General features: G+C 44.3%; 51 protein-coding genes, 3 tRNA genes and 1 other annotated feature (1 of these 55 running past the window's edge). All 54 genes read right to left on the bottom strand.

The features are described 5' to 3' along the window. On the bottom strand, nt 1–1,032 hold the 5' portion of the coding sequence (locus T515_RS10535; protein WP_036610789.1) for a M50 family metallopeptidase. It extends 159 nt beyond the left edge of the window; the window shows 1,032 of its 1,191 coding nt (coding positions 1–1,032); it begins with the start codon at nt 1,030–1,032; its stop codon lies off the left edge, out of view. Between the two features lie 16 nt (nt 1,033–1,048). Next, nucleotides 1,049–2,206: a 1-deoxy-D-xylulose-5-phosphate reductoisomerase gene (locus T515_RS10530; protein ID WP_036610787.1), complete on the bottom strand. Its 1,158-nt coding sequence runs from the start codon at nt 2,204–2,206 to the stop codon at nt 1,049–1,051. Between the two features lie 26 nt (nt 2,207–2,232). Then, nucleotides 2,233–3,087, bottom strand: coding sequence for a phosphatidate cytidylyltransferase (locus T515_RS10525; RefSeq protein WP_242839364.1), 855 nt, complete (start codon nt 3,085–3,087; stop codon nt 2,233–2,235). A gap of 132 nt (nt 3,088–3,219) precedes the next feature. Beyond that, the gene (locus tag T515_RS10520) at nt 3,220–3,972 is read right to left on the bottom strand and encodes an isoprenyl transferase (RefSeq protein WP_036610784.1); all 753 of its coding nucleotides are present in this window, start codon (nt 3,970–3,972) and stop codon (nt 3,220–3,222) included. Nucleotide 3,973: 1 nt separating this feature from the next. Next, nucleotides 3,974–4,528, bottom strand: coding sequence for a ribosome recycling factor (gene frr / locus T515_RS10515; RefSeq protein ID WP_036610781.1), 555 nt, complete (start codon nt 4,526–4,528; stop codon nt 3,974–3,976). Nucleotides 4,529–4,631: 103 nt separating this feature from the next. Then, a complete protein-coding gene (gene pyrH / locus T515_RS10510) occupies nt 4,632–5,336 on the bottom strand; it encodes a UMP kinase (RefSeq protein WP_036610780.1) in 705 nt (234 codons plus the stop codon). Nucleotides 5,337–5,631: 295 nt separating this feature from the next. Beyond that, nucleotides 5,632–7,116 (bottom strand): DUF1846 domain-containing protein, encoded by a 1,485-nt coding sequence (locus tag T515_RS10505; RefSeq protein ID WP_036610779.1) that lies wholly within the window; start codon nt 7,114–7,116, stop codon nt 5,632–5,634. A 173-nt stretch (nt 7,117–7,289) separates the two neighbouring features. Continuing rightward, nucleotides 7,290–8,684, bottom strand: coding sequence for an MATE family efflux transporter (locus T515_RS10500; RefSeq protein ID WP_036610776.1), 1,395 nt, complete (start codon nt 8,682–8,684; stop codon nt 7,290–7,292). 77 nt (nt 8,685–8,761) lie between these two features. Then, nucleotides 8,762–9,889, bottom strand: coding sequence for a 16S rRNA (cytosine(1402)-N(4))-methyltransferase RsmH (gene rsmH / locus T515_RS10495; RefSeq protein WP_081832777.1), 1,128 nt, complete (start codon nt 9,887–9,889; stop codon nt 8,762–8,764). 6 nt (nt 9,890–9,895) lie between these two features. Next, complete coding sequence (locus T515_RS10490) at nt 9,896–10,510, bottom strand: DUF4367 domain-containing protein (RefSeq protein WP_036610773.1); 615 nt, start codon at nt 10,508–10,510, stop codon at nt 9,896–9,898. Between the two features lie 105 nt (nt 10,511–10,615). Beyond that, nucleotides 10,616–11,632 carry a flagellin lysine-N-methylase gene (gene fliB, locus T515_RS16685; protein WP_051671646.1) on the bottom strand — a complete coding sequence of 339 codons (1,017 nt, stop codon included), beginning with the start codon at nt 11,630–11,632 and terminating at the stop codon, nt 10,616–10,618. A gap of 24 nt (nt 11,633–11,656) precedes the next feature. After that, complete coding sequence (locus T515_RS10480; protein WP_036610771.1) at nt 11,657–12,649, bottom strand: tRNA dihydrouridine synthase; 993 nt, start codon at nt 12,647–12,649, stop codon at nt 11,657–11,659. Continuing rightward, complete coding sequence (locus tag T515_RS10475; protein WP_036610769.1) at nt 12,646–13,512, bottom strand: patatin-like phospholipase family protein; 867 nt, start codon at nt 13,510–13,512, stop codon at nt 12,646–12,648. Before T515_RS10475 ends, T515_RS10480 begins: the two co-directional genes overlap by 4 nt. Beyond that, complete coding sequence (locus tag T515_RS10470) at nt 13,499–15,418, bottom strand: EAL domain-containing protein (RefSeq protein ID WP_036610766.1); 1,920 nt, start codon at nt 15,416–15,418, stop codon at nt 13,499–13,501. Before T515_RS10470 ends, T515_RS10475 begins: the two co-directional genes overlap by 14 nt. A 30-nt stretch (nt 15,419–15,448) precedes the next feature. Next, entirely contained in the window at nt 15,449–16,189 is a 741-nt protein-coding gene (locus T515_RS10465) for a L,D-transpeptidase family protein (RefSeq protein ID WP_036610764.1), read from the bottom strand. Between the two features lie 96 nt (nt 16,190–16,285). After that, on the bottom strand, nt 16,286–17,653 hold the full coding sequence (locus T515_RS10460) for a L,D-transpeptidase family protein (RefSeq protein ID WP_051671643.1): 1,368 nt from the start codon (nt 17,651–17,653) through the stop codon (nt 16,286–16,288). Nucleotides 17,654–17,727: 74 nt separating this feature from the next. After that, on the bottom strand, nt 17,728–18,504 hold the full coding sequence (truA, locus tag T515_RS10455) for a tRNA pseudouridine(38-40) synthase TruA (protein ID WP_036610762.1): 777 nt from the start codon (nt 18,502–18,504) through the stop codon (nt 17,728–17,730). A 69-nt stretch (nt 18,505–18,573) separates the two neighbouring features. Then, nucleotides 18,574–18,987 carry an acylphosphatase gene (locus T515_RS10450; protein WP_330372659.1) on the bottom strand — a complete coding sequence of 138 codons (414 nt, stop codon included), beginning with the start codon at nt 18,985–18,987 and terminating at the stop codon, nt 18,574–18,576. 194 nt (nt 18,988–19,181) lie between these two features. Further along, nucleotides 19,182–20,126 (bottom strand): translation elongation factor Ts, encoded by a 945-nt coding sequence (gene tsf / locus T515_RS10445; RefSeq protein WP_036610758.1) that lies wholly within the window; start codon nt 20,124–20,126, stop codon nt 19,182–19,184. Nucleotides 20,127–20,221: 95 nt separating this feature from the next. Further along, on the bottom strand, nt 20,222–20,965 hold the full coding sequence (gene rpsB / locus T515_RS10440) for a 30S ribosomal protein S2 (protein WP_036610756.1): 744 nt from the start codon (nt 20,963–20,965) through the stop codon (nt 20,222–20,224). A gap of 268 nt (nt 20,966–21,233) precedes the next feature. Then, complete coding sequence (gene topA / locus T515_RS10435; RefSeq protein ID WP_036610755.1) at nt 21,234–23,228, bottom strand: type I DNA topoisomerase; 1,995 nt, start codon at nt 23,226–23,228, stop codon at nt 21,234–21,236. Nucleotides 23,229–23,527: 299 nt separating this feature from the next. Next, nucleotides 23,528–25,414: a threonine--tRNA ligase gene (locus tag T515_RS10430; protein ID WP_036610754.1), complete on the bottom strand. Its 1,887-nt coding sequence runs from the start codon at nt 25,412–25,414 to the stop codon at nt 23,528–23,530. Between the two features lie 93 nt (nt 25,415–25,507). After that, nucleotides 25,508–25,710: a binding site (T-box leader), on the bottom strand. 88 nt (nt 25,711–25,798) lie between these two features. Next, nucleotides 25,799–26,695: a DNA-processing protein DprA gene (gene dprA / locus T515_RS10425; RefSeq protein WP_036610752.1), complete on the bottom strand. Its 897-nt coding sequence runs from the start codon at nt 26,693–26,695 to the stop codon at nt 25,799–25,801. Then, on the bottom strand, nt 26,692–28,338 hold the full coding sequence (locus T515_RS10420; RefSeq protein ID WP_081832776.1) for a YifB family Mg chelatase-like AAA ATPase: 1,647 nt from the start codon (nt 28,336–28,338) through the stop codon (nt 26,692–26,694). The genes dprA and T515_RS10420 overlap by 4 nt, the downstream gene beginning before the upstream one ends. Before the next feature lie 92 nt (nt 28,339–28,430). Next, a complete protein-coding gene (locus tag T515_RS10415) occupies nt 28,431–29,570 on the bottom strand; it encodes an RluA family pseudouridine synthase (RefSeq protein ID WP_036610748.1) in 1,140 nt (379 codons plus the stop codon). Nucleotides 29,571–29,598: 28 nt separating this feature from the next. Beyond that, nucleotides 29,599–30,429 (bottom strand): SDR family NAD(P)-dependent oxidoreductase, encoded by an 831-nt coding sequence (locus tag T515_RS10410; protein ID WP_051671642.1) that lies wholly within the window; start codon nt 30,427–30,429, stop codon nt 29,599–29,601. Nucleotides 30,430–30,445: 16 nt separating this feature from the next. Next, nucleotides 30,446–31,204 carry a tRNA threonylcarbamoyladenosine dehydratase gene (locus T515_RS10405; RefSeq protein ID WP_036610745.1) on the bottom strand — a complete coding sequence of 253 codons (759 nt, stop codon included), beginning with the start codon at nt 31,202–31,204 and terminating at the stop codon, nt 30,446–30,448. Between the two features lie 87 nt (nt 31,205–31,291). After that, nucleotides 31,292–31,375 (bottom strand) — tRNA-Leu (locus tag T515_RS10400). Nucleotides 31,376–31,579: 204 nt separating this feature from the next. Then, complete coding sequence (locus T515_RS10395; protein ID WP_051671641.1) at nt 31,580–33,583, bottom strand: PIN domain-containing protein; 2,004 nt, start codon at nt 33,581–33,583, stop codon at nt 31,580–31,582. 88 nt (nt 33,584–33,671) lie between these two features. After that, nucleotides 33,672–34,829 (bottom strand): hypothetical protein, encoded by a 1,158-nt coding sequence (locus T515_RS10390; RefSeq protein WP_051671640.1) that lies wholly within the window; start codon nt 34,827–34,829, stop codon nt 33,672–33,674. Nucleotides 34,830–34,904: 75 nt separating this feature from the next. Then, nucleotides 34,905–34,989, bottom strand: a tRNA-Ser gene (locus tag T515_RS10385). Nucleotides 34,990–35,066: 77 nt separating this feature from the next. Then, complete coding sequence (locus tag T515_RS10380; RefSeq protein WP_036610743.1) at nt 35,067–36,968, bottom strand: ABC-F family ATP-binding cassette domain-containing protein; 1,902 nt, start codon at nt 36,966–36,968, stop codon at nt 35,067–35,069. A 3-nt stretch (nt 36,969–36,971) separates the two neighbouring features. After that, nucleotides 36,972–38,075 (bottom strand): MBL fold metallo-hydrolase, encoded by a 1,104-nt coding sequence (locus T515_RS10375; protein ID WP_036610741.1) that lies wholly within the window; start codon nt 38,073–38,075, stop codon nt 36,972–36,974. 438 nt (nt 38,076–38,513) lie between these two features. Beyond that, a complete protein-coding gene (locus T515_RS10370; protein WP_197026429.1) occupies nt 38,514–40,808 on the bottom strand; it encodes an oxidoreductase in 2,295 nt (764 codons plus the stop codon). A gap of 399 nt (nt 40,809–41,207) precedes the next feature. Continuing rightward, complete coding sequence (mobA, locus tag T515_RS10360; protein WP_036610735.1) at nt 41,208–41,774, bottom strand: molybdenum cofactor guanylyltransferase; 567 nt, start codon at nt 41,772–41,774, stop codon at nt 41,208–41,210. Further along, the gene (locus tag T515_RS10355) at nt 41,767–42,207 is read right to left on the bottom strand and encodes a hypothetical protein (RefSeq protein WP_036610731.1); all 441 of its coding nucleotides are present in this window, start codon (nt 42,205–42,207) and stop codon (nt 41,767–41,769) included. The genes mobA and T515_RS10355 overlap by 8 nt, the downstream gene beginning before the upstream one ends. Further along, nucleotides 42,200–42,793 (bottom strand): hypothetical protein, encoded by a 594-nt coding sequence (locus tag T515_RS10350; RefSeq protein ID WP_036610729.1) that lies wholly within the window; start codon nt 42,791–42,793, stop codon nt 42,200–42,202. The genes T515_RS10355 and T515_RS10350 overlap by 8 nt, the downstream gene beginning before the upstream one ends. Before the next feature lie 24 nt (nt 42,794–42,817). Beyond that, the gene (fdhF, locus tag T515_RS10345) at nt 42,818–45,526 is read right to left on the bottom strand and encodes a formate dehydrogenase subunit alpha (RefSeq protein ID WP_036610728.1); all 2,709 of its coding nucleotides are present in this window, start codon (nt 45,524–45,526) and stop codon (nt 42,818–42,820) included. Continuing rightward, nucleotides 45,523–47,331, bottom strand: a complete 1,809-nt coding sequence (locus T515_RS10340) for an NAD(P)-binding protein (protein WP_197026428.1) — start codon at nt 47,329–47,331, stop codon at nt 45,523–45,525. The genes fdhF and T515_RS10340 overlap by 4 nt, the downstream gene beginning before the upstream one ends. Nucleotides 47,332–47,369: 38 nt before the next feature. Further along, complete coding sequence (locus T515_RS10335) at nt 47,370–48,368, bottom strand: asparaginase (RefSeq protein WP_036610725.1); 999 nt, start codon at nt 48,366–48,368, stop codon at nt 47,370–47,372. Between the two features lie 137 nt (nt 48,369–48,505). Beyond that, a complete protein-coding gene (locus tag T515_RS10330; RefSeq protein ID WP_036610724.1) occupies nt 48,506–48,889 on the bottom strand; it encodes a hypothetical protein in 384 nt (127 codons plus the stop codon). A gap of 102 nt (nt 48,890–48,991) precedes the next feature. Next, nucleotides 48,992–49,660: a GNAT family N-acetyltransferase gene (locus T515_RS10325; protein ID WP_051671639.1), complete on the bottom strand. Its 669-nt coding sequence runs from the start codon at nt 49,658–49,660 to the stop codon at nt 48,992–48,994. A 103-nt stretch (nt 49,661–49,763) separates the two neighbouring features. Next, nucleotides 49,764–50,729 (bottom strand): DUF2156 domain-containing protein, encoded by a 966-nt coding sequence (locus T515_RS10320; protein WP_036610721.1) that lies wholly within the window; start codon nt 50,727–50,729, stop codon nt 49,764–49,766. Between the two features lie 61 nt (nt 50,730–50,790). Further along, nucleotides 50,791–51,393 (bottom strand): 5' nucleotidase, NT5C type, encoded by a 603-nt coding sequence (locus T515_RS10315; RefSeq protein ID WP_036610717.1) that lies wholly within the window; start codon nt 51,391–51,393, stop codon nt 50,791–50,793. A 292-nt stretch (nt 51,394–51,685) separates the two neighbouring features. Next, a complete protein-coding gene (locus T515_RS10310; RefSeq protein WP_036610709.1) occupies nt 51,686–52,156 on the bottom strand; it encodes a YcxB family protein in 471 nt (156 codons plus the stop codon). Nucleotides 52,157–52,344: 188 nt separating this feature from the next. Beyond that, a complete protein-coding gene (locus T515_RS10305; RefSeq protein WP_036610701.1) occupies nt 52,345–53,157 on the bottom strand; it encodes an SDR family NAD(P)-dependent oxidoreductase in 813 nt (270 codons plus the stop codon). Nucleotides 53,158–53,212: 55 nt separating this feature from the next. Then, nucleotides 53,213–54,355, bottom strand: a complete 1,143-nt coding sequence (locus T515_RS10300) for a hypothetical protein (protein WP_036610698.1) — start codon at nt 54,353–54,355, stop codon at nt 53,213–53,215. Between the two features lie 248 nt (nt 54,356–54,603). Beyond that, nucleotides 54,604–54,664 (bottom strand) — tRNA-Trp (locus T515_RS17400). A gap of 57 nt (nt 54,665–54,721) precedes the next feature. Next, the gene (locus tag T515_RS10295; protein ID WP_036610696.1) at nt 54,722–55,033 is read right to left on the bottom strand and encodes a HigA family addiction module antitoxin; all 312 of its coding nucleotides are present in this window, start codon (nt 55,031–55,033) and stop codon (nt 54,722–54,724) included. A 17-nt stretch (nt 55,034–55,050) separates the two neighbouring features. Next, entirely contained in the window at nt 55,051–55,329 is a 279-nt protein-coding gene (locus T515_RS10290; protein ID WP_036610693.1) for a type II toxin-antitoxin system RelE/ParE family toxin, read from the bottom strand. Nucleotides 55,330–55,353: 24 nt separating this feature from the next. Next, nucleotides 55,354–55,662, bottom strand: a complete 309-nt coding sequence (locus T515_RS18015; protein WP_155988357.1) for a hypothetical protein — start codon at nt 55,660–55,662, stop codon at nt 55,354–55,356. Between the two features lie 96 nt (nt 55,663–55,758). Continuing rightward, nucleotides 55,759–56,028, bottom strand: a complete 270-nt coding sequence (locus T515_RS10280) for a damage-inducible protein J (RefSeq protein WP_242839363.1) — start codon at nt 56,026–56,028, stop codon at nt 55,759–55,761. Between the two features lie 453 nt (nt 56,029–56,481). Continuing rightward, nucleotides 56,482–57,114 (bottom strand): hypothetical protein, encoded by a 633-nt coding sequence (locus T515_RS10275; protein ID WP_036610688.1) that lies wholly within the window; start codon nt 57,112–57,114, stop codon nt 56,482–56,484. Nucleotides 57,115–57,170: 56 nt separating this feature from the next. Then, the coding region (locus tag T515_RS10270) for a transposase (protein WP_155988356.1) at nt 57,171–57,671 on the bottom strand (501 nt) is incomplete at its 5' end.

Raw genomic sequence — 57,671 nt, 5'->3', positions numbered from 1 at the left:
AATAAATATAAGCCTTCCGCCATCCAGTGCAGGTATGGGCAGCAGGTTCATGATTCCGAGGTTTGAGGAGATCATGACGAGAAGCTCCAGAAGCACCAGGAAAGCATTGAAAAAACCATATTTGGTTGAGCGCTCCACGGTGTTTCCCATGACAGTGACGGTTCCCACAGGTCCCATGACCTCATTCCGCTGAACCCTGCCTCTCGCGATGAGTCCGAGGCTCTGGATGACAATGTTTACATTATATCTTACTTCGTAAAATGTATCTGTTAAAAACTCATAAAGATTCCCGGCGGCAAATCTTCCTCCGTAGAAACTAATTCCCAGCATATACTTCTGTGATGCTTCATCAAAATGAGGCTTAAAGCTGATGGTCTTTTTCTCGCCGTTTCTTATGACAACCGCATCTAGGATTGTGGAGTCATCGAAATACTCGTTATTAACATAACTCCATATAAAAAGATCCCTGTAACCCGGGGTGAAGGACTGGCCTTTATCATGGAAACCTATGGATCTGAAAATATCTCCGTCCTCAAATCCGTTTTCCGATGCGATGTTTCCCTCAGAAGGAACGGATACGTACAAATTGTCATAGCCGCAGAAAAAAACGATGATTCCCGCAAGGATTGCGGCGAGGATAAAGTTGTTCAGAACACCGGCTATACAGATAAAGAATCTTTGATGGGCTGGTTTGTTCTGAAAATTATATTTCTCTATTTCTGATTTACGGAAGCGGACGCCGTCATAATCTATAAGGGGGTCCCCCTCAAGCTCGGAAAGCTCCTTTCCTTCAGCAGTAGAGAAATCGCCGGAGCCTGCGGAATCTTCCCCAAGCATGGCACAGCTTCCGCCTATGGGAAGCAGCTTCAGGGAATAACGGGTGTTTTTCCATACACGGCTCACTAATCGTGGGCCCATTCCGATTGAAAACTCAAGGACACCGACATGGCAGATTTTGGCTGCCAGAAAGTGTCCAAGCTCATGAAAGAATATTAAAAAACTTAATCCAAGTATGGCTACGATTATACTCAAATCACATCTCCTATTCTTATCGTACGATCTTTGAGTTGGTCTTTACATAGTTTCTCGCCCACTCCTCGATGGAGAGAATCTCTTCAAGGGTAGGTGACGGGATAATGTCTTTCTCGTGTGCGTCCATGGCTTCCTCAATAACATCCGCTATCTCAAGAAAATCTATGCGGTCTTCCAGGAACATGGCAACGGCTTCTTCATTTGCAGCATTATAGACAGTAGGCATGGAGCCACCTAATCTTCCTGCACGATAACCAAGGGCGAGACCCTTGAAGGTCTCCATATCGGGATCCTCGAATGTAAGTTTTGCAAGTTCTGCAAGATCAAGTCTTCTGTCCTCAGGAAGGGGATGACGGTCAGGGGCATAAAGCGCATATTCTATAGGAATTCTCATATCAGGAAGACCAAGCTGTGCCTTAACGGAACCGTCAACATACTGAACAGCTGAGTGAACGATGGACTGAGGCTGGACAACCACCTTTATCATGTCCACGGGAACATCAAAGAGCCAGTGAGCTTCCAGTACCTCGAGACCTTTGTTGACCATGGTGGAGGAATCTATGGTTATCTTTCTGCCCATTGCCCAGTTTGGATGCTTCAGAGCATCCTCCTTGGTCTTGCCCCGGAGTTCTTCTCGCTTCTTTCCTCTGAAAGGACCTCCTGAAGCAGTAAGCAGAATCTTTTCTATACGGTTATGAGGTTCTCCCGTAAGTGACTGCCATATGGCGCTGTGCTCGGAATCAATGGGTTTTATCTCTATACCGCACTCCGAAGCCAGAGGCATGATGATATGTCCTGCACATACAAGAGTTTCTTTGTTGGCAAGAGCAACTCTCTTCTTTGCCTTAAGAGCAGCAATGGTAGGTCTGGTACCTATCATTCCCACTACGGAAACAACCACCTCATCACAGCTATCCATGGTGGCGATCTCTATGAGACCATCCATACCGGAAAGGACTTTTACCGGAAGGCCGAAGGCTTTAAATGCCTCTGCCTTTTTCTCGTCGTAGATACAAACTGCTTCGGGATGAAGCTTTTCCACCTGCTCCTTAAGCTTATCTACAGAGCCGTAAACGGCAAGACCGGTGACTTTTATTTCAGGATCGTCCTTGATGACATCGATGGTCTGTGTACCGATGGAACCGGTGGATCCGAGTATGACTAAATTTCTCATTATTATAGAACTCCATTTCACTTTAATTAAGATGATATATTGAAGAAGGATAAGGCAAAGAACACTGCCGGGGCGGTGAAGATCAGAGAATCAAATCTGTCCATGATTCCTCCGTGGCCCGGAATCAGAGTTCCGTAATCCTTAACCGAATAATCTCTTTTAATTCCTGAAGCTGTCAGATCACCCACCATGGAAATAAGAGCGCCTATGCCGCAGGCTATGGCACAGGTGGCTCCCGGATTCAGGATAAAGGCGAAACGGTTCCTGAATATGGTGGCGTATACGAAACCTAAAAGTGCGGCTCCAAGTATTCCGCCCACAGCACCCTCAATGGTCTTTTTAGGACTGAGGATAGGGGTCATCTTATGTTTACCGAAGAGCATTCCGGCACAGTAGGCGCAGGTATCCGAACCCCAGCTGGCAAGGAAAATAAGCCAGACCAGATAAGCTCCGTCGGGCATGGCTCTTGTCTGATACAGGTAGCTCATCATGATACCGGCATAGCACACAGACATGAAGGCCTTTGCCACTGCTGATATCTTATAGGTGGGATATGAAATCACGTAAAAAGCCATAAGAGCCATAAGGCTTAAGACCACCATAAGAGTGAAATATTCGTTTTTGTTGAACCAGACTATCACATAGTAGGATATGGTTGTTAAGTAGCCCACCAGTCCCAGGGAGCGTTTTTCGATCCCGAATACTCTGTAGAGCTCAAAAAGCCCTATCATGGAAATGATGAATGTGAGAAGAAAAAGAGGAAGTCCACCCAAAGGAACTATCACCACGGCACAAAGAACCAGTATGATTCCGCTGATGAGACGTGTGATGAAGGAGCTCATTTTTTTCTCATTATGATCTTTTTTCAAATTTTCATCCATGTTATCTCTAAACTTTCATTGGCAGAAATACAATACATAATATTACGTGAGTGACATGCACCGTCTTCTGCTATATTTTTTCATACTAAAGACAGGCTTCTTTTCCTGTGTGAAAGAAGCCTGTGCCAAAAATTATTTTTTTAATCTGCCGCCGAAACGACGTTCACGGCCGTTGAAATCGTCAATGGCCTTAAGCAGTTCTGCCTTGTTGAAATCAGGCCAAAGTACAGGCGTGATATAGTACTCTGTGTATGCGCTCTGCCAGAGAAGATAATTGGAAATACGGAATTCCCCGGAGGTTCGTATAACGAGATCCGGATCAGGCATACCTGCAGTATCGAGATAGCCGGCAAATTCCTGCTCGGTAAGAGCTTCGATCTCTTCTTCTGATTTTCCGGATTTGAGAGCCTCTATAGTATACTTTCTTATGGCTCTGACTATTTCGTCTCTTGAACCGTAGTTCACAGCAAAGACAAATGTCATTCCGGTATTGTCCCTGGTTTCGTTTTCCAGTCTGGTTATACCTTCCTGGATATCGGGGGCAAATCTGCTTTTTTCACCAATCATACGAAGGCGCACATTGTGCTCATTGGCAACCTTAACAAGCTTTACCATATAAAAACGGAAAAGCTTCATGAGGGCTCCGACCTCTTCTTCGGATCGCTTCCAGTTTTCGGTGGAAAATCCGTATACCGTGAGGTACTTTACGCCGAGCTTTGCACAGTCACCGATAATGGTTTCGAGGGTTTCACAGCCCTGTTTGTGTCCCATGGCTCTCGGAAGTCCCCTGCGCTGTGCCCATCTTCCGTTGCCATCAAGAATGATGGCAATGTGGTCAGGAATAGAGCGTCCTTCGTTATCTATAATATCATTAACATTTTCCATATCAGACTGTCATGAGTTCCTTGTTCTTGGCTTCAACAGACTTGTCAATCTTCTCACACATATGGTCTGTGAGCTCCTGAATATCCTTTGTTGCACGTGTAAGGTCATCCTCTGTCATCTCTGAAGACTTCTCAAGCTTCTTGGCAAGGTCCATGGCATCACGGCGGATATTACGGATGGCAATCTTGGCTTCCTCGCCCTTCTTCTTAACGTCCTTTGTGAGCTCCTTACGTCTCTCCTCAGTGAGCTCAGGGAATACAAGGCGGATAACTGTACCGTCGTTTGTAGGGTTGATGCCGAGCTCTGACATATTGATAGCCTTCTCGATCTCCTTCAGTAATGTCTTGTCCCATGGCTGGATCTGAATAAGACGTGCCTCAGGAACGGAAACGTTACCAACCTGCTGAATAGGTGTAGGTGTTCCGTAGTAATCTACCATGATACGGTCAAGAACATGGGGGTTCGCACGGCCTGCACGAATGGTAGCGAGCTCTGACATGAGATTGTCGTGAGTCTTGTGCATCTTTTCGATGTAGATAGTAAATTGATCATCCATAATTATTCCTCCTAAACCCGTTTAAGGGTAATGTCCTGGTTGAAAAACTCTGTGAGCCCGTATTTTGCGGGAATGACAGGTATATTAATATAATGCTTAACCCTTAGGCAGTCACTCTGGTTCCGGTGATCTGACCCTTTAATGCATTTGAAATGCCGTGCTTCTCATTAAGTGAGAAAATTGCGAGAGGCATGTGGTTCTCCATGCAGATAACAGAAGCTGCAAGGTCGATGACTCCGAGACGCTTGTCAACTACTTCCTGAATGGAAAGAGTATCATACTTCTTTGCATCAGGATTTATCTTAGGATCTGAATCGTAAACTCCGTCTATTGCCTTTGCAAGAAGGATCTCAGCGCATTCAAGCTCAACCGCGCGAAGTACAACGCCTGTATCGGTTGAGAAGTAAGGATGTCCGGTTCCTCCTGCACAGAATACAACAGTTCCCTCTGCCATAGCCTTAATAGCCTTATCTTTATTGAAAAGTTCTGCCATATCTCCAATCTCTATTGATGACATGACCATGGTCTTCATACCCTGGGTGCGGAATATCTCTGAGACATAGATACAGTTCATGACTGTAGCGAGGATTCCCACCTGATCTGCCTTATATCTGTCCACTGCCTCGGACTGGCGTCCTCTCCAGAAATTTCCCCCGCCTATAACGATGGCGATTTCCACACCTTCGTCTACAGCAGATTTAACTTCCTGAGCTACTTCTCTTATGGTGTCATCGTCAAAACCGAAGTGCTTTTCGCCGGCAAGTGCCTCACCGGAAAGCTTCAGCATAACTCTGCGCTTATCTGACATAAATAATTCTCCGTTCTGCCGCTGAAATGCGGCATATAGTCATGAAGGAAATCCTTCACACTATCATAATGATTTAGATTATAAGTCGGCAACTGTAACAGCACCTACATTAAAAAATATTCTAGCATATTAAAATCACAGGGGCAACACCGGCACAGCGGGACATCCTGACTGTTGGTGCCAATATACAGAAAAGCCCGGCAGCAGAAAGTGCTGCGGGGCTTTTTGATAACTAAAAGAATATAAAATATATAAGATAACCGGTTTCAGTCACCCGTGAACCACTAAAAAAGCATCAGTTGTGGAAAAGCTTTGATGTCTGGTACTGAGGCTCGCAGGTAACATTAACACCCAGTTTCTTGAAAGTACGGGCATCTACTTCTGAAATGATAACCGAGCTGTGTACTTCACATCCCTTAAGCTTCTCAAGCTGCTGCATGGCCTTCTCGGCATTGTCATCTGTTGTGGCACATATGGTAAGAGCGATAAGTATCTCGTCAGTATGAAGGCGGGGGTTATGATTGCCAAGATGCTCTGTTTTCAGGTGCTGTATAGGCTCGATGATCTCTCTCGAAATGAGGTTCACTGAGTCTTCGATGCCTCCGAGAACCTTGAGGGCATTTAAAAGCATAGCCGAACATGCACCAAGAAGAGTTGAGGTCTTTCCTGTTACTACTGTTCCGTCTGAAAGCTCTATTGCGGCAGCAGGCTCCCCTGTGAGCTCGGCCTTCTGCTTTGCGGCAGCGATGACAGGTCTGTCATCCGGAGAGATATTGGCCTGCTCCATAAGAAGCTGTATCTTATCGATAACCTGCTGTGAACCGTCACCTTTTCTGTGATCGCAAAGGGCTGTGTAGTAGCGGCGGATGATCTCCTGACGTGATGCATAGCAGCAGTTATCATCATCCACGATACCGTAGCCTGCCATGTTTACGCCCATGTCTGTAGGTGACTTGTAAGGAGACTCACCGTAGATGCGCTGGAACATGGCATTGAGCACAGGGAATACCTCTACGTCGCGGTTATAGTTTACAGTTGTCTTGCCGTAGGCCTCCAGATGGTAAGGGTCGATCATGTTTACATCGTTAAGGTCTGCAGTGGCGGCCTCGTAAGCAAGGTTTACAGGATGTTTAAGAGGTATATTCCAGATTGGGAATGTCTCGAATTTCGCATATCCTGCCTTTACACCATGCTTGTTCTCCTGGTAGAGCTGTGAAAGACATACAGCCATCTTTCCTGATCCGGGACCAGGAGCGGTAACTACAACAAGGGAATGGGTGGTCTGGATGTATTCGTTCTTTCCGAAGCCCTCGTCGCTGATGATGAGAGGAAGGTTTCCCGGATATCCCTGGATAGGATAATGACGATATACCTTTACTCCGAGGCTTTCAAGCTTCTTCTGGTATGCAATGGCACTTTCCTGGCCGTCGAATCTTGTGAGTACTACAGAACCTACGAAAAGACCGTAGCTTCTGAAAGCGTCGATGAGACGAAGAACATCCATATCATAGGTGATGCCCAGGTCTCCTCTTACCTTGTTTTTTTCTATATCACCGGCATTGATAACGACAACGATCTCAACATCCTCTTTTAACTGAGTGAGCATGCGGATCTTACTGTCAGGCTGGAATCCGGGCAGAACTCTTGATGCGTGATAATCATCGAAAAGCTTGCCTCCGAATTCAAGATACAATTTGCCTCCGAACTTTGAAATACGCTCTCTGATATGCTCAGATTGCATCTTCAGATACTTGTCATTGTCAAAACCTTTTTTAAACATATATGTGTACTCCCTTAAAAATCGAAGGAATCCTTAGGGATTCCCATGAACCGCTCACAGCCGCTCTGCTGCCACCGGTCCCGGACCGGTGGCAGCAATGTATGTCTGTATGTTTCATGCATAATCTAAAAAAGTATAGTTTTACTTATATTAGATGTCAACTTTAGATTACTTCATCTTATATGTCGTTTGTTTATGTACCAAAAATAATAGATCATAAACATTATTGAAGTGGTTATCCATGTAAGGGGATAGCTGGCCTCGATGGTTTCTATTCTGTGCCAGATGGGAACAGCTATCATTATCCAGGAGATACGGAGAACGCAAATGCCAAGCACTGATATAAGCATTGGCCTGAGACTGTCGCCCATTCCCCGGAGTGATCCTGAGAAAAGCTCAATGGCAGTATAGGTTATATAGAAAGGCGTAAGGTAATGAAGCATCACTTCTCCGACTTTCATTACGTTCTCATCAGTGGTGAACAGGTTGAAGGCAAGAGCTCCGTAGCGATAGAATATCACGGAAAATGCGATGGTAATGATTCCCATGATGACTGCGCTCTGACGTACACATTCACGGACACGCTTGTAAATTCGGGCTCCGTAATTCTGGCCAACGAAGGTGGTGACGCCTATTCCGAAGGAGCTTATGACCATCCAGTAGAGAGCGTCTATCTTTGCATAGGCTGCCCAGGCCGCGACAGCATCCGTGCCGAATTCGTTTATGGCTGTCTGGATGAAAACATTGGACAGGGAGTACATAAGAGACTGCACACCTGCCGGAATTCCTATTGACAATATACGCATGAGCTGGCGCTTTTTAAAACCAAGTTTTGACGGGATGAGTCTGTAGCTCTCTTTTACCCCCGAAAGTGTTATGATCACAAGAACCGCGCTTATGATCTGGCAAAGAACTGTGGCTATGGCAACTCCCACAACCCCAAGGTCAAGTTTCAATACGAAAACTATATCAAGAAGGATGTTGGTGACGCAGGATACTATAAGGAAATACAGAGGACGTTTGGAATCACCCACTGCGCGAAGTATGCCTGAGCCCATATTGTATATAAGATTCGGGATCATGCCGAGGGCATATATACGGAGGTAGGTTATGGTGAGGGAAAGGACATCCTCCGGTGTTTTCATCCATACAGTGAATACCGGCATCATGAAAAAACCGATGAAGGTGAGAATTATACCGCTTACGATGGAAAGCATGATGGCTGTATGTACCGATTTATGCACATCTTCTTCGTCCTTGGCGCCGAAATACTGTGCTACCACCACCCCTGCACCTGAGGATACCCCCACAAAGAAGCCCACGAAGACATTGACAAGGATGGCTGCGGTACCGCCTACTGCAGAAAGGGCCTCCTTTCCTACAAATCTTCCCACCACAACAGCATCCACTGTGTTGTAGAGCTGCTGGAAAAAGGTGCCCATAATTAAAGGCATGACATAAAAGATCAGAGACTTCCACATCACACCCTGGGTGATTGTATTGTAAACAGGTGCTGTTTCAGAAACAGCGTTTTTCTGGTCGTTGATATCGGGTCTATTGTTTTTCATGTAACGCACCTAACTGATATAAGGACCATTGCAGCCTGATGCTCTGAATGGTCCCATGTCAGTCTAAAATATGTATATCAGGCTTTTATCGCCCAACGTAGTTTTGTGGAGTGGGCACGGGGGTTGATAAAACACTCTTCCCTGCCCGGACGGATGACATCCCGTGAAATCTCACTGTATATGCCGGAACGTTTCATTTCCTTGAAGAACTGCTTCACCAGACGGTCCTCTCCGCTGTGGAATGTGAGAACCGCTATTCTTCCGCCGGAGTTCATACATTCAGGCACCTTGCTCAGGAAATCGTACAGAACCTCGAATTCGCTGTTCACTTCTATACGGAGTGCCTGAAAAACTCTCATACAGGACTTTTTCTGTGCTTCGGGCCTTTCCTTTTCAGGAAGGAAAGAAAGGGCTTTATTTATGATTTCACGAAGCTCTCCTGTGGTTTCGATCTTTGCGCCCTTATGATATGCCCTGACTATCTCCTTTGCGATTTTCTCTGCGTAAGGTTCGTCGGAGTTTTCGACAAAGATATTGACCATGGCATCATAATCCAGCTCTCTGAGACGTTCTGCCGCACTCTTTCCGCTTTCCGGATTCAGACGAAGATCCAAAGGCCCCTCGGTTTTGTAGCTGAATCCCCGGGAAGGATTGTCTATCTGCATGGAAGAAACCCCGAGATCCGCAAGAACGAAGTCGAACTTTTCTCCGTAATCTGCAACAGTATCAACATTTCGGAAATTGGTATGCTTTATGGTGAAAATGTCTTCGCCGTAGCCCTTATCCCTGAGACGTTTCTCTGTCTTTACAGATTCGATAGGGTCCACATCCGTTGCATAGAGATGGCCCCGACCCTCCAGCTTCTCCAGCATTTTCTCACTGTGACCGCCGTATCCGAGAGTGGCGTCCATACCTGTTTCTCCGGGCTGTATCTTAAGAACATCCAGAATCTCCGCAACCATAATGGGAATATGCATACCGGCAGGAGTCTTTCCCTTAGAGATGATCTTTTCAATGTCATCCTTGTACTTTTCCGGCTGGTGTTCCTTGTACTTGTCCTCGAATTTACGGGGATACTTTCCGCTGTAGCGTTTTCTTCTCTTGTGTACAGCGGGAGTCTCCCTGCTGTCTTCGGAACTGCTTATTTCTGTCGGAGTATCAGATACACTGATCTGATTGATTTCTTTGGTTGTTTTATCTGTCATAGTATATTATTTTACCGTTTTGATAAGTGATTTTAATGTTTCTTCATCAATTCCGCTCTGAGAATAGATAGAGTAGGCATTTTCTCCATCCTTCCAAAGGGCATCATATATCTTGCCCTGATCCAGAACGATACTGACTTCTTTGTCACCGATTTTTTGGGTTATTTTGGTTTTGTTTTCCATGGCGATGCCTGCTACATGGGAAAGAGAATCACTGTCGTTGCTTTTTCGGATGACTATATCGTTACCGTCTTCGGTTTTGTATGAGGCTTCAATAAGAGAGTCGGCAACGGCATTGAAATATGGTTTAACACCGGAAAGAGATTCCGGGAATGTGGCGCTGAAACCGGCCCTTTCCACAGCCTGTGTAAGGGACAGCATGGTGGATTCCGGATTTTCCAAAGCGTAATCTATAAGGTTTGATATGAGTTTCTTCTCCCTGGTTGTTACATCTATCTCTCCGCTTTTGAATCCCTCCGCAAGACCGGTGATGATCTGTTGTGCAAGATCCTCGGATGATACCGTTTCATGAGGCATCTTACGCTGTCCGCAGGATGTGATCATGATAAGCGTCATGGATAATAATATAAGATATGTACTTTTCCTGATTGATATGAACATACAGTGCCTCCCAACATTACAGATAACACTACATAATACTTAAAAAGCAAGGCCGCCTGAATCACACAGCCGGGACCTTAGGGAACAGGATGTCTTTCCTGAAGTCTAACACAGGTTCTTGATTTTAGCTACGTTACCGTCATCATGTTCTACCTGCTTGGAGAAGAGATGGGAAACGTATATCATATCTGAGACATCAACACTTCCCTTTATGAGCCACTCTGCAAACAGCATGAATTGTATCAGGGTAAGGCTTCGGTGCAATAGACAGAGTTCATGCTCTATGTCTCCGTCTATGCAGGTGTCTATAAAATATCTGAATATGAAGTAAACCGCGGTTTTTGACATCCAAAGGTCCAGGTGGTCAGCATTATCCGCTGCAAATGTCTCCATTTTTGAAAGCTCTTCAGGTGAACCGGCGAGTTTCCTGTAAAAGTCGAGTTTTTCTGTCCATTCCGGACTTATGGAATCCATGGATGAAAGGAGCAGACTAAGGTCGTTAAAGTCCTCTTTCAGGAAGGCTCTCGTGCTGTCCTTCAAAGAAGGATCTTCTCCCTGAGCTTCTGATACAAGTGCACGTACAGTATCCATCTTTTGCGGAAAACTGTCGGTACTGTCCTGCATAACCGAGATGCACTGATTTCTCAGAGCCAGAACCTCTATGAGGGTTCCCTGTTCCTCCGGGGAAAGCACTTCTCCCTCAACGTCATTTTCTGAACGGATATAAGTGATTTTATCCGTTTCCGTATAGAAAATACGGCCAAGCTCCATACAGCTTAAGCTCATATCCATCTGTTCATAGTTTCCGATATCCATAAAATAGCGCGGATACTCTGTGCAGGTCTGGCAAAGACTTTCTTCGCCGATATTGGAGTATATATCACAAAGGTTTTTGTCGTTCAGAAATGGACATCGACGCTTTTCGGTCAGAGGGAAATAGCACTCCCCCTCATCTTCGCATATATGTTTGCGCAACCTTTCGCCGAATTCCCCGGTAACGGATTTATAATATTCTGCCGAATCAGGGTCGACGTCTACCTCCCAGCCGGCGCAGCAGGTGTCGGGGCAGGCTCCGCCTATACAGCGGAAACGTTCAAAGTATTCAGGGTATTCAAGTATCATTTATTATCTCCATAGCATGGACCGTTATACAAGGTCGCAGTTAGCCATGAGATTTCTTACTGCGGCTCTGTATTCGGCAAGGCTCTTTGCTTTTCTTATGTCTTTCATATATCTTTCGGAGCCGGAAAAAGACTTGCTGAGCCAGTTCCAGTATTCCTTTACCTTAAATAAAAGGTTTTTATCACTGCCCATTTCGGGAATATAGTTATCTATAAGTGTTTCATGAAAATGCTTTATCTCCGGAAGTGTGGCTCTTTCGCCGCCGTTTATCTCCCGGACAAGAGACGGATTCATCAAAAGACCACGGCCTATCATCACGGTATCTATTCCGGGGAATAGTCTGACTATTTTTTCAAAATCCTCTTTACTGTATATATCTCCGTTATACACCAAATGATGCTTACATGCTTCAACAAAATTTCCGAAAACATCAAGATGTATTTCGCCCCGGTAAAATTCTTTCTGAACCCTTCCGTGAACGATGACTTCGCTTATGGGATAGCGATTATAAATGGTGATGATGTCTTCGGCTTCGGAAGTATCATGAAGCCCTATTCTTGTTTTAACTGAGATTCTGACAGAAGGAGAAGCGGCAGATGCTTCGGAAGAATCTGAGAGGTAATTTATCCCCTTTTTCTGAAGAAGTTCAAAGCTCTCTTCAAAAAATTCATCAAGTCTGTCAGGATATCTCAGCATTCCTGAGCCCTTTCCCTTGGCAACAACCGTGCCTGAGGGACATCCCACATTGAGATTCACTTCCCTGTAACCCAGACTTATCATCTCTTCTATGGCCCATACGAACATTTCCGCATTGTTGGTGATTATCTGCGGAACCAGATCCGGAACCCGGTTGTTTTCGGGGGCGGTGTCCCTTATCTCCCTCGTTGTAAAGGAAAAAGTATCATTGGCAGACAAAAAAGGGGTATAGAAACGGTCTATCCCCGGAAAACATTGTTGGAAGGCATTACGGAACGGATATCCGGTAATGCCTTCCATTGGTGCAAAACAAAATTTCATTTTTTATTTAAATAATCCTTTAATTCGGAAAGAAGGGAAAGAGCTGTGGATCTTCCAAGCTTGTATACCCTCTCCAGCTCATTTCGGTCATGCTCCACCCTTTTTATGCCCAAAGGCTCGGGAGGACGGATGACGAAAACTTCACCGGCCGCTTCTTTCTTTTTTATATAGTCAATTTGAGCATTGTACATTATATGTCGCCTGGACATGGCTGTATAGATGGCCGGCTGTTTTTTTAGTAATAATTTAGTTAAAAATCCAGCCGGAAGTGCACTTTTAACGTAACTTGCATCCTGAGTAAGAATGACTACATTCCGGTTATAGCCTATATGCTCGAAAAACTCGAGAGGAACGGAGTTTGAAATTCCACCGTCCAGAAGCTCGTATCCGTCGACGGAAACAGGCTTGGAAACAAGAGGCATGGAGGCACTTGCCCGCAGCCATTCAAGTTCGTTGTCACCCCGTTTTTTCATTTCATGATAAACAGGTTTTCCTGTGTTTACGTCTGTGGCTACGAGATAGAATTTCATAGGATTACTGAGGAATGTGTCCCAATCAAAAGGGAACAGTTCATTCGGCAAAGTATGGTAGCAAAACTCCGTATCATAGAGATCCCCTGACTTTATGAAGGATTCGAAGCTTCCGTAACGTTTGTCACCCGCATACTCAAGATTGTATCTGACGGTACGGCCGATCTGTTTCGATTTAAAGTTACAGCCGAAAGTTGCACCGGCGGAAACTCCCACCATGCCATCGAAGCTTATATCATTTTCCAGAAGTATATCCAGGACGCCGGCGGTGAAAAGTCCCCGCATGGCGCCTCCCTCACATATAAGTCCTGTTTTCTTCTCAGTTGTTTCCATTAAACTCCTTTATAAAGTTGATAAATTCCGCCTCCGGTAAAGGTTTGGAGAAATAAAAGCCCTGAAGGTGATCTACGCCCATTTCCGTAAGTTCATCTACCATTTCTTTAGTTTCGATTCCTTCGCACAGTATCTTATAATTCTGTTCCTTGAACATCTTTACGATATTTTTAAGCATGAGGTTTGAACCGTCAAAGTAGGCCCAGACCAGACTTTTGTCGATCTTTATGATTTCCAGAGGAAGCTGAAGGATAAGTGTCAGATTGGAGAATCCTGTTCCATAGTCATCCAGAGAAAATCTTACACCCATGTTGTATAGAATCTTCATCTGTTTTTTCAGTATGGAGATATCAGAGGTGGCGGTTTCCGTGATTTCAAGATTTACATTGTTGAGTTCAACCCTGTTTTCAAAAGCCAGATCAATGAAATCCTCGGCAAAGTTCAGATTGGTGAACTGGACCGGAGACAGATTGATTTCCATATATTTTATGTCTTTTAAATCCTTCTTATGGTCTCTCATGAAGGAAAGGGTCTTTATGAAGATCTGATTTCCCAGTTTTATGATGGAACCGTCCTGTTCGGCAGTGACTATAAATTCGTCAGGAGGTATATTTCCAAGCTTGTCATCATGAAGTCTGGCCAGGGCCTCTGCAGATACGATCTTATGACTCTTTGTATCATAAATCGGCTGATAATGCATCTGTATGGAGTTCCTGTCCACCGCCCGCTGAAGCGCCTGATGTATTTCGTTGTCCTTTTGCTGCTTTTCGAAAATCTCCGCCTCTATGATCTCATAGCGGGTTTCGTTGTGCATTGCCGCTAAAATCAAAGAGTTTCTTATTATGGAGATCAGATTCGGTGATTTATAGTTGCACAGGTCCCTGGGCAAATATGTAAAATATGCATTCAGACGAAGTTCACCTATGGATGTTGACCATGAATGTTCGAAGCGGTTTTTCAAAAGGTCCGTCGCATTATCGGGATCCACATCATCAGGGTCGATGAATGAAAAAACACCATCCTCAAGGTAGAATATCAAAGCATTTTTATAGTTTGACTTAAGCAGCAGAACTATCTGATGAAGTATATCATTCATAGTCTCTTCGCCGTAAGCATTGAGCAGAATGGGATAATGATCGATGGAAAAACTGAAAACCGAGAAGGACCGGTTTGTTTCGGAATAATCCGTTGTCAGATCCCTGAAAGCTTTTGAGTTAAAGCAGGAGGCCTTTACGCTGAGATAATACTCCGGATTCTGGAGTGACATGTACACTATCAACAGTCCAAAGGCTGCGAAACAGCTTATCAGAAGTGTTCCCTGAAAAACCGAGGCCTGAAGAAAGGTTCCCAGAATAAAAAGAGCATAAGAACAAAGAACAGCTATCATCTGTTCCGGAATGATCTCTCTGTGAAAATATGACAGGTATATTACAGATAAAATGATATAGAAATACAGGTACGGAACCAGTATGTAGTAGTATGCCCATTGCCTTTGATAGCCTGTTGCCCTTGTTACTTCGAACAGGGCATTTGTAAAAGGCGTGGAGATGATCAGGATACTTATGAGTATAAGGGGTATGGAGATGATCACCTTGCGTTTTGTTGAACTGAGCAGTGAGTGTTTGGAAATGGAAATAGTGTAGTTAAAGAAAAGATAATATTCCAGAGACAGCAGCAGGAAATAAACGATGTTTTCGCTGTAAAGAAACCACAAAGGATAATTCCCGAAATTAGCCGTAGTAACAGAAGCTATTATATCAAATACAATAACTGAGATTTCGCAGGCTATAGTGAGGTAAAAAAACCGGTTCCTTCGAAGCGGAAGATACTTCTCAGGGCGGTAGGCCATGAACAGAATTACTGTCATGGCCAAAGATACGATTTCATAATCGAGTTTCCAACTCATAATCGAAAACCCCCGCTAACTGATATGTCATCAGAAATTTGAAATATAGTCCTCATTAGGTACTATCATGATATAGCATCCGTCATGACACTTTTTAAGAAGTGTAAGCATATTGTCTTCTGTAACCGATACGCAGCCGGCAGAGCCCCATTCTGCAGGATTCTTGCAGTGAAGGAAGATCGCAGAACCTCGCTTGTAAACGGTCGGGTTTATATTGAAGCCGATTGCCATGGCGTATTTGTAACAGATAGTGTATTCGCTTAAGTGTTCACCGCCTACAGGTGTTGCACTTTCCACCCATGTGTTGTAGGTGGACTTTTCCCCTGACCAATAGGAGTTTTCGGTTATCTCTCTCCATGTCATGGCTGTTCCCGGATTGGAACCGAAGCCAAAGGCGTGAAGTATGGGAAATGAACCTACAGGTGTGGTCTGGTCTCCTTCTTTTCTTTCTGTATAAGCTTTGAGGCCATTACGTCCGTAACCACAGTAGACATCCATATCCTTGATCCAGCTTCCGTCAGACTGTCTGTTCCAGAGAGTCAGATTGTGATCGTTGACAAGAATGATCTGATCTGTGAGTTGAGCCGTCATGGTCTTCCCGAGCTTTTCAGCTATGGGGTCTGAGACCTTGTCGGCCTTGACATCAGAGTTGATGACCACTCTCTGGATGTCTGCCCCCGGTCCGAATTCCGCAAATGCGGAAAAAGCGCTGCAAAGAGCAAGGGTCAGGGCCATAATGATAATATGTAGTGATGATTTAAAATGTTTCATAGTGATCCTTTCAAATTACAGATTCACTTATATCTTAACATATATTCGGACGGATTATTTATATGACCGAATATCGTCATATTTTGGTAAGACGATTTAATAATAAATAATTACAGGAAGGCCTGCTTCAACGAGACTGTAGAGCTCTTTTGCCTTAGGGATGGGCATATTTACACAGCCGTGGGAACCGCTGTATCTGTAGATGGTTCCGCCGAAGGAACCTCTCCAGGAAGCGTCGTGGAAACCGCAGCCGTTGTAGAAAGGCATCCAGTAGGTAACCGGTGAGGCATAGTTCGCTCCGCGAAGTACAACATTTTTTGCTTTGTACATGATACTGAAAATACCTGTAGGTGTACCTCTTCCGAGACTCGTATTACCGGTTACGCAGTCAGAGGTGAAAATCACCTGTCCATCCTGAATGAAATAAACAGTCTGGTTGGTCATATCAACTTCGATATAGTTGTCACCGTATTCCTGACCTGAACGTGAATGACCTGTTGTAGTATAAACCGGCTCACGCTCTACCTTCTGTCCGGAAAGGATATCCTCTGTGAGCTGTTCGGCTTCCTTCTTCTTTGAAATATTGTAGCCGTAAGGACCCTTAACATTGATAGATCGTCCAGAAACGGTAGTGAAACCTCTTGAAGTATATGCGGTATCGGTAGCTGCCTTCAGCCCGGTCACATAATCATTGACCATCTTCTCGTCCAGAGACACAGTTCCGTCTTCTGCAGTAATGAGCCATGGGAAGTATGTATCGGAGTTCAATGTTATCTTTTGGTTTCCGAAGTCATAGGTTATGGAAGCCTGAAGAGCATCGTTAAGGGTTGAAGCTTCTTTGTTCAGAGAATCATTGTCTGAACGGATTGAAGCCTTCAGGTAACAATCGTTTGATGCAAGATCCAGAAAAACAGATCTGTCATAGATGGCATCCTTAATAAGCTGACTCACAGTGGCTGAATCCGGAGTATCTCCGTCCACCTCTTCTGCTATGGTATAGCCGGCTCCCGGTACATAGGCTGTAAGGAAAGCATCTGAAGGCTTAACTGTGGAACCTGCAGCCGGCAATATGGTGCTGTCAATGATGCTCTGAAGCTTTTCCTCGTCATAGGAAACCGATTCGGGAACTATGAAATAGTTTCCCGGATTCAGCATATAGTAAGGATAGATAAAAGGATTCTGCACACGTATGTCCGAAACGGCAAAATCTGCTTTAAGATCAATGTCTGAACCGCTTATGACACTCTCATTTCCATGTATATCTCTGACTGTGATCGCATAAGAGTCTCTCTCCATGTCAGACAGTCTTTGATTTAATTCGGTTCTCGGAACCATGGAAAAATCTGCTCCGTTTATTATGGTTCCGGGCATCATCTTGCCTCTCATAAATGTTGTGCTGGCAAGATAGCCCGCTGTGACTCCGATGGTAAGTCCCAATAGTATAGCTATACCTTTGCTTCTCATAATTACATCCCCTCTGGCAAAGTATTTAGTATCAGTTTTGTATTAATGTCATATCTTCATACGGCTGAAGCCTGTCAGTCGTAATCCACCTTCATGAGACATAGTCCCTGAGGTTCCGCCGTATATCCGGCATTCTGACGGTTTCTGCTTTCTATGGTTTCCTTCAGTGATTCCGGAGTGCGCTTCCCGAAGCCGACTTCAAGGAGAGTTCCGGTCATGATACGGACCTGATTCTGCAGAAAACCCGTTCCATGATAGTAGAATCTTATATATGGACCATTCTCTGTTATCTCAATATTATCGATGTTTCGAACAGTGGATTTCTTTATATGAGAATTGCCGCAGAAGCACTTGAAATCATGTTCTCCGACGATGTACCTGGCGGCTTTTCTCATTTCCTCTATATCCGGATGACGATCCAGAACAGTAACGTACTTTCTCTCAAATACAGGTTTCTGGTCACTGTACCAGCAGCTGTATCTGTATGTTTTGCCGCTTGCCTTGAAACGGCTGTGGAACTTGTCACCGCATAGTTTCAGCTCGTTAATGCTTATATCATCCGGCAGATACTTATTCATATATGCCCTGATCTCATCCTCTGTTTTTTCGGTATCAAGGATGACGTTGGCGGTCATGGCTCTTGCGTGGACACCTGCATCGGTGCGGCCGGCGCCTATAACCGTAATGGGAAATGAAGAAAAATCCTGAGCCTTATAGTTTTCACCGTAAACCATTCGGGTCAGAACCTGCTCGAGCTTCCCCTGTATGGTCAGTTCAGTATTGGGCTGATGTTCCCAGCCGTAATAGCGGGAGCCATCATAGCTTAGTATCATTTTATAATTATGTTTCATTTAAACCTTTCATTAAACGGAATCACATAAGATATATAAGTGTTACTTCCCTGGAAGCACAATGTCTTATCAATAGGTGATTCTAAAACTTTTTTCATCGGAAATCACATCCATAGTCTCTGAATCCATATCCATGATACGTATCCATCGCTGATCATTGAGTCTTCTTAAAAACTCTTCGATAACATAGGAAGGCCCCTGAACTTCACAGCTCACTGAACCGTCGTATTCGTTTTGTACCCAACCTGTAAGCCCGAGGGATTCCGCCAGATGATGGGCGGTATATCTGAAGCCTACGCCCTGTACCGAACCGCGAAAAACCAGATGCCGACGTGTCATCCTGTCAGCATCTTTTCGAGAAGATCTCTGTATATGATTTTTTTCAGTCTTTGAAGGCTGTGATGAAGGGACGTCATCTTTGACGTCTTTATGTGATGCCCCATCAAATTGCTCCGAATATTTTTTCAAAAAATCAAAAATCATGGGGATACCTCATATTTTTTAATAAAGATAATTGTATCATAAAATCATAGGATAAAAAACTATGGAATATAAGTGAATACCATGGGATCTCAAATGGCGGATATCATCGGAGGAATCAAAACAGGGAGCAATGAAATAAAAAAAAGCTCCGGAGTTTCCTCCGAAGCTTTGGATAATCATAATTTAAGAAAGAATTAAGCCTTCTTAGCAGCAGCCTGCTGTGCAGCAACCTCTGCAGCGAAATCCTCGTTCTTCTTCTCAAGGCCTTCACCTGTCTCAAAACGTACAAATGTAACAACCTCGATAGCAGCGTTCTGAGCCTTTGCAACAGAATCAACATACTGCTGAACAGTCTGCTTTCCGTCCTCAGCCTTAACGTATGTCTGATCAAGAAGACAGATCTCCTTGAGCTCCTTGTTGATACGACCCTGAACCATACCTGCGATAACCTTCTCAGGAGCGTTTGGCTTCTCGTTCTTAGCTGCAGCTGTAAGGATCTCAGTCTCGCTTGCAAGATAAGCCTGGTCAACTTCCTTACGTGATGTGTACTTTGGCTTAAGAGCAGCTACCTGCATAGCGATGTTCTTTGCCATCTCTGTAACAGCCTCGTTTACAACGTTTGACTTAACCTGAAGAAGAACACCGATACGTCCGCCGCCGTGTACGTAATCCTGTACGAAACCATCGTTCTCTGTAAGCTTCTGGAAACGACGGATGTGCATGTTCTCACCGATGATTGAAATCTCCTCTGAAAGCTGCTCAGCAACAGTTCTTGTGTTGTCAAGATCCCACTTCTCAGCAAGGAAAGCGTCGATATCAGCTGCCTCTGACTTAAGAGCCTGAGCTGCTACCTCTGAAACGTATGTCTGGAACTTCTCGTTCTTTGCAACGAAGTCAGTCTCGGCATTAACCTCAACAACAACACCTGTATGCATATCATCAGCAAGCTTTGTGAAAGATACACCCTCAGCTGCGATTCTGCCGGCCTTCTTCTCAGCACCTGCAAGACCCTGCTCTCTGAGGAACTCTACTGCCTTATCCATATCTCCGTCTGTTGCAGCAAGAGCCTTCTTACAAGCCATCATACCTGCACCAGTCATATCACGTAATTCTTTAACCTGAGCTGCTGTAATTGCCATTTTTATATCCTCCTAGATATATGTTTCTTTATCTGAAAAAAACCAGCATTGAGCAATTTATGTAATTGTCTAATGCTGGTTTTACGTTTACTTTATTAAGCCTCTGTAGCGAAGTCCTCACCAGCTGTAGCAGCTGCTGCCTCTTCCTCAGTCATCTCGCCCTGCTTAGCCTCGATAACAGCGTCAGCCATCTTGCCTACGATAAGCTTGATAGCACGGATAGCGTCATCGTTACCAGGGATAACATAATCAAGCTCCTCAGGATCAGCGTTTGTATCAGCGATACCGAAAAGTGTGATTCCAAGTGCGCGAGCTTCCTTAACGCAGATCTTCTCCTTCTTAGGATCAACTACGAAGATTGCATCAGGAATAACCTTCATATCCTTGATACCACCGATGTTAGCCTCGAGCTTGTCCCACTCCTTCTTGATAAGAGCAACTTCCTTCTTAGGAAGAACTTCAAAAGTTCCGTCCTCAGCCATCTTCTCGATTTCCTTAAGACGATCGATACGTGTCTGGATTGTCTTGAAGTTTGTAAGCATACCGCCGAGCCATCTCTCGTTTACATAGAACTCACCGCAACGAAGAGCCTCAGACTTAACAGCGTCCTGAGCCTGCTTCTTTGTACCAACGAAAAGAACAGTTCCACCGTCCTGTACAAGCTTAACCATAGCATTGTAAGCATCGTCAACCATCTTTACTGTCTGCTGAAGATCGATGATGTGGATACCGTTACGCTCTGTGTAGATGTATGGAGCCATCTTAGGGTTCCATCTTCTTGTCTGATGACCAAAATGTACGCCAGCCTCAAGGAGCTGCTTCATTCCAATTGCACTCATTTCAAATACCTCCTGGTTAAAATCTTCCATCCGATCGTGTGTGCTCACCGGCGTCGCCTTAATAAGGTACCATTCCGGTTTTCGGTCAGATGTGCTTTTTTAAGTTACGCTTTTGCAAACACAAAAGCCGCGCCCTCTTTGGACGCGACTTGTAATATAACATAGTTTTTTTCAGGCTGTCAATCACTTTTAGATGAAAGAATTATTAACCGGCCTATATGACATGAAGCTGGACATAATCTGTGTGCCACAGATCATGTGGCGCAAGTTATGCCATGATTTCTCCGTCTTTCTTCTCTCCGGTTACAGGCTCCTTCGGCTTATTCCATGTCATGTAATTACAATCAGGATATCTGGAACAGCTGTAGAAGATACGGCCCTTCTTTGAACGACGCTTTACGCATTCAGCTCCGCAGTCAGGACATACAAAACCGGCATACTCCACATAAGGCTTGGTGTTTCTGCAGTCAGGGAAGCCCGGACAGGCAAGGAACTTACCGTGAGGTCCGTACTTAATAACCATTTTGCGTCCGCACTTGTCACACTCGATATCTGTCTCTTCATCTCTTATGGTTATCTTTTCAACTTCAAGCTGAGCCTTTTCAACTGCCTCTGAAAGATCAGGGTAGAAATTCTCGACTATGGTTTTCCAGTTAATGTCTCCGTTTGCAACAGTATCAAGAAGTGACTCCATGTTTGCGGTAAATGCTGTATCCACGATGGTCGGGAAATTTTTCTGCATCATATCATCAACTGCCTGACCAAGCTCGGTGACGAAAATGTTTCGTTTCTCCTTGGTGATATATCTTCTCGCAAGAAGAGTTCCGATGGTGGGCGCGTAGGTTGAAGGTCTTCCGATTCCGTCTTCCTCCAGTGCCTTTACCAGAGATGCTTCTGTGTAGTGGGCAGGTGGCTGGGTGAAATGCTGTTCCTTATCAAAGTTAGTAAGCTTAAGCTTCTCATCCACTTTGATATCAGGGAGAGATATATCCTTGTCTTCCTTATCCTCTTCAGACATGTAGACTGAAAGGAAACCGTCGAAACGGAGCTTTGAGCCGCTGAGTGTAAATGTATATCCCTTTGAATCAAGTCTGATTGATTCTGTGTCATAAACCGCTGCTGTCATACGGCTTGCCAGGAATCTTTTGTAAACAAGAGTATATAAACGGGCTTCATCTCTCTGAAGTTTTGCCTTTGCTTCTTCAGGAGTCAAATCAAGATCTGTAGGACGGATGGCTTCGTGAGCATCCTGAATCTTGACTTCCTTTTCCTGAGGCTTTCTTGCATCCTGGGAACCGCCGTTTACATAGTCTTCACCGTACTTGTCAGAAATATAAATCTTTGCCGCAGCATCAGCTTCAACCGAAATACGTGTACTGTCGGTACGAAGGTAGGTGATGTAACCGTCTTCGTAAAGAGTCTGTGCAAGTTTCATGGTCTTGCTTGTGGCAAAACCGAGGGACTTGGCAGCTTCCTGCTGCATGGTACTTGTAGTGAAAGGAAGCGGAGCCTTTTTACGACGCTCTGAGTTCTTTACATCGGTTACTGTGAACTCTCCCTCTCCGATGTGGTTGATGATATCATCAACCTCTGCTTCGTTTGATAAGGGCATCTTCTTGTCTTTGCCGTAAAAAGCCGCTTTAAGCTTCTTTTTGCCGTACAGAAGATTTGCGTCCAGGGACCAGTACTCTTCAGGAGTAAAAGCAGCTATATCAGCTTCTCTGTCACAAATCATGCGGAGAGCAACAGACTGTACACGTCCTGCAGAAAGACCCTTACGGATTTTCTTCCATAATAAAGGGCTTATGGTGTAGCCTACAAGTCTGTCAATGACACGACGGGCCTGCTGGGCATTGACAAGATCCATATCAATGTCTCTTGGACTCTTAATTGCGTTCTTTACCGCATTCTTTGTGATCTCATTAAATGTGATACGTGAAATCTTATCTCTGTTTGCAGCATCCTTATCAAGTTCATTCTTGAGATGCCAGCTTATAGCCTCTCCCTCACGATCAGGGTCGGTTGCGAGATAGATCTTGTCGGCCTTTTTTGCTTCCTTCTTAAGTTTTGAAAGAAGTTCACCCTTACCGCGGATGGTGATATATTTCGGATCATAGTCATTGTCAACATCGACACCAAGAGAGCTCTTCGGCATGTCGATGAGGTGACCCATGGTCGCATCAACAGTGTATGTTTTACCTAAAAATTTTTTTATAGTCTTAACCTTTGCAGGAGACTCAACGATGATTAAGCTGTTTGCCATTTCTATGCATTCACCTTTATAAATTAATTATATAAATGTCATAATTTGCTTTTTAAGAGCGTAAATCGAGGTCAATATACACCACTCTTTTTTATTTTGCAAGCAACAGTTTTCTGAAGAGGTGTAATTTGCATACGTATGAAAGGGGTTAAATGACGGATTTATAATGCTTTTATGTAGATAAAAAAACACCGGTGCGGAAGAATCTGATTTCCGCACCGGCGTTTTTTACAGAAGCAGTTCATTGAGGAAGGTTATACCGGAATGACTGTATTCTGATTATTCTTTTAAGAAAAATTTCAGTCAAAATTCTCAGGAAGCTCGAGAGTATGCTCCTTATTGAGCTTCTTACAGATTTCAACGAACTTATCAAGAGGAACGTTCTGAACCTGCTTGTTTGTTCCGCGGATATTGATGGAAACAGTATTCTCCTCTGCCTCCTTATCTCCGAGAACAAGGATATAAGGATCCTTGAAGTTCTTGAAGCCCTTGATCTTGGTCTTCATGTTGTTGTCTGAGTAATCAGCCTCAACACGTACGCCTGCTTCTGTAAGAGCCTCTTCAACCTTCTTTGCGTACTCATTGTGGCTCTCACGGATAGGAACGATTGCTACCTGATACGGGTTGAGCCAGAACGGGAACATTCCCTTGAAGTTCTCGATAACGATACCGATGAAACGCTCAAGTGAACCGTAGATAGCACGGTGGATAACTACAGGCATTACAGACTCACCCTGATCATTGATGTAGGTAAGACCGAAGTTGTGAGGAAGCTGGAAGTCGAGCTGGATAGTTCCGCACTGCCATTCTCTTCCGAGAGCATCCTTGATCTGAAGATCGATCTTAGGACCGTAGAATGCACCGTCACCCTCATTGATCTCGAATCCGTTCTCACCGTACTGCTCTGTGAGGATCTCCTTAAGGTCAGCCTCTGCCTGGTTCCATACCTCGATATCTCCCATGTAGTCATCAGGACGTGTTGAGAGCTCTGCACGGTATGTTACACCGAAGGTTGTGTAGATCTCATCTGCGATTGAGATGATATCCTTGATCTCATCCTTGATCTGGGATTCCATTACGAATGTATGGTCATCATCCTGACGGAACTCCTGTACACGGAAAAGACCGTTCATCTGACCTGACTTCTCCTTACGGTGAAGGACGTCGTACTCGCTGTAACGGATAGGAAGTTCCTTGTAAGAACGGTTCTTACGCTTAAAGGTCATCATAGCGTTAGGGCAGTTCATAGGCTTTGCTGCCATAGTGTCAAGGTTCTCACGGTTGTAAACTACAGAACCGGCCATGATCTTTACTGCCTTTGCCTCTGCTGCTGTGTCCTTAGGATTCTCAATAACACCTGAGATATCCGCATCTGCTGTAAGATGTCCCTCGATACCGGGAACGATGAACATGTTGTTGAGATAATGTGCCCAGTGTCCGCTTATGAGCCAGAGCTTCTTGTTGTTGATAAGAGGAGCAGAGATCTCGGTATATCCGTGAGCCTTCTGAAGTTCGCGGCTGTACTTAAGGAGGGTCTGATACATTACCCAGCCTCGTGGAAGCCAGTATGGCATACCGGGAGCTGTCTCATCGAACATGAAGAGTTCAAGCTGTGCACCGATCTTCTTGTGGTCACGCTCACGGGCCTCTTCGATCATCTTGATATGCTGCTTAAGCTCATCCTTGTTTGGGAATGCGTAGAAATAAACACGCTGAAGCTTGTCTCTCTTCTCGTCACCTCTCCAGTAAGCCATGGAAGCTGCGTGAAGCTCGAAGGCTGCACTCATAAGCTCCTGTGAATTGTCTACGTGAGGTCCGCGGCAGAGGTCAACATAGTCTTCACCTGTGTAGTAGATAGTGATGATCTCGTTCTCTGGAAGATCATTGATAAGCTCAGTCTTGAACTTCTGATCCTTAAAGATCAGAAGAGCCTCTGCCTTTGAAACTTCCTTACGGGTCCAATCTTCTCTTCTCTTGATGATCTCACGCATCTTGTTCTCGATCTGCTTGAAATCCTTGTCTGTTATAGTCTTGCCCTCAGGTAATGCAAAATCATAGTATGCTCCGTCATCGATTTCAGGTCCGATGGCATACTGTACTTCCTTGCCATAGATCTCGATAACAGCCTTTGCAAGGATGTGAGCAAGAGAATGACGATAAACCTTTAAAATCTCTTCTTTTTCCATTTTGGTTCTCCCTATTTAAAATGTAAAAAGCCCTTTGGGGAAGCTTTTTTGAAAACAGCATGTAAAAAGTCCCAATCCATGATCTAAATCACAGATTGGGACGATATCTCGCGGTTCCACCCAAATTGCTGCTGTAATGATACAGCAACCACTTTTTTATGATTGTAACGTGATCAACGTGTCCGATTAAGGACCTCTCGGAGGTGGTTTTCACATCTTCCGCTGCGAAGCCTCGCACCAAACGGCTTCTCTCTGTAGCAGGCTGAAAAAGTTACTGTCCTCTTCAACGATTTCATGCACTTCCTTAACGGAAGCTAAATTTAAAGACGGCACTATTCTATTGCTTATAAAGATTCTTGTCAATGTTTTTCTGAGCTTACTGTGCTACAGCTTTCTTCTGTAGAATCCGGTTTTGGTACACTCCGAAAAGCCCAATATCTCCAGTTCAAGAAGTATAGGTGCCAGCTCCTGAACAGGTAGCCGGCATTTTGAAATAATGGAATCGAGATGCAGGGCGTTTACAGAGAGAACGTCATATACGGATTTTTGCTTCGGATTAAGGGCGGAGGTATCTTTTTCAAGCATTAGCTGTTCACCGGCGGATTTCAGATGGAGATATTCCAGGATGTCCTCCGGGGAAGTGAGGATTTCGGCACCTTCTTTGATGAGCTGAAGACAGCCCTTTGAAAGAGGATCGTTTAGCCGCCCGGGCACGGCAAAGACCTGCTTGCCCTGATCAAGAGCCGCATTTACAGTGATAAGAGTACCTGATCGTTCTCTTGCTTCAATGACTATCACCGCATCGGAAAGCCCAGAGATGATCCTGTTTCTTGAAGCAAACTGTTTCCCGAGGGGAGGTGAATCCAGGGGGACTTCTGACATTATGCCGCCACGGCTTCGCAGTATCTCACCGTACAGCCGATAGTTTCTTGCCGGGTAACAGATATTTATCCCGCATCCAAGAACCGCATAGGTGTGACCGCCACCGTCCAACGCACCCCATTGTCCGGCGCTGTCAGCCCCCATTGCCATACCGCTGACAATGCCTACACCTTGTGAAGCCAGTACCCGACCGAAGGTTCTCGCTACATCAAGACCGTATTCCGTTGATGTTCTGGAACCAATGATGGCAACGGTTGGCATGTCATCAGGAGGAAGCTGCCCTTTTACATATAGAGTCGTTGGCGGGTTGGATATCTGTCGTAAACGTTCCGGATAGTCTTTATCAAGAGGTGTCAGTTCCCGGATTTCATTTTTGAAATTAATATCCTGAGCTGTCATTCATTGCACCCCCTGACTTTTGGTTCTTTATTTTCGGAAATCGAAATACTATTAGTTCCTCTGCTTCGGTCATTAGGATCCGGGTTTGACAATGCTTCCTCCATGGAACCGTACAGCTGGTCTTCGAGACCTCTGTAGCTTACCGCTTCACTGAGATGGGTAATGCTTATTTCCGGGGAATCTTCAAGATCCGCTATGGTACGGGACACCTTAAGGACCTTGTGGAAGGTTCTCATGGACATGGATTTCAGTTCGAAGATCTTTTCGATGAAGCTTCTGCTCTGCCTGTTCAGCGGGCAGAACTGCTCAATGTCTCTGGAGTTCATGTCGGCATTTACCAAAAGGTGGGGACTGTCTTTAAATCTCATTCGCTGGACTTCTCTTGCTTTATGAACTTTTTCTCTCAGTTCGGCAGAGCTTACACTTGAGTCTTTACTGGTGGCTTCCCTGAAGCTGATGGGGGATGCTTCCACACAGAGGTCTATACGTTCAAGTATGGGTTTTGAGATTCCACGCTGATAATGCCGTATCTGGCTTTCTGTGCAGTGGCATTTGCTTCTGTCCGGGTAATAACCGCAGGGACAGGGGTTCATGGCTGCCACCAGCATACAGTTGGCAGGATACCTGAAGCTTCCGTTCAGGCGGTTTATGGTTACCTGTTTTTCTTCAAGGGGCTGTCTCAGGGCTTCTATGGAGGATTTTGAAAAAAGGGGCAATTCGTCCAGAAACAGGACTCCACGGGATGCCAATGCTATCTCTCCGGGAATCACACCCGAATTGGAGGAGCCGCCTACCAGAGCGGGAGTTGTGATGGTGTGGTGAGGTGTCCTGAAGGGACGCCGGTTCATGAGGGCAGAGCCTTCGGGAAGGAGCCCTGCTATAGAATAAATTTTTGTGATCTCGATATTTTCTTCTCTTGACAGTTCCGGGAGTATAGTGGGGATGCGTCTTGCAATCATGGTCTTTCCGGAGCCTGCAACACCCGATAAAAGAAGGTTGTGTCCCCCCGCGGCTGCAATCAGAGCAGCCCTGACGGAAAAGGACTGTCCATGAATGTCTGAAAAGTCAACATTGTAGGACTCGTGACGGGTGGATACTCTGGGAGTGTCCCGTGGATAATCCGTGAAAGATTCTTCCTTCGCCAGGATTCTGCAAAGGTCCGGCAGGTCTTCCACCCCTACGATGTCCATTTCTTCCACCACCAGGGCCTCCTGAATGTCTGTTTTAGGGACTACGGCACCTTTGAGACCTGCACGTTTCATTTCTGCCACCATGGGAAGGATACCGTTGACATGACGTACTTTTCCGTCGAGCCCCAGCTCTCCCACAAAGCCATAATCATCTATGAAGGAGGCATCATCCAGAAATATGGATTTAAGTATGCCTGTCACGATGGCAAGGTCATAATGGGTTCCGTCTTTCCGCCGGTCCGCGGGAGCTAAGTTTATGGTGAGTCTTTTCGGGGGAATGATAATGTTTACATTGCGGAGCGCCACCTGACAGCGCTCCAGAGATTCCCTCACAGATGCGGAGACATTGCCGACTATGACGGACTTCGGCAGTCCGTCGCTCTCGTCCACTTCAACTGTTACGGGAAAACCGTCCATGCCGGACAGACCGGCACTATGAATTTTTGATAACATATTACCTCTCTCGGAGGAATGTCTATAACCTTTTTGAACATATCACAAAGAGAGGAAAAATGGTATGGTCTGAAAAACGACCATAATATGCGCTAATCCGTGAAGTGCCTGAATTCCTTCGGAGGCTCTGCAGTAATGGTCTTTCCGGAAAGGGGGCCGAGTACTCCGGAAAGATCATCCGGGAAGGTGAGCTGCCATGAATGAAGGAGCTGACGGGTAACCCCGGCGGAGGCCTTATAACGGTTGTTTTCCTTCATAAATCCGTACTTTGGGTCGCCGATTATCGGGTGTCCAATGGATGAAAGATGGGCACGTATCTGATGAGTCTTTCCGGTTATGAGATGAACCTTCAGAACAGTATAGTCATCACCCTTCTTTATAGGAGTGTAGGCCGTATTTATCTCGGAAGCATCATCAGACTTTTCTTTTTTGATGACGACTTTGTTCTTTCCGGAATCCTTTGAAAGATAGCCCTTTATGGTCTTCGGCTCCCTTATAATTCCGCTGACAACAGCCATATAGTATTTCTCAACGGTACGGTTTCTGAGCAGTTCTGCAAGGCTCTGAAGTGCCGGCAGAGTTTTGCCGAAAAGAATGAGTCCGGAGGTGTTTCGGTCCAGACGGTTTGCGATTCCCGGCTTAAAGGTCCGGAGCTGCTCTTCCGTGAGCTCCCCCTTTTTCAAGAGATACATGAGGCAGAGTTCATTGACGGATATGCTTCCGGGCTCGTCCTGCTGGCTGAGCCATCCTGCAGGCTTATCAATGATCAGAAGGTGAGAGTCCTCATGAATGATATGTGTTTTAAGTTCAGAAATGAGCTTTTCTGTTTTTGCTCCATGCTTTAGTCCGAAAAGCATTTCTGATTTATTTGAAGCTTCTTTACCGGATCTTTCTGAGGAAGGCTCCTGTGCCTTTTCGGATGCCCCCTTCTTCAAGGAACCTTTTCCGTACTGCTCTAAGGTTTTGACGGAGGAATTCTTTTCCTTCCGCGGAGAGTCCGAAAATGAGGGCTTCCCTGTCATCTTCTCCAGAGTCTCGTCTGAAAAGTATATCTTTACGACGTCTCCGTCCTTCAGCAGTTCTTTCCCTTCGGCTTTTTTATCATTTAAAACTATGTTTTTCTTACGCAGCATTTTGTATATAAAGCTGGTATTGGCATTGGAAAGATATTTGTGCAGGAGCTTATCAAGACGCTGGCCTGCTTCGTTAAGGGAAATGTTTAACTCTTTCAAAATCTGATCTCACTTTCGGTTTTTGGAATCAAAGTCCGGTCTGGTGCTTCGTTCCGGTGGTTTCTGTATGTTCATGGGAAGACCCGGACTTGCTGAAAAGGTTAAGGGCCCGCATCATTAAGAAAATAAGCTTTGCAGGCATCAGTTTCGCAAAAACCATAAATACCTTCATGCCAATGCCGTAAACAGAGATATCGCTTTTGGTAATGCTGTCCACCAGGGCCTTATGACATACCTTTTCAGGGTCTGCCATAAAAAGATATTTGTAGAAAGGAATCTTTCCGGTGGTCTCTGCAATGTCAAAAAATTCGGTCTTCACAGGACCAGGACATACTGCTGTTATGTAACAGCCTGTACTAAGAAGCTCTTCGTTAAGGCTTCTTGAAAAGCTGAGCACATAGCTTTTACTTGCGGCATAAACCGCAAAGGAAGGCTGGGCCAGAAAAGCAGCGGCGGAAGCAAAATTAATGATTCTTGAATGTGCTGCCATATAGGGGATGCTAAGCCGGCATATGCCTGTGAGGACTCTTATATTGAGGTCCACCATGCTAAGCTGGTCCGAAAGACTTAATTCGCGAACCTTTCCGATTTTTCCAAAGCCTGCGGCATTTACAAGAAATATTATTTCAGGCTTTTCTTTGGACAATGTTTTTTCATAGGCAGAAAGGAAATCATCGGAAAGAAGATCTTCCCGGAACAGTCTGCAGGGTTTTGAGAGCATCTTCTCCAGTTCACTAAGCCTTTCCATACGGCGCCCGAAAAGCCAGAACTCCTGAATATTGGGAATCTGATCATTCAGTTCTATAGCCATACGGCGTCCCATTCCTGAAGTCGCTCCTGTAATAACCGCTACCTTCATAAAAAATCTCCTCTGCTCAGTTTGTATGTATAAGGTCCTTTACCACTTCTCCTGCCAGAATAAGACCTGCTACAGATGGTACAAAAGCGATGCTTCCGGGGGTTGATCTGCGTTTTTCAGCTTTAAATTCTGATTCGGGCGGGCAGGTACTGTTATTTTCGTAACTTACAGACACATCTTCTATTGGTTTCAGTGCCTTTTCTTCAGAGTATACAACCTTCAGTTTTCTGACACCACGCTTTTTAAGTTCATGTCTCATTACTTTGGCCAGTGGACACACATTGGTCTTATAAATATCGGCTACCTTGAAAGCAGCGGCGTCCAGTTTGTTTCCGGCACCCATAGAGCTGATGATGGGAACACCCTTTTCTTTACACTTCATTACGAGCTCGATTTTAGCGGTGACAGTATCAACAGCGTCTACCACATAATCATATTCTTCAAAGGGGAATTCATCGGCGTTTTCAGGCAGGAAAAAACATTTGTGTACAGATACTTCCACGTCAGGATTGATATCCAGCATTCGTTCCTTCATGACGTCTGTCTTGTATTGTCCCACTGTTTTTCTTGTAGCTATTATCTGCCTGTTAATATTTGAAATGCACACTTTGTCATTGTCTATAAGGTCAAAATGTCCCACACCGCTTCTGACAAGTGCTTCACAGACGTAACCGCCTACTCCGCCTATGCCAAATACGGCAACTCTTGAATTTCTGAGTTTTTCCATGGCATCAGCACCCAATAACAGCTGGGTTCTGGAAAACTGATTCATCATAATTATAGTCCTCTTTCCTATTGTATGCGGTAATAAATATAATTAACAAAAAACCCTCGAAAACATAACGTTTTCAAGGGTTATTCATGCGGAGGATGGGACTTGAACCCACACGTCCTACCGGACACAAGATCCTTAGTCTTGCCTGTCTGCCAATTTCAGCACCTCCGCGCGACAAGAAGTATATTAGCACGACGAAAATGTTTTGGCAAGCACAAATTTAATTTTTTTGCTGCGACATGTTTTCTCCGGAGAGCATAATATGACATGAGTGTTAAAAACATATATCGGAGCGGTGGGGATGAAGCCGGTTTTATAGATTTAAAAAGCCGAATGCAGTACCTTTTTAAGGTAAAGCATTCAGCTTTTTTATATTCATTCAGTAACTGTTATTTCAGCAGCCTTTTCAGCAGCTTTCCGCTTCTTTATCTCTTCCTGAACGGCTTTCTTGCTGGCGTCATAAACTGAACGCCCCTCTTCTTTTCCGTAAGCCTTCACCAGACGAACATAGTATGTGTGAAGAGTGTTGGCTGTCATACCGTATTTTTCAATTGCCTCCTGAGGAGAAACGGCTGATGACCTTGGCTGTTCTTTGTTGTCACCTGTTTCTGCTCCGGTACTCTCTGAAGCCTTGGCCTTTTTGCCTGAACGTGTCTTTTTTGTTTTTGATTCCTCTGATGCAGCATCAGCCTTTTTACCCCTTGCAGTGGCTTTCTTTTTAGGCTTTTTTTCAGCTGCTGTGATTCCTTCTTCCTCAGCATTTTCGGAGGCTGCCTTCTCATCTGATGGGGAATCCTTTGCGGAAACCTTCTTTGAGGTCTTACCTGCTTCCCCAGTATCTGTCAATGTTTCCGGATCTGCAGCAGTGGTTTCGACGACTGATTCCTCAGCTGAAGCTTCTTTTGAGGCTTTCTTTCTTGCGGTTCTCCTCTTTGAAGCACTCTTTCTTGCACCGGGCTTTCTTGCAGTCTTTTTTTCGCCGGCTTTATCGTCATCGGACTTTGAAACAGCATCTTCGGAATGGTCAGCTTCTGACTTTACTTCTTCGGTAACCGCAGTATCTGTCACGGCCTTTTCTGCTTTTTCTGCGAGGTCGTTTATATCAGATGAAACAGTCTCAACGGGATTTTCAGGAACCTCTCCGGTTGATGCTGCAGGAGTTTCTGATGAATCCTTATTCTCTGTTTCGGCACCCTCTGATATTTTGCCGCCTGATTCCGTGGTTTCAGCCTTTAGGGTATCTTTTGAATCAACTTCATTATTTTCTGCAGCTGCAGTCTGGTCCTTCTTTTCTTCTGAAGCCTCGCCCACCTTCTTCATGGAACGGGAAACAGGGTCATAAACGAACTGGACACGATTAGGATCGTATTTTGGTTCGGATTTGGCAATGGCAGTCTTCTGCTCCGGTCTTATGATGATGGCTGTTTTCTCCGGTTCGGATTTAACTATAGGATTCTTTAAATCGCTTTTTTCAACTTTCTTTTCCGTTTCCTTATAGTCTTTTGCCGAACTCTTATCCTCTGCCTTCGGAACTTCCTTAGGAGGATTTGCTGATGCTGCAGAATCAGTTTTCACAGCATCCTGTCGGGAATTAACATGGCGGGAATCCTCGGATTCTCTTCTCTGTCTGTTCCTGTCTCTGTCTCCCTGACGTTTTGAACCGTCTCTGCGGCGGTCTTCACGGCGGGTCTCTCCGGAAGTCTCTGTTTTTGAAGATTCCTTATCCTGTGAGAATCTGGACTCTGAGTAATTGGCCTCAGGAACTCTTCCGAAGGGCATCTCCTTCATCTGCTTCACAAGCTGGTCTGCGGGAGTCTCGAACATCAAAGGGTTCGGTATCAGAGAAGCAGGCTCCGAAACCTCTGTGAAATGAATATTTCTGTTTCTTCTTCTCTGATTTGCCTTGCTGAGAGTAGGTCTCGTAGGAATGGTGTTCATAGTGGCGAAGGAATCCACCAGGGTTGCTTTCTGGGCACGTTCCTTACATAAGCTGATACGTTCATCATCATTTTTTTCGGAACTGAGGAAGCACTCTTTGATGGTCTCACCAAGCAGTATCTCCGCGCCTCTCAGACTGTGCCAGAAATCACGTACCGCTGCATAGCCCTTATCCTTGGAAACTATACATATCTTTTCGCCGGATTCAAGAAACATGCCGGTGGTGGAGGCAATGTACATGTCGAGAGCATTGCTGTGCTGCTTCAAAAGCTTCACCAGGCTTACATGTACATTTCTCTTTTTAAGGTCGGTGACCATGCCTTTCGTTACGGCGCTGTTTTCGTCGCTGTAATACATAACAAGGGTGTCACTGTCATTAAGGTACTCGTATCCGTCAAGACCGGATACATGGGTGTTTTCAAAATCAACTAAAATAATCACGAGATTTCTCCTGTAAATCGGGGCACTTGACCCCTTACAACAAGTGTTACGGTGAAGGTGCCGATTCTTTAAGCACCTTCACATCGATTTAGAAATCATCGTCATCCAAGTCGTCATACGGATCGTAGTCATCGTCTTCGTAATCAGGTCCAAAGGTATCGCGAGGACGGTATCTGCCGATGATAAATCCCGTCTCATTCAGAGGACTGGGGACGTTATCCGCTGTGCAGTATACGATTTCGGAAATCATGGCGATCTTTTTTCTGGAAATGTTTATGTCCGGTATGATGACCAGATCTCCGACATTCAGAGTGTCATCAAGGGTCCGGAAATAATGGCTTCTGCCCCGTGTATCCGAAACAAACAGGTAGATGAACTCGCCGTTTTTTACACCATGCTTATACAGGTTCTCATCGAAAAGAGGTCCGTAAAGACCAAAGAACGCCATGGTGTCATGGAGGTCGTCCAGAAGCTCATGCCAGTCATCAGGTATGCCGGAACGGTCATAGGTTCTTGTGAAGCTCACATTTCGTCCGTTACGATAGAATAAATGTACCGAGATAGATGCCTGGCGGTGATTTACATGTTCATAAGGCCGCTTTTCGAAATCATGAAAATATCTCTCGCAGTTACCCAATAGATAATCGATGATTTCAGGTACGCTGTATTCATGTTTTACTGAAGTGTGATCGTTAGGAAACTGCACATAACGGAGCATGCCTTCTTTACGGTCAATGGAAAGGGTTTCCCTGTAAGGAACAGCTTTTTTAACAGGCTTTTGGCTGATGGCATCATATCCCTCTAATATATGCGTGTCATGGAAATCTATATCCATATGTGAGAGACCGTTGAGATGCATAGACTGGGATTCATTAACGAGGTTGTTAATGAGATCCATGAAAGTTTTCCAGTTTTTCGGATAAGCATCATTGCCGCTGAAGGAAAGGGTTTCTCCACCTACTTCCTTATAAATAAGGCCCCAATGAGCTTTCATATGAGAAAAATGTTTACCTGTTTCCGCCGTTTCTTTTTCGTAATGATCTTTCCAGCGATATACATGAATATCCTGAAGTTTTGAAAGAAAGTCATCAGCTATGCTCTTTGGTACTTTTACGATAATACTCGGATCCGTATCAAGTGGTGAACGATCGTATGAATAACGTAATCTTCCGTTCTGAGTCCATATATTGATAGAACTCTCGCCAACACCAAATCCATCTATACGGAGTTTGAGCAGTTCAAGCATAACTTAGACCCTCCCTTCTATATATTCTTTTTAATTATAACAAAAAAACCGGTTCATTTGAACCGGTTTCTCGAGCGACGAGGATGAGACTCGAACTCACAACCCGTAAAACGGGCACCAACTTTCCAGGCTGGCCGACTACCAATTATCACACCTCGTCATAAAGCTTCATAATAATAGCAAATCATCCGAGATGCGTCAAGAGGTTTTTACATGATATCTCCCCATCAGGCGATATCACTTTCCCTGAGCAAGTATACGTTCATTAAGATCCGAGAGGTATTCCCAGCGTTCCATCTTCTCCGAAAGGAAGGTCTCCAGTTCCTCCTTCTCTTTTGTGAGCTCGTTAAGCTTTATAAAATCGTTTGAGTACTTGAGGATTGACGCATCAATATCGGCGATTTTGTTTTCTGCCGTTTCGATGTCAGACTCTATGTTCTCCCATTCTTTTGCTTCCTTGTAGCTCATGCGGAGGTTCTTCCGACTGTGGTCACGTCTTGTGAGCTCTGAATTTTTAACTGTATTGACTTTTCCCTCCGGGTCAGTTGCAAGTGCTGCATCAGAGTTTCCGGATGAAGTGCCGGCTTTGCCAACTCCTGCGATGGAACCTGCATTTGCAAAAACACTGTCCAGATCCGGATGGCGGCGAAGGTACTCAACCTGATAGTCTGTATATCCGCCCTCATATTGTGAAATCACACCGTTGCCCTCAAAGGAGAAAATACGGTTTACCACACGGTCAAGGAAATATCTGTCATGGGAAACCGCAATAACGATTCCGTCAAAATGATCCAGATAATTCTCAAGTATGGTCATGGTGCGAATGTCTAAATCATTGGTGGGCTCGTCGAGAATGAGTACATTGGGAGCTGACATAAGCACACGGAGAAGATAGAGTCTCCTCTTTTCTCCGCCGCTCAGTTTTTCAACCTTCATGAACTGCTGTGAAGGCGGGAACAGGAACTTGTCCAGCATGTTGCTGGCGCTGACAAGACCGTCTGTGGTGTGAACATATTCCGCAATGGAAGTCATGGCATCGATAACCCTCTGATTTCCATCCAGTTCCTCATTCTCCTGTGAGAAATATCCGATACGGACGGTCTGGCCTATGCGGATCTCACCGCTGTCCGGCTTTTCCCATCCGGTTATCATCTTGATGAGGGTGGACTTTCCGGCGCCGTTCTGACCGATGATTCCCACACGATCATTTCTCAGAAAATTGTAGCTGAAGTTCTGTATCAGGGTCTTTCCATCATAGGCCTTGCTCACATCGTCTATCTCAATGGTGGATTTTCCGAGCCTTGTCTTTATGGAACTTAATTTAAGCTCCTCTTCCTCGGTGGGACCGTGCATTTGAGAAAGCTTTTCATATCTCTGAAGACGGCCCTTCTGTTTGGTGGTACGGGCCTTGGCACCCCTCATCACCCACTTGAGCTCATTTCTCAGGATGTTCTGTCTGGTACGCTCCTGGGCCCTTGCGATGTCCATGCGCTCTGCCTTCAGCTCCAGATATCCGGCATAATTTGCCTTGTAGCTGTATAGTTTTCCCTGATCCAGTTCCACTATGCGGTCACAGACAGAATCAAGGAAATATCTGTCATGAGTCACCATAAGAAGTGAGCCCCGGAAACTCTTGAGATAACCCTCCAGCCACTCGGACATCTCTCCGTCCAGATGGTTGGTAGGCTCGTCAAGTATGAGGAGATCTGCTGTTGAAAGCAGGGTGCTGGCAAGAGCCACTCGCTTTTTCTGACCGCCGGAAAGATTTTTAATCTTCTGTGAGAAGTCATCTTCTCCGAGTTTTGAAAGGAACTTCTTTGCCTCTGCTTCCAGATCCCAAACATGCTGCTGACCCTCGTTGTCATGAATTATAGCTTCGATGATGGTGTCTTCCGGGTCGAATTCGGGAGTTTGTGAAAGGAAGCGTACCGCCAGATTTCTGCGTTTGGCAATGCTTCCTTCATCAGGTTCCTCCAGCCCCGCAACGATTCGGAGGAGTGTAGACTTGCCGGTTCCGTTAATGCCTATGAGAGCAACCTTCTCGCCCTCCAGCATGGAAAAATCAGTATCCTCAAAGATCTTTCTTTCTGTGTAGACCTTGGATAAATGTTCTATAGTTATGATATTGTTCTGTGCCATAAATCAGTTTGTGTAACTCCAATAGAATGTACCTTCTCTATCTTCTCTTCTGACAAAACCCAGGTCATAGAGATATTCGAGAAGGCTGTAGGTTTTTGTCATGAACATCTTGTAGATGAAAAATTCACCCTCGTTTTCAGGCATATGCTTTACATTATAAATAATTTCGGCAACTTCCTGAATGGTCATTTCCGATGTTACGTCAGGGTCATATGCTGAGATTTCTTTTGTTCTCATGGCTTTTGCTTTCAAAATGTCCCTTACCACAGTTGCCTTATTAAGATAACTGAATACAGTTTTATCAACGTCTCTTTGAACATCGGACAGAATTTCCCCATGGGAAGGAATGACCGTCCAGTTAGAGCAATGCTCCTTTATATAACGGAGTGAGTCAAAGAAGCTGAGGAGCAGCCCTTCATCCGGGTAGGTGGTGGCAACTATAGGTGAAATATCATGAATTATCTGATCAGCAGTGAAGAAGATCTTCTTTTCATGATCCATAAGTCCCATCTGACCATAGGTGTGTCCTTTTAAAGGTGTTGCTTCAAATTCATAATCCCCGTAGCAGAACCGGTCACCCTCATGGATCTCAGTGTAAGGAAATCCCCAGATTGCAAGCACCCATTCACCATGATGCCGTACCCTGTCGGATATTTCCATGAAGGTCTTCCAGACCTGAGGGGTACGTTCAGGGGTGATTCCCACGGAATGGAGAACCTTTTTCTGAGCATCAATAGACTCTTGACTTACTCTGTATGCAAGGCAGTCATAGGGATGACGTTCCTCTGTGGGATTCATGAAAAGACGGGCACCTTTTTTCGAAAAAGCCTCTGCGAGACCGCAATGATCATGGTGCCTGTGAGTGAGAAAAATGTCAAGAGTGTCGGTACTGATGTTGAGCTCTTCAAGAGCAGACAAAAGCTTATGAAGGCAGTCATCGTTTCTGAAGCCTGTGTCTATCATGAGGCTGCGCCCGTTGTTGATGTCATCCCGTCCCTTGATGATAAATATATGAATATTGCTTACGCCCTGTTCCACAGTGGTGTCTGAAAGATCAACTCTGTAGATTCCGGGCAGAATTTCTTCTGTAATATGTGTATTTTCCATTTTTATATAAAATTTGCTGCTATAAGCATATATGTTACCTGAGTCTGCAAAGCCGCCTGATACCTGGACTTATGCAGTAAACCGCCGGCGTATTCCAACGGTGTAAAAATTGCAAATAGAGTATACAATGAAGGCTTCAGCTATTCAATTAAATAACTATGAAAGTTCCCAAATGCTATTGTACAAGCACAACGCGCACGCGTGAAGGCCTTATTATGGAACATTGGGATATGCAGATGAGTTTTCACAAGCACAACGCACGCGTGAAGGCCTTATCGCGAATAAAAAATCCCGGTGGAGACTGAGCTCCACCGGGCAATATGGCAGCAATTACATATGCTTATTTCTGTAATTGATCTGTCAGATCTCATGTATTCTCTTTAAAAATCCTGAAATCCCGGGAAGGTCTGATGAAACACTGTGAATCAGGCAGTTTTATCAGATCTTTCTTGCAGCGATATTTCCTGCTGCTATGGCTTCGGCGATGTTGAAAGGCTTGTTGCAGTCACCTACAGCGATAGAAGGTATATCGAGACCATCCAGGAGTGATGTGTTCGGAAGCATATCACGGGCATCGATAACCGTGTTGCAGTCGATGACCACATCACATCCTGTCTCACCGTCGATAACTATCCTGCCGTCCTGAACCTCCTTGATGGAAGCATTTGGCCATAAACGCATACCGTTTGCGTAAAGCATAGGAATGGTGAACTGCTTAACCCACTGGGACTGACCCTTGTCAAGACGTTCCTTGCCTTCAGGTGAAACCATGGTAACGTGTTTGCCGTGAGCAATCAGATACTGAGCGGCATCAACAGCCTGTGCGTTTCCTCCGATGATGGTGACATTGTCACCGATATCAGCTGAAGCGATATCGTCGATGGAGATAACACTGGTGGCACCTTTAGAACTCAGTTCAAGCTCGGGTCTCTTACCGCCTGTAGCGAGAACCACATAGTCAGGAGCCTCGGACTTAATGAGATCAGCAGAGACTTCTGTTCCGGTCTTGACATTGACACCCTTTAATTCCTGCTGGCGGATAAGATAATTTCTGAGATCTCCCAGGTTCTCATGAGGTCCCTTTATGGCTTCTGCAAATGTGAGAAGTCCGCCCAGGAAACCGTTTTTTTCATAAAGTGTTACATCATGACCGCGTTCTGCCGCGATACGTGCAGCCTCAAGTCCTGCAGGACCGCCGCCGATGACCATGACCTTCTTCTTTTCAGCTGCAGGTGCAGGGATGGCGCCTTCAGGCATATCCTCATGCCATGCTCTCTGTGTTGCTGCATTTACGCGGCAATGCTCATACATCTTGCCTTCTTCATCATAATCGAAGTGACAATGCATACAGCGTGTGCATGGTGCTATTTCGTCAAGACGCTTCTCACGGAGCTTGTTTACATACTCGGTATCAACGGTCAGAGGACGGTTCATGATGAAGAAGTCGCACATGCCGTCAGCGATGGCGTCGTTAAAGAACTTAGGAGCATAAGCCGGGTTCATACATGTAACTGTTCCCACAGGGATGGATACAGCCTGCTTGATTTCCTTTGCAACATTCAGCATCATGCCGTAAGCATCGTGGTTTGCAAGAAGCTTTCCTTCGAAATGGCGCGAGAAATCGAAACGGGTACCGTTTGCTGTGGTACCGATGATTCCGTTTCCTGTGAAGTAAAGGTCGGATGCGAACTGGCAAACATGCATGCGGAATACTCCCAGTCTCACATGGAGTGCATCGGCTCCGAAATCCTCAAGAGCCTTACAGATCTTGCAGTTTTCCTCAACGGTAGTGGAAAGATCTGACTCACCTATATTGATGTCATTCTCCTCGATACCATTGAGAAGAACCTGAACAGGGAAATCCTTTCCGCAAAGTTCCTTGATACCGCTTATGATCTCGCCGACAAAACGTGCACGGTTCTCAAAGCTCTGAGGACCGTATTCATCATCTCTGTGGTTTCTTTGGCGTGAGAAGAAGGCCTGTCCGATGTTGTTTCCGGCTGCATTGATCTCAACCGCATCAAAACCGAGATCCTGCATCTTCTTGGCGCCCTTGATGAAATCCTCCTGAACCTTTTTAACTTCATCAAGAGTAAGGTGCTCTGCAAATGCCGATGCGTACTGAGGAGCTGTGGCAGCATCAAAGCCGCTGAAGGATCTGCCCATGCAGCTTAATTGATATCCGATGTAACCGCCTGCTGCATGCACCCCTTCGATAACTTCCTTAACATGAGTATCCTCGATTTTCGCAGCTCTTCCGCTTGGGAAATTCTCTCCGAAGGCAAGGAAATCCTCAACCCATACCATCTCAACTCCGCCCTTGGCAAATGCCGAATAGTACTCCACAGCTTCCTCTACACTTCCCCTTTGTGTATCGGAACCTGCTGCTGACTTAACCATGCGGTGGGTAAGGTTAAGCCCTCCGAACTTCCATGGACTGAATACAGCAGAAAGATCAGAATCTGTACTTCTGAAATCATAGTCCTGAGGATTCAGTTCAGAAACAACAGCTTTCACAGTTTCAACAGCCTTGGAAGCCTCTTCCTTTGCAGCTTCAGTGGCAGCTTCGGTCACTGCGGCTTCAGTCTCTGCTGCTTTAGTTTCAGCAGCTGCTGTAGTTGCGGGAGGAGGTGTCTCTCCATTTGCACATGCTGCTAAATCGAGAATTGCGGTGGTTGCAGCCAGTGCAGCACCACCCTTCAAAAAATCTCGTCTTGAGATCTTCTTTTCCATACTCATCTATTACTACTCCTTTCGTTTAGTCTCAAACAAAACCCATATAATGTAAATTTTAACATAAATTTGAAGTATTATATATGCGGATTTGTCAAAATCGTCAAAGAACAGGCCCGTAAATAATCTGTCAGAAAAGCATGTAATAATCTTTAACCTTAATTTATGGTATGAAAATAAACTTATATTCATAGTTGCGGTTGCGGCTGTTATTGCGCTTGTGGGCATTGTATTTCCTCAGCACACTAAGAACAAAGCCATTGCATTTGAGGAAACTGTTGATACCTGCTGCTCTTATGGTTGTAAAAAAGGATACAGGATAAGTCATGAACAAAAAGATCCGAAGGATTCCCGGTATCACCCGGAACTCTTCGGAAATAAGGAAGTACTGCTACATGATCATCTAAGGAGAGACATACGTTCAAATTCTTCTACAGTGTTGCAGCCCCGTATCAGAAGCTCATCTCCTGTGAAGGAAACTTCTTTGTGCGGAGCTGACAGTATCAGTTTTCTGAGGTTCGCTTTTTCTTCAGAAAGCAGTTTTTCGCATTTTTCGTATAGACATTTGTCATAAATTCCCACAAGAGGCTGCAGGTTTCCGTTACAGACCGTAACGGTTATCTGCTGTTGACCTTCACTGTGGCATTTTATCAGTCTTTTCAGAAATTCTTCGGGGATAAAAGGGGCATCCTCCGCAAGGACCAGGGCATGGGGATACTTAATTTCCTTTAGGCAGGCATGGACTCCTCCAATGGGGCCTTTGTTTTTACAGATATCGTAGACACTTCTTACTCTGTTATCACTGCATTCGTATCCTGAAAGAAGGATATCCCTTATCCCGAGAGTTTCCAGTTTATCTATGAGGATTTCCAAAAAGGTTTTACCGGAAAAAGACAGCTCAGCCTTCTTTCTTCCCATGCGGCTGCTTTTTCCTCCGGCCAGTATGATGGCAGAATACTCATTCATTGACTTCTATCCTTACAACATTCTTCACATCACGTTTCGAGTTTTTATCTCCTTTTACGATCAGTCTCGCAGTTCCTTCATCAAGCAGCAGCCAGGCGTTTTCCATGTCATCCGGACCAAGGGATGCTCTGTATTCATCATCTGATATAACAGTGATATCGGAAAAAGAAACGGAACCTATGATATCTTTGATTAGTACCCCATCACCTTCGATATGTTTTGTTTCTCCCTTTTTGTTTGATATATCTTCACTTACTTTAGAAAACTTAAAATCCGAAAGAGATATAAATTTTTCCTCGGAATTAACAGTAAGGGATATCTGATTTTCGGGGATGCTTTTTCGCCCCTTAAGATATATGGCTGAAACGATTCCCGTTACTATGGCGAGGCCCAGAATGAGCCCCGCCAGGATAAATTTTATTTTTTTATTCATTTTTATCTCCATGGGTCAGGTTAATAACTTCTCCCGCAGCATATCCGCATACAGCTCCCGACAGGGCTGCCACAAGGATATAAACAGTAAGAACGTTTAAAGGAAGGTGAAAGACCATTACATCCGCAAATAAAGCTGCTGATAATGATGATGCAAGATTTGCAAGGAATGCTTTCACTCTCATTCCGGAAGGAGTTTTAAGGGGAAGCAGCATCATCAGGTCAATTACAACACCGGGAATGAAATAGGCTACAGGGATAAGAACTCCCATGCTTCCCACGGAGCCCATCAAAAGTGCACTGATTCCCTGAACAAGTCCCATGATTCCCGCATTCCATCTGCCGTTTGTGAGGCCTGCTCCCATAACAAGAAACATGAGTGACAGGGCTGTGGATATTCCTCCGGGAATATGAAGAAAGTCAGTCATCATATTGGCTGCGGGGTTAATGGCTTTTTTGGCCAGGACTCCTGCAACACAACATAGAATCATAAATATGCATTCATATCCTGTCCGTTCTATCTTACGTGTGATGGCAGAACGAGACACTTTTTTCTCTTTTTCTGAAAATATAATTCCGTCTTTCATATATAACTTCTCCTCATAGGTTTCTCAGCTTTCATTATGCGAAACCAGCTGTACAGCACAGACCTTGTATTCAGGTATCCTTGCAAATTCGTCTAGTGCAGCATTTGTGAGAACATTTACAGGAGAATCCGGAAAATGGAAAGGCATCCAGGTTTCGCCTTCCGAAACCTTTCTTCCCACATGAGCTGTGGCTGTTATCTCACCTCTTCTGCTCCTGACAGTTATCCTGTCACCTTTTTTAATTCCCAGTCTGTCGGCATCCTTAAAGTTTATTTCTATGAAGCCTTCCCCGGAGATATCCATAAGTCCGGGGGTCCGTTTTGTCATGGCGCCAGCATTGTAATGGTAAAGTATGCGGCCGGTGCTTAGTATAAACGGGTACTCCTCATCGGGAAGTTCCCGGGATTCTTTAAATTCCGCAGGATAAAGCAGGGCTTTTCCTCTTGCGGGATGTCCTGTATGCATGATGGGAGTTCCGGGGTGGTCCTTATCCGGGCATGGCCACTGAAGACTCTCGCCTCTGTCAAGTCGTTCATGAGAAATTCCATGGAAGCTTGGAGTGACGGAAGCTATTTCATCCATGATTTCTGCCGGAGTAAGGTAAGGCTGCTTATACCCCATGGCGTTCATAAGGTCTGTGATAATGTCTGTGTCCGGGCGCATATCACCATCCAGAGTGACAGCCTTTCGTATTCTTTGTACCCGGCGTTCCGTGTTCGTAAAGGTTCCTTCCTTCTCTGCATAGCTTATTCCGGGAAGTATCACATCTGCGTACTCCGCGGTCTTTGTCATGAAGAGGTCCTGCACCACCAGGAAATCAAGACTCTCCAGGGCTTTTATGATATGGTGAGTGTCGGGATCCGAAACTATTGGATCCTCACCGCAGATATAAAGCCCCTTTATCTTTCCTTCTATAGCGGCAGGGAAAACATCAGTAGCCTTAAGGCCAGGAACAGGATTCAGGTCAACGCCCCAGGCTTTTTCGAATTTTTTCCGGACTTCTTCATTATCAACCTTCTGATAACCGGGATAGTCTGTGGGCATGGCACCCATGTCACAGGCGCCCTGAACATTGTTCTGACCCCTCAAAGGGTTCACACCACAGCCGCTTCTTCCTATCTTACCTGTGATGACAGCCATATTTGACATGCTCATGACACCTTCCGTGCCTGTAGAGTGTTCGGTAACTCCGAGACAGTAGATGATAGGGGCTTTTTTTGCGGTGGCATACATTCTGGCAGCCTCTTTAAGCTTATCGGGATCTATATGACAGATCTCTGCAACTTTTTCGGGAGTATACTTCTCCACAAGTGTCTTAAGCTCATTGAAGCCCTCGGCATGTTCTTTTATGTATTCATGATCTATAAGATCTTCCTTTATCATCACATGCATCATGCCGTTGGCAAAAGCTACATTTGTGCCGGGGCGAAGCTTCAGATGTATATCCGCAAGGGACGAAAGACCTATATCTCTGGGGTCCACCACTATGAGTCTGGTTCCGTTTTTTACGGCTTTCCGGATCTGCATACCCACAACAGGATGGGCTTCTTCCGGATTTGAGCCCACAAGGAGAATACAGTCCACATCCGCAGTGATATCCCTGATGGGATTTGTCATGGCTCCTGATCCAAGGGTTTTTGCGAGACCTGCGACTGAGGCGGAATGACAGACTCTTGCGCAGTTATCTGTGTTATTGGTGCCAAAACAGGTGCGGACCATCTTTTGCACCATGTAAATGTCTTCATTTGCGGATCGTGAGCAGGCAAAGCCGGCCAAAGCTTCGCTTCCAAAACTTTCTTTAATTGACATGAATCTTTGAGCCGTATAGGAAATGGCTTCTTCCCAGGATGCTTCTCTGAAGACTCCCGTAACCCGGTCTTTTATCAGAGGCTTAGTTAGTCTGTCCTTTGAATGTACAAATTCAAAGCTTCCGCTTCTGCCCTTTACGCATAGTCTTTTATGATTGGAAGGGCCTGAGGCTGCCTCCACGTTTACGATCTTCCCGTCTTTTACAATGAGATATAACTGGCATCCTGTGGCGCAGTGCGGACAGGTGGTAAGAACCTTTGTTACTTCCCAGTTTCTGTAGTCATTTTCCTTTTTTAAAGTAAGAGCCCCCGTTGGACATACACTTACACAATTTCCGCAGGATTCACATCCGGATTCCTTATAATCTTTTCCAAAAGGAGCATTGACTATATGAAAACTTCCCAGCCTGTCGCTTTTCAGTGTACCGTTGCAGGCTATACGGTGGCAGGCATTGATGCATCTCTGGCAATGTATGCATTTTCCCGGATCATAATCTATGAATGGGTGTTCCCTAAGAACAGGAAGCTTCATATCCATGGCGACTCTCGTACCCGGTGAAAGGGCATGGCTCACCTCATACCTGTTGCAAAGAGTCTGAAGCTCACAGGCTCCGTTGGAAGGGCAGCTCATACAGTCGGTTTTATGATTGGACAGGATAAGTTCCAGCATGGCTTTTCTGTAGGAGTTAATCTTCTCTGATTCGGTTCTTATGACCATGCCCTCTTTTATTTTAGTTCTGCAGGCGGCAAGGAGCATCTCATATCCTTCGCATTCCACCATACACATCCTGCAGGAGCCTATATCGCTTACACCTTCAAGAAAACAAAGAGTAGGAATAAATATTCCGTTGTCACGGGCGATTTCAAGTATGGTAGAGCCTTCATTACCTGAACAGGTTTTTCCGTTGATGGTAACATCAATCATTTATCTCCCCGGCCTCCTTCCATCGAACCGCAGCCATAATGATCGCATCGGAGACACCTTCCGGATTCTCTCATGGCCTCTTCATAAGTCATGGGCAGTTCTACAAAATCAAAATTGGTTCTTCTCTCAAAGGGATCTTTTTCTTCAATCTCTGCTCTTCCTGTGGGGATACAGGGATTGGGATATGCAGGAGGGATATCTGTCTCAAGACTAATCTTATGGTGGTATCCCAGATATTCGTCAATGTTTATGGCGGCAACCTGACCGGCAGCGATGGCTCTTATGGCAGTGGAAGGTCCTGTGACACAGTCCCCTCCGGAAAAGACTCCATCCATCCCCTGTACTATGCAGGCTTCCGATGCCTGTATCCTGCCTCTTTGTACAGGTACGCCTGCTTCCGAAAAGGCTTCGCTGTCGCTTCTCTGACCTACCCCCAGAATAAGGAGATCACACTTGAAACGATAAGGATAGTTACTTGAATGTTCGGTGGTCACAAAGCCGAAGTCGTCATAGGTATTTACGATTTCGGGCTGCAGCCACACAGCCTGAACAGCCCCTGTATCCGGGTTTGTTTCTATATGCAGAAAGCTTAACAGAGTACGGAATCTCACACCTTCCTGCATGGCTGATTCCATCTCACTTTCAAGTGCTGTATAGTCGTCTCTTTTTCTTGTAAACACATGGACAGTTTCTGCATTAAGTCTCACAACTGTTCTTGCGGCATCCATAGCCACATTTCCGCCGCCTATGATCACCACTTTTTTTCCGCTGAGATCCATGGAATCGCCCCTTGCCACTTTCTGAAGAAAATCAGCAGCAGGTATAACCCCCTCTGCATCATGGTTTTCCATGGGCATACGATTTCCAAGCTGTGCTCCTATACCTATATATACGGCATCATAATCCTTTTTAAGCTTTTCAAAGGGAATATCTCTTCCGATTTTTGTACCTGTAAAGACCTTTATATCACCGGCAGACAGTATGGCGTTTATATCAGAGTCCAGTTTGTCTTTAGGAAGTCTGTATTCCGGGATTCCGTATCTGAGCATCCCTCCAAGCTTTTCATGTTCCTCGTAAATATCGGCTTCATGTCCCATAAGAGAAAGAAAATATGCAGCAGTAAGTCCTCCGGGACCGCCGCCTATGATGGCCACTTTTTTTCCGGTGCTGACATTTCTCCGGGGCGTGGGTACACTGTCGGCGGAAACATTGTCAACAGCATACTTTTTAAGCCCTCTTATATTTAAAGGGGCGTCAATCAGTGATCTTCTGCATTTATTTTCACAGGGATGCTCGCATATGTAGGCACAGGCTGTGGGGAATGGATTTCTGTCACGTATCACCTTTATGGCATCTGCCATGTTACCTTCTTTTATGTGTGCTATGTATCCCGGGACATCCACATGGGCGGGACAGAGAGTTATACAGGGAATAGTCTGAACTGTATTTTCCACACAGCGTTTTTTCTCGATATGGCTTTCGTACTCGTCTGAAAAGTCCTTAAGCGAGTCAAGAATGAGTCTCGCTCCCGAAGCGCCTACGGCACAGTCGGAGGTTTCTTCGATCATCAGACATTTTTTTTCGAGTTCTGACAGGGAATCTCTTGAGGCATCGCCGTTTATGATGCTTTTTAACAGCCGGTCCACTTCATGGAGACCGTCTCTGCAGGGGATGCATTTTCCGCAGGACTGATTCATGGAAATATGGAGAAGTGAACGGTACAGAGTAAGAGGACACATACCCGGGGGATATGATGTCATTCTTGAACGAAATTTATGAAGCACTGTATCTATACGTTCATTCATGTTTCCTTTTTTGGGAAGTAGGCGCATAAGGACCTCCTTTATGCTTTTCTTATCTCTCCGGCGATACTCATGGAGTAGTAATCCCTGATTTCAGAAGGATTCTCGGTGATGCCGAGTATCCACATAAGTTTTGTCAATGCTGCTTCCGCGGTCATATCATGAGCCTGAAGTGCGCCGATTTCGAGAGTCTTTCTTCCGGTTTCGTATACGTCCATTTTGGAACCTTCGTATCTGCACTGGGTTCCGACCACAACAGTCATGCCTCCCTGTATCAGCTTATCAAGAGTGCTGATGAAGTCATGCTTCAGAAAGGGCATTCCCCCTATTCCATAGGCTTCGATGAAAAGACCTTTGTAGCCCTGCTCCGCAATGGATTCAAGAAGACTTCTGTGAAGTCCCGGGAACATCTTTATCATGGCCACTTTATCTGAATACTTATTGGAAAGCTGAAATATACCGCTTCTTTCCGGCACTGCGGAATTATCTATCTTCATTCCGAGAGAGCTGATGGTAGCGATGTTCGGATAATTGATGCTTTCAAAGGCATCAAAACTGAGGGAACGTACCTTTGATACTCTGCATCCCAGCATCACCTTTCTGTTAAAGGCTACAAACACTCCGGGAATACCGCTTGCAGCCATATGAATAGCGCAGCGGCAGTTTTCCATGGCATCTGCCACAGGGTTTGTGATGGAAAGCTGGGAACCTGTGATAACCACGGGGATGTTAATGTTTCTCAGCATGAATGAAAGCATGGATGAAGTGTATGCCATGGTATCGGTTCCGTGTATCACTACGATACCGTCATAGTCATTTCTTCTTTCACTTATATGCTGTGCCAGAATGCTCCAGTCTTCCGGAAAAATGTTGGCACTGTCCAAAGAACAGAAATCTTCGATTTCTATTTTGGTATCGCCGGAAACCACATGGAGTTCCTTCTGCATGTCATGGATGGATAAGCCGGGAACAAGCCCGCTTTCTTTCATGACTGATGATAAGGTTCCGCCGGTATTGATTATCAGTATTTTCTTGTTCATGATTGCCTCCCTGGGATGATTCTTATGCCATATTATATATGGTTTTTCAGTATGTTTAAATAAGATTACGTTATGGGAAGCATAATCAAAAACGGACCTTCGTTTCCGAAAGTCCGTCAGCATTTATGTTAAGACGCTTACTCCCGGTTTCCCTTCTTTATGTGTTCTGAAATCGTGATCGGGAAACCTGAAGGTGAAATAAGCATAGTTGCTCTTGATGAACTTGTATCTGTGACCTTATCTCCCCGGGGATTAACATAGCCCTTGGAAATAAAGAAATCATAAGCCTCCTGAAAATTATCAACATTCATACTCATGGAGGTAAGGTCTTTTTCCATGTTTTCAGAAGCTGCTATATTAATGCGGAAGCCGTTTACATCCTTCATGGAATAACTGGTAACGGTGCCGCCCTCGATATCCTTCTTTGTGTGGCGTCTTTCAAAACCCAGCTCTTCAAAAACCTTCATTACCGATTCAGGGTCCTTAGTTACGATCAATGGGCAAAAACCTGTGATTTTCATAGGGTATACTCCTTCCATACTAAAAAATTTACTCTACCCAAAGATTTCGGCAGGCTTTTTAGTATGAATAAGCGGATAACATATTATTTTTTTAAAGTATCATTATACAGACTCTGAAATATAGATTCTCTGTTTCTTAAGCCAACTGATCATTTCCTTTTCCGTGGCATCATCAGAAAGACCGCTGAAGATGGCAAAAGACTTTTCGGAAATTATCTTCACCATGATAACGGGATTCTCGGGAAGGTCTTCCTCCATGTTTTCACATAACTCATCTTCCTTAAGTGCTCTTCTCTGATAATCCTCATCCTCTTTTATATAAATATCATAATTTGAAGTAACCTCGGAAAAATCCAATATCCGTTCAGGAGTAAACTTCGAAACGGTATAAAAACCAAAGGGGGTATAGATAGATTCGCTGACAGGTATGAGGAAACAAAAAGGAACATGTTTTTCCTTCATTGTTTCAAAGGATTTATTTAAAACGGCAGTCATGCACCCTTTGTGCCGCTCAGTTTTTTTGGTGGCCACCGCATAAATATAGTATATTGGAGCTTCTTGTCCATCTTTGTTACAAACCGTAAAAGGATTGAGATGGGCCATGGCTATGATTTCGCCATGGCTTTTCATGCTTATAATGATATTATCCCGGCAGCGGTCCTCGTAGTACCAGTCTGAAAACGGCCCCTTGTCTTCCGGGAACACTTCCTCATAAAGTGCTTTGGTTTCGTATTTTTGATTTTTTTCAGTCAGGACATAGATTTCGTTCATAGATTTGTATTTTTTCGACAGGGTTTCAAGTGGCCGCAGTGCTGAATCACTTAAAATGATTCGGTCATGGTTGGAACTAATGATATTTTTATAATTCACTGATTCAGGTTTCGTAAATATCGCTTATTTCATCTCTCCAGCCCTCAAAATCCTTTTGGAGCACCATGAATTTTCTTTCGTAACCGATGGGATTATAGCTTTCTTTTGCCTTCCTTAATCCCGGAAGACCTACGTCATCCTCCCGGTTTATGATGGCTGCCTCGGGAAATTCGTGGCAAAGAAACTGCTGGTTTATGACCTGATATATGCCTGGAATCTCTGAATTGCCCTTCTCGATAGCGATGCAGGCCATATCTTCCCCAGGGTTAAGAGCTCCTATGGAAAATGCCTCCAGATTGCCGTCAACATATATTCCTCCGGCTTTAAAGGTATCAAGATGGAAACATTCCTTTAACATTTCATGGAGACCCATGATTTCGTATTCCAGGGTATCTTCCGCTTCCTTTTCCTCATCACTTCTTTTTTCGTACCATTTGTCAAGAAACTCAAGCACTTCCTCTTTATCACTGCAGCACAGGCTTCTGTATTCCCATCGACCCTCGTATTCTCTCATAAACTTATTTACGAGATTTTTCTTCTTGTGAAATTTTTTGCCGGAAAGATTTCTTAAGTCATCCCCGCTGTAGAGATAGTCCTTCAGGTCAAATTCCTCTTTAACAAGATAGCTGCAGTTTTCATTAAGTGCCAATGCTTCCACCGCTTCTTCATCGGCAAGATATATCTTTAACGGCTTTTTCAATACATCATTAAAATACTTTTCCAGGACATTGAAATAGTACAAAAGGTCTTCTTCTTTGCAGAAAGGCATGGCAGAAAAATACTCACCCTTACTCTCCATCAGAAACAGCAGGGCTTTATCATCAGCTATACACACACGAATATTGTAATAGTCTCTCCAGAGAAAAGTATCAAGGACTCCGCTGTCGCAGGCTTTGTTGGGCCTCATATAGTAAAAGGGTGCTATCTTTTCTGCATCCGTTGATTTCGGTGTAAAAAATTCAAGATTCATGGTATTCTCACGATCCGGTTTGTAATGACTACAGTGACCATATATACTTTTATGGGTTACTTCAGATTTCCGATATGTGCTCTTTTATGGTTTTCCAGTCTGAACAGCGGTGATAGTTCTTTCCCGGGAGTTCTGAGGTCCTGTTCCATGGGCGGTCAAAAACCATTACTTTTAAATCCGGCAGATGATCAAAAAACTTAAAGGCCTTGGGAGAATCTTCAATGGCATAATCGAAATGCATCTTATAGTAATCTTCGAGTTCAAGATTGAAATCACTGTTCCTGATAAAACTGTCTCTTCCGTATTTGTTGAGACAGTACAGCCTGACCCGGTCAAGACTATGGTTGTCAAGCCATGTGCGGGAGGCCTCATAAGCACTGCCTGGACGTCCTGTGATTATGGAAACCTCATGACCTTTATCAAGCAGGCTGTTGATGGTTTCGGAAGCACCGGGAGTTTCTTCATAGGACAGAAGTATCTCCGGTTTGTGGGCTTCGATCATCATATATTCATACTGGTCGTTTTCCAGAGAAAAGGACCTCTGAAGGTCAAAGTATTTGATGTCTTCGTAGGGAACATCTTTGTTAAAAAGCTCCTTTACAAAGCCGGAAAAATGTCTTGCTGTTTCGCAGAGGCAATCATCAAAATCAACGTATATTTTCATTTATTCCTCCATGAGTCTTTAATGAACCGGATTCCTGAATACAATTAGAAATGCAGCTAGACCCGCTGCGTAAGCGGTGCCCCGGATAAGACCTGTGATAAATACTTTGCATATTCCATCGTAATCTTTCCCGCTAAAGAGGACACCTATCATGGGCTAACAGGCAAAGTAAACACCACGCCCGATGGTGCGGACAATTGAGTATATGGTCTTTATCATGGCCACCAGTGCAATTACTGCTGTTCCGTCTGTAAAGGTTACATCCACCGTGAAGAACCTTTTGACAAAAATATTATATTATACGGCCTTTTAAAAATGACACTAGTTCATCGGAACAGTTTGCCTTTATTACAGTTAAAGCCTGATTATTGCTGATATAAAGATAGAAGTTTGTTTTTGTTTCTATTACTTTGTAGAGATCATCATATCGGATAACAGAATGTCCTCTTTCACTTACTGCTTCGAATCGATCTTCTGCAAATTTAAAGGTTGTAACAGTGCTTTGCAGGAACTTACTTGATTTGTAATTCTTTTTTACCCGGTACAAGGTGATTAGATAAATCACTAAAGGTATGATTAATATAAATATGATGAATTCCGTACCCAGAAAACGATAGCCATAATGAAATGCAGCAACAGCAGCAATCAAAGACAGTATATCGAGAATTAATATAAAACAAATATAGCCCTTATGCATGCTGAACAATGTTGCCCACTGATACTTCTTTAACTCTTCTATAGTCCACTTGGATTCAGTTTCCATTTCTGTAATACCCCTCTAATTATCAATATGTCTTACTTTGATTGATGCCATTAAATTTATCACAGTAAAGACACATTTTCATTAAATGGACTAAATCCTTCACTTATATGGAAGAAATAATTCATAAATTATTCCTTCAGAAACCTGCCTCTCCGGATACAGTATGAGGCTTTTATATTTTGGTCATATTACAGTGCTTTCCCGCCGGAAACTTTTATAACCTGTCCCGTTATCATCCGTGCCTGTTCACTTGCCAGGAACAGCATGGTTTCAGCAATATCCTGAGGCTGGATCAATTCTCCCATAGGGATAAGCGGAATAACCACTTTTTCAAAATCCTCATCTATCCATCCTGTCTGAGTCGGTCCCGGGGCAATACAATTAACGGTTATTCCATATTTTGCAACCTCAAGGGCGATACTGCGGGTTAATGCTTCCATCGTAGCTTTGCTTGCTCCATAGGTTATCTGACCGGCAAAAATCTGTGCCGCATCGGTGGAAACATTAAGAATTCTTCCGTAATCGCTGCGGTGTTTCACAAATTCTCTTATCATCAGAAGGCTTCCCCGGACATTTACCGAAAATGTATCATCGATAACATTTTGAGTGATGGCTTCTATGGTGTCGGAACCGGTTTCATCATCTGTTGCGGCATTATTGACCAGGATATCGACTCTTCCGAATCTTTCAAAAGCCGATGTATAGATCTTTTTTACGGTATCTTCATCTGAAATATCCCCTTCGAAAATCAGATAGTCCGTATTCATTTCCCGGAGTTTTTCTTCCAGATAATCCGCGTTTCCGGCATTGGCGGCATAGTATCTGTCCACTCCGTTTTTGTCTGTCTTATGGGAATCAAAGGGTCGGTCCACTTTCTTATATACCAAAACCAGCTTTGCCCCTTCCCGGGCAAATGCCAAAGCTGTGGCTGAGCCAATCCCCTGGGGGTTATTTACTCCTGTGATCAAAGCTACCCTGCCGGTTAATCCATAATCGACCATTTATATCACCTCCGAAAAAAATTCTATTTAATATCTATAGATGTGATGATTTTTGTCAATCTGATGTCGTCGTAAACAGGGTCATCAGTTCATAGTACGCGCCTGATACGCCCGGCATGCTTTCCGTAGAAGCTCCAACCATCTTTTCGCCATCCCAAAAACTTACCGACTGACTGCCGCCACAAACTGCCGGCATGAGACTTTTATTCTCGTCCTTCTTATCGAGACCATATTTTTTGATGATTTCCAAAGCAGATTCAATAACTGTAGCAGGTATGAAACGGTAATGTTTACCCCTCTCTGTTATGAGCTGAGTGTCTGAAAACTTCCATACCTGTACGCCATCATACTGAGGGGGATTAGTCGACTTATATTCTGACAATGTGAAAAGCAGTTCCTTCCTGATCTCCGCACCACACTTAAGGCATACCTCTCCCTTTTGAAACTTTTCTCCGCATTTGGAACATGTCCAGCCGACTTCCTCATCCTGCAGAGAACTATCGATTCCATCATCAAGTACCGGCTGCCATGTACCATCTTCGGAAAGCCTGTAGGCTGCCTTCGGTACTGAGTAAGCAGGTGAAGGTGTGATTTTCTGCGGCTGTGCTGAATACGGCTTACCACAGTTTGGACAAAAACTGCTGATGGGTCCGCTATAACCGCACTCACACAAAAATGTATCTTTTTCTTTTCGCATAGCTCCACAATTGGGACAAAACTTTCCCGAGAAAATCTGTCCACAATCACATTGAACTTCTCCCTCCTTCAGAGTCACGGCAGAAGATGCCTTGTCCCGTGACAGTGTGAAACTCAGTTTTTCACCCGTTGAAACAGCAACCAGATCGATGTGAAGTTTGTCTTCAATATCATGCCAGGCAGATACGATATTGTAGGCTGTCACATTATCTTTTTTGAGGGCCGTTTCACCAAGCTTTATTTTCAGATCCTCACCGAAGTTATGCTGATATGAAAAACCATCTAAAGCGCCCATCATTCCCAAGCCCATAAGACCCGGAAATGAAGTTGTCATATCCAGGCCTGCCGGAACCACATCGTAATAACCATTAATTGTTGCATTTCCATAATTAACGGTAATATTAACAGTATCAGTAAGTATGGCAGTTATGGAACCGTCAGCGCTCTTCCATGTGTCTGCAAGCTGCTTATAGTACATATAGTTAGGATTCTGAATTGTCATTTGAGTCCTCCACTGTAATTATCATATACATCCATAATACCATATCAATTATCATGAATGAGTTTGAGAATCAAAGACTGCTATGGGCTTATCGTCTTGGGAGTCAGTATAATATGGAGTATCCATTGGAGCCCAAATTGGAGACCACGCTGGGGTCCATTTTGATAAGAAAATTATCTCTCCGGACAACAAAAAAGGATTCCCGATTACTCGGAAATCCTTGATTTACTGCCCTTTTATAGAGCAGGGGGTTGAGGGATTCGAACCCCCCATGAGCGGTTTTGGAGACCGATATCTTACCATTGGATTTCCTAAGGTTTTCGGCATTGGAGACCTAATTGGAGACCTGATTGAATTATAAATGTGTTACATTTGCATAGATACAGGTTCTTCAGAGTTAATGCTAGGGAAAGGAATAACGTTGTCAGGTGAATGTTGTTCTGCTTCCCATAGAGTGAGTTTTTGCTGCATGTTCATCCAGCTTTCCGGAGATGTATTTGTGGCTTTGCCTATCCTTATTGCCATTTCAGGGCTTAATGCAGTTTTCTCATTTACAAACTCTGATAATGCTTTTCTGGTAACTCCAAGCATCTGTGCCGCGCTTGTAATCGAAAGATTCAATGGCTTTATTACATCCTCCAAAAGTACAGTTCCCGGATGGGTTGGTCTTCTCGTCATTTCAAGTTCCTCCTTCCTTAGTGGTAATCCAAATAATCCACAAGATATGCATCATTGCCTTCAAAATAAAAGGTGATTCGCCAATTACCATTTACTGTTACAGACCACATGTCCTGTTTATCACCTTTTAAGGGATGTAGTCTGTAACCCGGCAGGTTCATATCTTGTGCTGAAGCACTTGCATCAAGTCTGTCAAGCATTCTTCCGAGCTTTGGAGCATGTTCAGCCTGTATTCCTTTTTTTGATCCGGTTTCGTAGAACTCTTTCAGTCCTTTGTGTGCAAATGATTTAATCATAATTATAGTGTAACCCGTTACGTATCAAGTGCCAATCTTGAACGCTAAATTGCCCCTTTTTTCATTTATCTGTTGTCTTAACATCCCAAAAACTTCGCCATGAGTTAACCTCTCAGGATTAGTTTCCGCGCACTCATCTGTTTCTAACAAGATTTGTTCGATATCTTTTTGATTTTTCATCTTATATTTTTGGTCTAAGTATCGTTTTAGGTCTTCGGTGGTTAATTCACCTCGTTTTTCTTTTTCTATATATTGCTTAAAGTCTTCTGTTGGTTCAAGACCATCAACTTTTATCATGCCTATAGCATAATTCCAAGCTTGCTCGTTAGTCATATAATCAATTCCTTGTTTAATAACATTGATTAGTACCTTAGTGTATAGCTTCATATTCTGCCCATGCATCGGACTGCCATAATAGATTTCTCATTATTAGTCCTCGATGATATTGCATTGGAATACCTTGCCTTTTTCAATATCTTGGATGCGACGTTTCAACTCTGCCCCTTCAGCTATAGTTAATCCGTTGGAATCTTTTAATGAAAATGTCATGCTCTGAGAACGGACTGCCTGTCTTATCAACGCAAGTGTAGCAGCTGACATAGAAAGTCCTAAAGCTTCACAAAGTGCGCTATATCCTTCTCTAGTCTTTTTATCTATTTTAAATGTGAAATTTGTCATTTCTTCTGTGGTTGAGATCATCTCTATTTGCCTCCTTCTAATAAATATTATCTCAGAGTGAGGAGGAATAATCAAGTGCTGTTAGGGTGCTATAGCACGTGAAAACGGAAAAATATATTTGTTATTTACAACCATATGATTGATTGTGTTTTACTTACGGCACTCTTATGGCGGAGATGAACACCCCGGCACATCTTCTCTGCAATCAGATGGGGCATGGAAATATTCACGTTACACAGCTATATTATCTTGCGGTTTCTCAGACGGGCATTGAAGCTCTTCAAAAGAACTTGAATCAGTTATGATTGTTGCCCACAAGTGTTTTGACTTTCCATCAATAAGCAACACATAGATTGTATAGTTACCATAAAAAGGCAGAGGGTTCACAATTCCTCTGCCTTTTGTTATTGTAAATTTAAATAAACAACATTTTTTTCGGCTTAATACTTGCTTTATACTCTTTCTTATTATCCACTATTTTTCAGGTTTAACACATTTTAATTCTTTTAAGTCTATTAATATCGGACTTGTGAATTCAAAATCCGGTGAACCATGTAGAGTTATTGTGTATCCATAGAATTCCACGTATCTAACAGCTTCCAGTTCTTTTTTACTCCAATTTGCGGGGTAAGCATGCTCCTCAAGCAATTCAGCTCGTCCTTCCTTGATAGTATTAACATATCCCCCACTCATATAATTCGATTGCAAAACATCCATATTCTCATCAAGATAAGTGTAAAAGATTCTCATAGAACTTTCTTTTACTTTTAAATCACTTCCGGAAGTATTACGGACTTTCATTTTCCATCCATAAAATTGAGCATCATCTACACTTTTCACAATGTACGGTTCTATGGTTATCTCCTCAATCGTTAATTGATCCACAGGCTCACCTTCAAAAGTATAAACTACATTACTTTCAGATATTTTGTCCTTTGATTCTTCTGAAGCAGGAGCTTCTGATGAATCGGCAGTGTTATCAGCTTTTTCCGTATCTTTACTTTCCGCTGTTACTGAACTTGTCTCTGCTGACTTAGTGTCACCACCGCAAGAACAAACAAACATTGACATAACTATTGATAGAAAAATCACCGACAATCTTTTCATTAGTTCTTCTCCTTTCTGGAACTTAAGTAGTGTATGCTCAGCAACCGCCTAATTTTTCAGACGGCTGCCTCATATAAACAATTGTACCTTGAAAATATCAAAATCAATTTTTGGAACAAAGAAAGCCTGAGGAGGCAATCTAAATTCATGGATATGATCGATAGTGCTATAGAGCTTCGGCTTGTTTCTTCAAGTTTTGTCATGATTAATCCAAGACCGTGACTATGTTTTGATAATGCAAATTTTCGCTCTACTTCAATTCTGTCAACGCTATCCACGTACTCCGTGTGCTTATCAATTGAAACATTCTTTCCGGGCCTTCCTAAAGCTGGTCCCGCAAGTCTTATCCCGCGTGCTTTACAGTATGCGAGATTTTCTCTGTTTCGGTAAATCTTATCTGCAAGTGCTCGTTTAGGATAATGACCATTACGCTTAAAGAAATTCTCAATAGCAGATATCAATACTTCGCTTTCATTGTATGCGTCGAATGATATTTTTTCCAATCTGCCGAGTCCATTTTCAATACTAAGATCGATCTTGGCACCGAATTCTACAGG

The organism is Oribacterium sp. P6A1 (assembly GCF_000702885.1).
Classification (GTDB): domain Bacteria; phylum Bacillota; class Clostridia; order Lachnospirales; family Lachnospiraceae; genus Oribacterium.
Note: the sequence above shows the minus strand (reverse complement) of the source record. Positions and strands in the feature narration are given on the sequence as shown.

Excerpts from the sequence above, each read along its gene's own strand:
- T515_RS10530 (WP_036610787.1), bottom strand. The coding sequence starts at position 2,206 with ATGAGAAATTTAGTCATACTCGGATCCACCGGTTCCATCGGTACACAG.
- T515_RS10525 (WP_242839364.1), bottom strand. The coding sequence starts at position 3,087 with ATGGATGAAAATTTGAAAAAAGATCATAATGAGAAAAAAATGAGCTCC.
- T515_RS10520 (WP_036610784.1), bottom strand. The coding sequence starts at position 3,972 with ATGGAAAATGTTAATGATATTATAGATAACGAAGGACGCTCTATTCCT.
- frr (WP_036610781.1), bottom strand. The coding sequence starts at position 4,528 with ATGGATGATCAATTTACTATCTACATCGAAAAGATGCACAAGACTCAC.
- pyrH (WP_036610780.1), bottom strand. The coding sequence starts at position 5,336 with ATGTCAGATAAGCGCAGAGTTATGCTGAAGCTTTCCGGTGAGGCACTT.
- T515_RS10505 (WP_036610779.1), bottom strand. The coding sequence starts at position 7,116 with ATGTTTAAAAAAGGTTTTGACAATGACAAGTATCTGAAGATGCAATCT.
- T515_RS10500 (WP_036610776.1), bottom strand. The coding sequence starts at position 8,684 with ATGAAAAACAATAGACCCGATATCAACGACCAGAAAAACGCTGTTTCT.
- rsmH (WP_081832777.1), bottom strand. The coding sequence starts at position 9,889 with ATGACAGATAAAACAACCAAAGAAATCAATCAGATCAGTGTATCTGAT.
- T515_RS10490 (WP_036610773.1), bottom strand. The coding sequence starts at position 10,510 with ATGTTCATATCAATCAGGAAAAGTACATATCTTATATTATTATCCATG.
- fliB (WP_051671646.1), bottom strand. The coding sequence starts at position 11,632 with ATGATACTTGAATACCCTGAATACTTTGAACGTTTCCGCTGTATAGGC.
- T515_RS10480 (WP_036610771.1), bottom strand. The coding sequence starts at position 12,649 with ATGAAATTTTGTTTTGCACCAATGGAAGGCATTACCGGATATCCGTTC.
- T515_RS10475 (WP_036610769.1), bottom strand. The coding sequence starts at position 13,512 with ATGGAAACAACTGAGAAGAAAACAGGACTTATATGTGAGGGAGGCGCC.
- T515_RS10470 (WP_036610766.1), bottom strand. The coding sequence starts at position 15,418 with ATGAGTTGGAAACTCGATTATGAAATCGTATCTTTGGCCATGACAGTA.
- T515_RS10465 (WP_036610764.1), bottom strand. The coding sequence starts at position 16,189 with ATGAAACATTTTAAATCATCACTACATATTATCATTATGGCCCTGACC.
- T515_RS10460 (WP_051671643.1), bottom strand. The coding sequence starts at position 17,653 with ATGAGAAGCAAAGGTATAGCTATACTATTGGGACTTACCATCGGAGTC.
- truA (WP_036610762.1), bottom strand. The coding sequence starts at position 18,504 with ATGAAACATAATTATAAAATGATACTAAGCTATGATGGCTCCCGCTAT.
- T515_RS10450 (WP_330372659.1), bottom strand. The coding sequence starts at position 18,987 with ATGATTTTTGATTTTTTGAAAAAATATTCGGAGCAATTTGATGGGGCA.
- tsf (WP_036610758.1), bottom strand. The coding sequence starts at position 20,126 with ATGGCAATTACAGCAGCTCAGGTTAAAGAATTACGTGATATGACTGGT.
- rpsB (WP_036610756.1), bottom strand. The coding sequence starts at position 20,965 with ATGAGTGCAATTGGAATGAAGCAGCTCCTTGAGGCTGGCGTACATTTT.
- topA (WP_036610755.1), bottom strand. The coding sequence starts at position 23,228 with ATGGCAAACAGCTTAATCATCGTTGAGTCTCCTGCAAAGGTTAAGACT.
- T515_RS10430 (WP_036610754.1), bottom strand. The coding sequence starts at position 25,414 with ATGGAAAAAGAAGAGATTTTAAAGGTTTATCGTCATTCTCTTGCTCAC.
- dprA (WP_036610752.1), bottom strand. The coding sequence starts at position 26,695 with ATGACAGCTCAGGATATTAATTTCAAAAATGAAATCCGGGAACTGACA.
- T515_RS10420 (WP_081832776.1), bottom strand. The coding sequence starts at position 28,338 with ATGTTATCAAAAATTCATAGTGCCGGTCTGTCCGGCATGGACGGTTTT.
- T515_RS10410 (WP_051671642.1), bottom strand. The coding sequence starts at position 30,429 with ATGAAGGTAGCGGTTATTACAGGAGCGACTTCAGGAATGGGACGCCGT.
- T515_RS10405 (WP_036610745.1), bottom strand. The coding sequence starts at position 31,204 with ATGATGAATCAGTTTTCCAGAACCCAGCTGTTATTGGGTGCTGATGCC.
- T515_RS10390 (WP_051671640.1), bottom strand. The coding sequence starts at position 34,829 with ATGCTTGAACTGCTCAAACTCCGTATAGATGGATTTGGTGTTGGCGAG.
- T515_RS10380 (WP_036610743.1), bottom strand. The coding sequence starts at position 36,968 with ATGGCACAGAACAATATCATAACTATAGAACATTTATCCAAGGTCTAC.
- T515_RS10375 (WP_036610741.1), bottom strand. The coding sequence starts at position 38,075 with ATGGAAAATACACATATTACAGAAGAAATTCTGCCCGGAATCTACAGA.
- T515_RS10370 (WP_197026429.1), bottom strand. The coding sequence starts at position 40,808 with ATGGAAAAGAAGATCTCAAGACGAGATTTTTTGAAGGGTGGTGCTGCA.
- mobA (WP_036610735.1), bottom strand. The coding sequence starts at position 41,774 with ATGAATGAGTATTCTGCCATCATACTGGCCGGAGGAAAAAGCAGCCGC.
- T515_RS10355 (WP_036610731.1), bottom strand. The coding sequence starts at position 42,207 with ATGAATAAAAAAATAAAATTTATCCTGGCGGGGCTCATTCTGGGCCTC.
- T515_RS10350 (WP_036610729.1), bottom strand. The coding sequence starts at position 42,793 with ATGAAAGACGGAATTATATTTTCAGAAAAAGAGAAAAAAGTGTCTCGT.
- fdhF (WP_036610728.1), bottom strand. The coding sequence starts at position 45,526 with ATGATTGATGTTACCATCAACGGAAAAACCTGTTCAGGTAATGAAGGC.
- T515_RS10340 (WP_197026428.1), bottom strand. The coding sequence starts at position 47,331 with ATGAATGAACGTATAGATACAGTGCTTCATAAATTTCGTTCAAGAATG.
- T515_RS10335 (WP_036610725.1), bottom strand. The coding sequence starts at position 48,368 with ATGAACAAGAAAATACTGATAATCAATACCGGCGGAACCTTATCATCA.
- T515_RS10330 (WP_036610724.1), bottom strand. The coding sequence starts at position 48,889 with ATGAAAATCACAGGTTTTTGCCCATTGATCGTAACTAAGGACCCTGAA.
- T515_RS10325 (WP_051671639.1), bottom strand. The coding sequence starts at position 49,660 with ATGAACGAAATCTATGTCCTGACTGAAAAAAATCAAAAATACGAAACC.
- T515_RS10320 (WP_036610721.1), bottom strand. The coding sequence starts at position 50,729 with ATGAATCTTGAATTTTTTACACCGAAATCAACGGATGCAGAAAAGATA.
- T515_RS10315 (WP_036610717.1), bottom strand. The coding sequence starts at position 51,393 with ATGAAAATATACGTTGATTTTGATGATTGCCTCTGCGAAACAGCAAGA.
- T515_RS10310 (WP_036610709.1), bottom strand. The coding sequence starts at position 52,156 with ATGGAAACTGAATCCAAGTGGACTATAGAAGAGTTAAAGAAGTATCAG.
- T515_RS10305 (WP_036610701.1), bottom strand. The coding sequence starts at position 53,157 with ATGGTCGATTATGGATTAACCGGCAGGGTAGCTTTGATCACAGGAGTA.
- T515_RS10300 (WP_036610698.1), bottom strand. The coding sequence starts at position 54,355 with ATGACAATTCAGAATCCTAACTATATGTACTATAAGCAGCTTGCAGAC.
- T515_RS10295 (WP_036610696.1), bottom strand. The coding sequence starts at position 55,033 with ATGACGAGAAGACCAACCCATCCGGGAACTGTACTTTTGGAGGATGTA.
- T515_RS10290 (WP_036610693.1), bottom strand. The coding sequence starts at position 55,329 with ATGATTAAATCATTTGCACACAAAGGACTGAAAGAGTTCTACGAAACC.
- T515_RS18015 (WP_155988357.1), bottom strand. The coding sequence starts at position 55,662 with ATGACTAACGAGCAAGCTTGGAATTATGCTATAGGCATGATAAAAGTT.
- T515_RS10280 (WP_242839363.1), bottom strand. The coding sequence starts at position 56,028 with ATGATCTCAACCACAGAAGAAATGACAAATTTCACATTTAAAATAGAT.
- T515_RS10275 (WP_036610688.1), bottom strand. The coding sequence starts at position 57,114 with ATGAAAAGATTGTCGGTGATTTTTCTATCAATAGTTATGTCAATGTTT.